The organism is Pseudoalteromonas spongiae UST010723-006 (assembly GCF_000238255.3).
Lineage (GTDB): Bacteria > Pseudomonadota > Gammaproteobacteria > Enterobacterales > Alteromonadaceae > Pseudoalteromonas > Pseudoalteromonas spongiae.
Genome location: NZ_CP011040.1, coordinates 1,268,332 through 1,326,002, shown reverse-complemented (window position 1 = coordinate 1,326,002; position 57,671 = coordinate 1,268,332). Strand labels below are relative to the sequence as shown.

Annotated in this window: 52 protein-coding genes (2 of these 52 only partly in view); 26 read left to right on the top strand and 26 right to left on the bottom strand. The window is 39.8% G+C overall.

Translation table 11 applies throughout. The features are described 5' to 3' along the window. Positions 1-1,039, top strand: partial view of a KTSC domain-containing protein gene (locus tag PSPO_RS20150; protein ID WP_010558722.1) — the 3' portion only. 119 nt of this gene lie to the left of the window's left edge; 1,039 of the gene's 1,158 nt are visible here — the last part of the coding sequence; its start codon lies off the left edge, out of view; it ends in the stop codon at positions 1,037-1,039. An 86-nt stretch (positions 1,040-1,125) separates the two neighbouring features. On the opposite strand, the gene PSPO_RS20145 is transcribed toward PSPO_RS20150, so the two are convergent. After that, entirely contained in the window at positions 1,126-4,236 is a 3,111-nt protein-coding gene (locus tag PSPO_RS20145; protein ID WP_010558723.1) for a PKD domain-containing protein, read from the bottom strand. 386 nt (positions 4,237-4,622) lie between these two features. On the opposite strand from PSPO_RS20145, the gene PSPO_RS20140 reads away from it, so the two are divergent. The 3 genes from PSPO_RS20140 to PSPO_RS20130 are packed head-to-tail and all read left to right on the top strand — an operon-like array spanning position 4,623 to position 7,622. Further along, on the top strand, positions 4,623-6,338 hold the full coding sequence (locus tag PSPO_RS20140; RefSeq protein ID WP_010558724.1) for a vWA domain-containing protein: 1,716 nt from the start codon (positions 4,623-4,625) through the stop codon (positions 6,336-6,338). A gap of 43 nt (positions 6,339-6,381) precedes the next feature. Further along, complete coding sequence (locus tag PSPO_RS20135) at positions 6,382-6,972, top strand: sigma-70 family RNA polymerase sigma factor (RefSeq protein ID WP_040641876.1); 591 nt, start codon at positions 6,382-6,384, stop codon at positions 6,970-6,972. Positions 6,973-6,980: 8 nt separating this feature from the next. After that, positions 6,981-7,622: a hypothetical protein gene (locus PSPO_RS20130; protein WP_010558726.1), complete on the top strand. Its 642-nt coding sequence runs from the start codon at positions 6,981-6,983 to the stop codon at positions 7,620-7,622. Positions 7,623-7,838: 216 nt separating this feature from the next. Here PSPO_RS20130 and PSPO_RS20125 read toward each other — a convergent pair whose 3' ends face one another. Beyond that, positions 7,839-8,483, bottom strand: a complete 645-nt coding sequence (locus PSPO_RS20125; protein ID WP_010558727.1) for a hypothetical protein — start codon at positions 8,481-8,483, stop codon at positions 7,839-7,841. Next, a complete protein-coding gene (locus PSPO_RS20120) occupies positions 8,467-8,976 on the bottom strand; it encodes an RNA polymerase sigma factor (protein WP_010558728.1) in 510 nt (169 codons plus the stop codon). Before PSPO_RS20120 ends, PSPO_RS20125 begins: the two co-directional genes overlap by 17 nt. 269 nt (positions 8,977-9,245) lie before the next feature. Between PSPO_RS20120 and PSPO_RS20115 the strand changes: the two genes are divergently transcribed. Then, positions 9,246-10,064 carry a DUF3667 domain-containing protein gene (locus PSPO_RS20115; RefSeq protein WP_010558729.1) on the top strand — a complete coding sequence of 273 codons (819 nt, stop codon included), beginning with the start codon at positions 9,246-9,248 and terminating at the stop codon, positions 10,062-10,064. Positions 10,065-10,119: 55 nt separating this feature from the next. Here the strand turns inward: PSPO_RS20115 and PSPO_RS20110 are convergent, their stop codons facing one another. The 4 genes from PSPO_RS20110 to PSPO_RS20095 all read right to left on the bottom strand — a co-directional run bounded on the left by PSPO_RS20110 (position 10,120) and on the right by PSPO_RS20095 (position 14,467). After that, a complete protein-coding gene (locus PSPO_RS20110) occupies positions 10,120-10,326 on the bottom strand; it encodes a hypothetical protein (protein ID WP_010558730.1) in 207 nt (68 codons plus the stop codon). Positions 10,327-10,625: 299 nt separating this feature from the next. Further along, the gene (locus PSPO_RS20105; protein ID WP_010558731.1) at positions 10,626-12,152 is read right to left on the bottom strand and encodes an arylsulfatase; all 1,527 of its coding nucleotides are present in this window, start codon (positions 12,150-12,152) and stop codon (positions 10,626-10,628) included. Positions 12,153-12,567: 415 nt separating this feature from the next. Then, the gene (locus PSPO_RS21750) at positions 12,568-12,969 is read right to left on the bottom strand and encodes a hypothetical protein (protein WP_158523475.1); all 402 of its coding nucleotides are present in this window, start codon (positions 12,967-12,969) and stop codon (positions 12,568-12,570) included. Positions 12,970-13,699: 730 nt separating this feature from the next. Next, complete coding sequence (locus PSPO_RS20095) at positions 13,700-14,467, bottom strand: substrate-binding periplasmic protein (RefSeq protein WP_010558733.1); 768 nt, start codon at positions 14,465-14,467, stop codon at positions 13,700-13,702. A gap of 216 nt (positions 14,468-14,683) precedes the next feature. On the opposite strand from PSPO_RS20095, the gene ppiC reads away from it, so the two are divergent. Beyond that, on the top strand, positions 14,684-14,962 hold the full coding sequence (ppiC, locus tag PSPO_RS20090) for a peptidylprolyl isomerase PpiC (RefSeq protein WP_010558734.1): 279 nt from the start codon (positions 14,684-14,686) through the stop codon (positions 14,960-14,962). Positions 14,963-15,062: 100 nt separating this feature from the next. On the opposite strand, the gene PSPO_RS20085 is transcribed toward ppiC, so the two are convergent. Continuing rightward, entirely contained in the window at positions 15,063-17,405 is a 2,343-nt protein-coding gene (locus PSPO_RS20085) for a hypothetical protein (protein ID WP_010558735.1), read from the bottom strand. Between the two features lie 344 nt (positions 17,406-17,749). On the opposite strand from PSPO_RS20085, the gene PSPO_RS20080 reads away from it, so the two are divergent. Then, a complete protein-coding gene (locus PSPO_RS20080; protein ID WP_010558736.1) occupies positions 17,750-18,181 on the top strand; it encodes an acyl-CoA thioesterase in 432 nt (143 codons plus the stop codon). A 98-nt stretch (positions 18,182-18,279) separates the two neighbouring features. Here the strand turns inward: PSPO_RS20080 and PSPO_RS20075 are convergent, their stop codons facing one another. After that, entirely contained in the window at positions 18,280-19,470 is a 1,191-nt protein-coding gene (locus PSPO_RS20075) for a DUF418 domain-containing protein (RefSeq protein ID WP_010558737.1), read from the bottom strand. A 215-nt stretch (positions 19,471-19,685) separates the two neighbouring features. Between PSPO_RS20075 and PSPO_RS20070 the strand changes: the two genes are divergently transcribed. Continuing rightward, the gene (locus PSPO_RS20070; RefSeq protein ID WP_010558738.1) at positions 19,686-21,059 is read left to right on the top strand and encodes a S41 family peptidase; all 1,374 of its coding nucleotides are present in this window, start codon (positions 19,686-19,688) and stop codon (positions 21,057-21,059) included. A gap of 100 nt (positions 21,060-21,159) precedes the next feature. Here the strand turns inward: PSPO_RS20070 and PSPO_RS21745 are convergent, their stop codons facing one another. After that, positions 21,160-21,300: a hypothetical protein gene (locus tag PSPO_RS21745; RefSeq protein WP_158523474.1), complete on the bottom strand. Its 141-nt coding sequence runs from the start codon at positions 21,298-21,300 to the stop codon at positions 21,160-21,162. A gap of 26 nt (positions 21,301-21,326) precedes the next feature. Beyond that, the gene (locus PSPO_RS21800; protein ID WP_169922588.1) at positions 21,327-21,467 is read right to left on the bottom strand and encodes a hypothetical protein; all 141 of its coding nucleotides are present in this window, start codon (positions 21,465-21,467) and stop codon (positions 21,327-21,329) included. Positions 21,468-21,721: 254 nt separating this feature from the next. Between PSPO_RS21800 and PSPO_RS20065 the strand changes: the two genes are divergently transcribed. Continuing rightward, complete coding sequence (locus PSPO_RS20065) at positions 21,722-22,267, top strand: DUF3750 domain-containing protein (protein ID WP_010558739.1); 546 nt, start codon at positions 21,722-21,724, stop codon at positions 22,265-22,267. A 185-nt stretch (positions 22,268-22,452) separates the two neighbouring features. Here PSPO_RS20065 and PSPO_RS20060 read toward each other — a convergent pair whose 3' ends face one another. Beyond that, the gene (locus PSPO_RS20060) at positions 22,453-23,628 is read right to left on the bottom strand and encodes an acyltransferase family protein (RefSeq protein ID WP_010558740.1); all 1,176 of its coding nucleotides are present in this window, start codon (positions 23,626-23,628) and stop codon (positions 22,453-22,455) included. 452 nt (positions 23,629-24,080) lie between these two features. Here PSPO_RS20060 and PSPO_RS20055 point away from each other — a divergent pair, with 452 nt between their 5' ends. Then, a complete protein-coding gene (locus tag PSPO_RS20055) occupies positions 24,081-25,316 on the top strand; it encodes an FG-GAP repeat protein (RefSeq protein WP_010558741.1) in 1,236 nt (411 codons plus the stop codon). A gap of 207 nt (positions 25,317-25,523) precedes the next feature. After that, positions 25,524-25,865, top strand: a complete 342-nt coding sequence (locus PSPO_RS20050; protein WP_010558742.1) for a DUF6172 family protein — start codon at positions 25,524-25,526, stop codon at positions 25,863-25,865. A gap of 181 nt (positions 25,866-26,046) precedes the next feature. Here the strand turns inward: PSPO_RS20050 and PSPO_RS20045 are convergent, their stop codons facing one another. The 3 genes from PSPO_RS20045 to PSPO_RS20030 all read right to left on the bottom strand — a co-directional run bounded on the left by PSPO_RS20045 (position 26,047) and on the right by PSPO_RS20030 (position 29,421). Beyond that, positions 26,047-26,439 carry a VanZ family protein gene (locus tag PSPO_RS20045; protein ID WP_010558743.1) on the bottom strand — a complete coding sequence of 131 codons (393 nt, stop codon included), beginning with the start codon at positions 26,437-26,439 and terminating at the stop codon, positions 26,047-26,049. A gap of 687 nt (positions 26,440-27,126) precedes the next feature. Next, complete coding sequence (locus tag PSPO_RS20035; RefSeq protein ID WP_010558745.1) at positions 27,127-28,425, bottom strand: DEAD/DEAH box helicase; 1,299 nt, start codon at positions 28,423-28,425, stop codon at positions 27,127-27,129. A gap of 186 nt (positions 28,426-28,611) precedes the next feature. Next, positions 28,612-29,421 carry a sulfite exporter TauE/SafE family protein gene (locus tag PSPO_RS20030; RefSeq protein WP_010558746.1) on the bottom strand — a complete coding sequence of 270 codons (810 nt, stop codon included), beginning with the start codon at positions 29,419-29,421 and terminating at the stop codon, positions 28,612-28,614. Positions 29,422-29,873: 452 nt separating this feature from the next. On the opposite strand from PSPO_RS20030, the gene PSPO_RS20025 reads away from it, so the two are divergent. The 4 genes from PSPO_RS20025 to acuI all read left to right on the top strand — a co-directional run bounded on the left by PSPO_RS20025 (position 29,874) and on the right by acuI (position 33,783). After that, on the top strand, positions 29,874-30,851 hold the full coding sequence (locus PSPO_RS20025) for a DUF1852 domain-containing protein (protein WP_010558747.1): 978 nt from the start codon (positions 29,874-29,876) through the stop codon (positions 30,849-30,851). A gap of 21 nt (positions 30,852-30,872) precedes the next feature. Beyond that, a complete protein-coding gene (locus tag PSPO_RS20020; protein WP_010558748.1) occupies positions 30,873-31,901 on the top strand; it encodes a methionine synthase in 1,029 nt (342 codons plus the stop codon). A gap of 218 nt (positions 31,902-32,119) precedes the next feature. Beyond that, positions 32,120-32,752, top strand: a complete 633-nt coding sequence (acuR, locus tag PSPO_RS20015; RefSeq protein WP_010558749.1) for an acrylate utilization transcriptional regulator AcuR — start codon at positions 32,120-32,122, stop codon at positions 32,750-32,752. 50 nt (positions 32,753-32,802) lie between these two features. Then, on the top strand, positions 32,803-33,783 hold the full coding sequence (gene acuI, locus PSPO_RS20010) for an acrylyl-CoA reductase (NADPH) (protein WP_010558750.1): 981 nt from the start codon (positions 32,803-32,805) through the stop codon (positions 33,781-33,783). A gap of 181 nt (positions 33,784-33,964) precedes the next feature. Here the strand turns inward: acuI and PSPO_RS20005 are convergent, their stop codons facing one another. Next, positions 33,965-34,468, bottom strand: a complete 504-nt coding sequence (locus tag PSPO_RS20005; RefSeq protein WP_010558751.1) for a DoxX family protein — start codon at positions 34,466-34,468, stop codon at positions 33,965-33,967. A gap of 291 nt (positions 34,469-34,759) precedes the next feature. Between PSPO_RS20005 and PSPO_RS20000 the strand changes: the two genes are divergently transcribed. Both PSPO_RS20000 and PSPO_RS19995 read left to right on the top strand, forming a co-directional pair. Then, the gene (locus tag PSPO_RS20000) at positions 34,760-35,248 is read left to right on the top strand and encodes a helix-turn-helix domain-containing protein (RefSeq protein WP_010558752.1); all 489 of its coding nucleotides are present in this window, start codon (positions 34,760-34,762) and stop codon (positions 35,246-35,248) included. A 36-nt stretch (positions 35,249-35,284) separates the two neighbouring features. Continuing rightward, the gene (locus PSPO_RS19995; RefSeq protein ID WP_010558753.1) at positions 35,285-35,725 is read left to right on the top strand and encodes a hypothetical protein; all 441 of its coding nucleotides are present in this window, start codon (positions 35,285-35,287) and stop codon (positions 35,723-35,725) included. A gap of 128 nt (positions 35,726-35,853) precedes the next feature. Here the strand turns inward: PSPO_RS19995 and PSPO_RS19990 are convergent, their stop codons facing one another. Continuing rightward, positions 35,854-36,288 (bottom strand): hypothetical protein, encoded by a 435-nt coding sequence (locus PSPO_RS19990; protein ID WP_010558754.1) that lies wholly within the window; start codon positions 36,286-36,288, stop codon positions 35,854-35,856. Between the two features lie 145 nt (positions 36,289-36,433). Here PSPO_RS19990 and PSPO_RS19985 point away from each other — a divergent pair, with 145 nt between their 5' ends. Continuing rightward, positions 36,434-37,297: an alpha/beta hydrolase family protein gene (locus PSPO_RS19985; protein WP_010558755.1), complete on the top strand. Its 864-nt coding sequence runs from the start codon at positions 36,434-36,436 to the stop codon at positions 37,295-37,297. 187 nt (positions 37,298-37,484) lie between these two features. Further along, positions 37,485-38,321: a DUF417 family protein gene (locus tag PSPO_RS19980; RefSeq protein ID WP_010558756.1), complete on the top strand. Its 837-nt coding sequence runs from the start codon at positions 37,485-37,487 to the stop codon at positions 38,319-38,321. A gap of 54 nt (positions 38,322-38,375) precedes the next feature. Here the strand turns inward: PSPO_RS19980 and PSPO_RS19975 are convergent, their stop codons facing one another. Beyond that, positions 38,376-39,260 carry a LysR family transcriptional regulator gene (locus tag PSPO_RS19975; RefSeq protein WP_010558757.1) on the bottom strand — a complete coding sequence of 295 codons (885 nt, stop codon included), beginning with the start codon at positions 39,258-39,260 and terminating at the stop codon, positions 38,376-38,378. Positions 39,261-39,435: 175 nt separating this feature from the next. Here PSPO_RS19975 and PSPO_RS19970 point away from each other — a divergent pair, with 175 nt between their 5' ends. The 4 genes from PSPO_RS19970 (at position 39,436) to PSPO_RS19955 (ending at position 42,180) form a co-directional block, all read left to right on the top strand. Continuing rightward, the gene (locus PSPO_RS19970) at positions 39,436-40,110 is read left to right on the top strand and encodes a type 1 glutamine amidotransferase domain-containing protein (protein ID WP_010558758.1); all 675 of its coding nucleotides are present in this window, start codon (positions 39,436-39,438) and stop codon (positions 40,108-40,110) included. 35 nt (positions 40,111-40,145) lie between these two features. Next, positions 40,146-41,195 carry an NADP-dependent oxidoreductase gene (locus PSPO_RS19965; RefSeq protein ID WP_010558759.1) on the top strand — a complete coding sequence of 350 codons (1,050 nt, stop codon included), beginning with the start codon at positions 40,146-40,148 and terminating at the stop codon, positions 41,193-41,195. A gap of 13 nt (positions 41,196-41,208) precedes the next feature. After that, positions 41,209-41,817, top strand: a complete 609-nt coding sequence (locus PSPO_RS19960; RefSeq protein ID WP_010558760.1) for a glutathione S-transferase family protein — start codon at positions 41,209-41,211, stop codon at positions 41,815-41,817. Positions 41,818-41,886: 69 nt separating this feature from the next. Further along, positions 41,887-42,180: a hypothetical protein gene (locus tag PSPO_RS19955; protein WP_040641868.1), complete on the top strand. Its 294-nt coding sequence runs from the start codon at positions 41,887-41,889 to the stop codon at positions 42,178-42,180. A 142-nt stretch (positions 42,181-42,322) separates the two neighbouring features. Here PSPO_RS19955 and PSPO_RS19950 read toward each other — a convergent pair whose 3' ends face one another. Further along, positions 42,323-42,958 (bottom strand): NAD(P)-dependent oxidoreductase, encoded by a 636-nt coding sequence (locus PSPO_RS19950; protein ID WP_010558762.1) that lies wholly within the window; start codon positions 42,956-42,958, stop codon positions 42,323-42,325. Between the two features lie 109 nt (positions 42,959-43,067). Between PSPO_RS19950 and PSPO_RS19945 the strand changes: the two genes are divergently transcribed. After that, positions 43,068-43,961 (top strand): LysR family transcriptional regulator, encoded by an 894-nt coding sequence (locus tag PSPO_RS19945; RefSeq protein WP_010558763.1) that lies wholly within the window; start codon positions 43,068-43,070, stop codon positions 43,959-43,961. Positions 43,962-44,070: 109 nt separating this feature from the next. Here PSPO_RS19945 and PSPO_RS19940 read toward each other — a convergent pair whose 3' ends face one another. Further along, positions 44,071-46,488, bottom strand: a complete 2,418-nt coding sequence (locus PSPO_RS19940; RefSeq protein WP_010558764.1) for a TonB-dependent receptor — start codon at positions 46,486-46,488, stop codon at positions 44,071-44,073. Positions 46,489-46,877: 389 nt separating this feature from the next. On the opposite strand from PSPO_RS19940, the gene PSPO_RS19935 reads away from it, so the two are divergent. Beyond that, positions 46,878-52,235, top strand: coding sequence for a thrombospondin type 3 repeat-containing protein (locus PSPO_RS19935; RefSeq protein ID WP_010558765.1), 5,358 nt, complete (start codon positions 46,878-46,880; stop codon positions 52,233-52,235). An 80-nt stretch (positions 52,236-52,315) separates the two neighbouring features. On the opposite strand, the gene PSPO_RS19930 is transcribed toward PSPO_RS19935, so the two are convergent. After that, positions 52,316-53,200: a LysR family transcriptional regulator gene (locus tag PSPO_RS19930; RefSeq protein WP_010558766.1), complete on the bottom strand. Its 885-nt coding sequence runs from the start codon at positions 53,198-53,200 to the stop codon at positions 52,316-52,318. Between the two features lie 106 nt (positions 53,201-53,306). Between PSPO_RS19930 and PSPO_RS19925 the strand changes: the two genes are divergently transcribed. Next, positions 53,307-53,915, top strand: a complete 609-nt coding sequence (locus tag PSPO_RS19925) for a glutathione S-transferase family protein (RefSeq protein ID WP_010558767.1) — start codon at positions 53,307-53,309, stop codon at positions 53,913-53,915. Positions 53,916-53,960: 45 nt separating this feature from the next. On the opposite strand, the gene PSPO_RS19920 is transcribed toward PSPO_RS19925, so the two are convergent. The 5 genes from PSPO_RS19920 to PSPO_RS19900 form a co-directional block, all read right to left on the bottom strand. After that, a complete protein-coding gene (locus tag PSPO_RS19920; protein ID WP_010558768.1) occupies positions 53,961-55,010 on the bottom strand; it encodes a hypothetical protein in 1,050 nt (349 codons plus the stop codon). A gap of 54 nt (positions 55,011-55,064) precedes the next feature. Beyond that, positions 55,065-55,367: a hypothetical protein gene (locus PSPO_RS19915; protein WP_010558769.1), complete on the bottom strand. Its 303-nt coding sequence runs from the start codon at positions 55,365-55,367 to the stop codon at positions 55,065-55,067. 63 nt (positions 55,368-55,430) lie between these two features. Further along, on the bottom strand, positions 55,431-55,919 hold the full coding sequence (locus PSPO_RS19910; RefSeq protein ID WP_010558770.1) for a hypothetical protein: 489 nt from the start codon (positions 55,917-55,919) through the stop codon (positions 55,431-55,433). A 144-nt stretch (positions 55,920-56,063) separates the two neighbouring features. Further along, positions 56,064-57,116: a ChaN family lipoprotein gene (locus PSPO_RS19905; RefSeq protein WP_010558771.1), complete on the bottom strand. Its 1,053-nt coding sequence runs from the start codon at positions 57,114-57,116 to the stop codon at positions 56,064-56,066. Positions 57,117-57,185: 69 nt separating this feature from the next. Then, on the bottom strand, positions 57,186-57,671 hold the 3' portion of the coding sequence (locus PSPO_RS19900; protein ID WP_010558772.1) for a superoxide dismutase. It continues 123 nt past the right edge of the window; the window shows 486 of its 609 coding nt (coding positions 124-609); the start codon falls outside the window, past its right edge; its stop codon occupies positions 57,186-57,188.

Below are 57,671 nucleotides of genomic sequence, written 5' to 3'. Positions count from 1 at the left end.
TGGTATGTTTACAACATCAGATGCATTTCGTAAAAATCTATATTGGTTAGATAACTTTCAAGATGTCTATTTGAATAATTTTCAAAAGGGTAGAGTGCCCACTGGCAGTCACAACGAAGATGAGGCATTACATCTTCAAATATTTGAAGTTGCACAGCATAAATATGCAGATTTATCTCCAACATCAGAAAAGTATCGAATTATAACTGCGATAATTGGTGGCACGATAGATGCGCTTTCAGCAGATGAAACTGCATTAGTAGAGTCCGTCATTAGAGATGTATTTAATGATGTAAATTATTCAAGATTAAACGATACGGATTACAGAAATGCATATCAAAAGCTACTATTTCAAATGCATTCTTGTAATCGCATTATCTTAGTAGGTCATTCTCAAGGGAACTTCTATACAAATGCGCTGTTTGATGAGGTTATCTCTAGCTACCAATACTCAGATGGTTACTTTGTATCAGACTACCCACTTGTAAGCTTAGCGTCGATTGCAACACCAACAAGTTCTTTGGGTGGGAGCTTGGGTGATCAATACTCTCAATTAATTTCTCATTTAACATTAGATCAAGATGCAATTATGCGAGCTGTAAGAATTTTGTTTGGAAGCCTGCCATCTAATTTTTCAATGGCATCAGTGTTTGATTCTACAGGACATGGCTTAATCGACTCTTATATTCGCTCATCAAATGTAGCAGCAAAGATTGGTGAAGGAATAAACGGCTCTGTTTTGAATCAAATACCATTCCCACTATTTGAGCAACATCCGGTGAGCTCCAGTGCTTTTTCACATATCGGCTACTCATCAATAAATAAAGTGCTTGATTTGAAATTTGAGTCTGGAGAAGTCTATCGATACTTTGATATACCTATTCTGCTGTGGGACGACTTTTATTATTCAACATCCATGGGAAGGTTTTTCAATGAACATATCAGGGGACGATACTCATTTGAAAAACTAGATATTGAGAGCAATACTTATTTGATAGTTTCAGGAGATGAACCCTTAGCTCTTGTGAAAGAATATTGACGTTAATAAAAAACACCCACCTAATTATTGGTGGGTGTTTTGTGTTTAACGGTTTGAAATCAAAGTGATAGTATTGCCCTTATGATTTACTCTACAATAACACTGTCTTCAGCTACATCATAAAAGTTTGAATTAGCAAGTAATACTGAAATAAGGTGATCACCTGCATCACTGGGTATTTGCCAAATTATCTTAGCTGTTTTACTGGTAGTATCTTGTTCAACCGAGCAACTACCACCTGTTACTATACAAACTAATTTTACTGGACCATCTAATTGCCATGTTGCGTCATAAGATAAATTTGAATCTGTATTAACTAGCGAATATGACTGTTTAAGCTTTATTGACTTTGTAAAGTCAACTAAAGAAAAAGTTTCTTTTAGAGGCCAAAATGTCCAATCATGATGAGTTGCTCGTTCTCGCTCTAAGTTGTAAACTTTTTCACTGTCAATTGCGACTTTATAGATAGAATTTCGAGTTAAGTAGCTTGATAATTGACGCGGTTCAGTAGGAGCGTCTAAGCCGTAAATAGATACTCCGCTAAAAGGGTCAATTACAAACAGTTTATTATCAATTAACTTTAATTGACTTCCCGATATGTCTGAAACTGATTTAACCGATTGAGGAGATTTTGGATTGGAAATATCAAGTATGCGAAGGCCATAGTATTTTGCTAAAAGATAGGCATAATTCTTATATATAACAACAGAGTTATATTCCCATCCATCTTCATCTGGAGCTGAGTCAAAAGAAATATTGGCAATTGATTCTAATTCGCCGCTGGAATTTAATTGAACTACTGAAGAGTTATCTTGAGTTGCTGTGATAATTGATAAGTCATTTGAATCAATACCTCCGATTGTTCGGCCTGAATTCAGAATTAATTCTGAGATTGGTTTGATAACTTCGGCTTTTGAAACATCGAGTAATTGGAGCTTACTATTACCTTCACTAATCAATACATTATTACCATGAGGGATTATTGCGGAAATAGCCTCATCAACTTGCAATTGAGATGTTAAAGTTAGTTTATTTTCATCAGACACATCGACTAGTTTCAATGAATTGTCGTTTGCTGCTAAGAAGAGCTGATCATCCATCAGTGTAATATTGTTTGCTTGAGAAACATCTAACGAGGCTTTTATAGCTAGGTTATTATTATCCGTAATACTCGCCGATACTAACCGGTTATCGTCACTTGAAAAAAATAACTTGTTATTACTGGCAGCAATACTACTAATTTTTGCTCCTGTGCTAGGCGTGATTTCAACACCAGCTAATCCAGATAAATTAGATACATCTTGGCTAATTAATGCTGCTAAGCTGCTATCTAAATAGAATAAAGTATCATTCTGTAAGAAAAGCCCTACACCTCTAAATGCTTCAGTTTTTTTACCAATTAAAATTGGTGAATTTAAATTATTAATATCAAAAAACATGATTTCATTAAAGCTAGTACTGGCAACACTCAGCACATTCGCATTTTGAGATAGGTTGTATGCTCCTTGAGGGGCTGTAATGTTTGCTGCGATAATCGGATTACGTGATTCAGTTATATCAACTAGCACAACACCTTTTGTTGTCGCAGCGACAGACAAGCTTGTTCCTGTTACAGCTATTTCACCAAGGGGAACCTTTAAATCTAATGTAGCTATAAGGCTAGTCGCTGTGATATTTGAGATATCAAAAGTCCTTAACATTCCATCACTTGCTGCGGTGAAAAGGGTCTTATCTTTGATTGCAAGACCAGATACCCAGGCATCGTTAGCATTAAAAACGTTATTAATTGTCGAAATATCTATAAAAGGGACATTGTTTAAATTTGAAATATCTAGAGCAACAATACGCTCTGTTTGGTTAGAACCAACATTTATTGGAGCTGATGCTAGTAGAAGGTTTCCTGACAATTCAAAATTGTTAAATGAGGTATTTGTTCTAACTGTGCTAACCAATTGAATGTTATTTAAATCAGAAATATCAAAAAAGCGAAGCTCGTCAACACAACTTGCAACCAAAAAGTTACCTTGGCTAAAACTGGATTGGCAGGTTCCTGAAGTACCTTGCCAAGGGTGAGGTTTTAAATCAAACGGCTCTGAAATATCAACTGCAGTTAAAATATTGCTATCAGAGACAAAAGCGATGTCCTTTTCAGGATTTAATGAAAGGTGATAAATACCATTTGAGTTTAATTTACTCTGTAAAATTACTTTATCGTGCCCAATTTCATTTAAATTACCTTGATATTCTCGCGCTGTAATTCTCACTGTATCTTGAGATGCTAATCCTAGTTCGTTCGTAACAGTTAACATCACATCTACTTGAGAGGGTTGGTTAGGTAAAGTAAAGCTTGGATTACAGCTAGTGGCCTGTTCTATTAAAATTTCATCCCCTTGTGTTTGTTGCCAATCATATGAAAGCTGGTAACTATTAGGATCTGAACTCAAAGAACAATCAAGGTGGATCAACTCACTTGATAAATAAGTTTTGTCAGTTCCAGCATTGGCAATTGGTGCACGACTTAAAGGATTAACGGTAATAACAATGTCATCTTCCGCTGTTAAGCCTAACTCATCTGTTACCATTACTTGGAAAACGAGTTTATCTTGCTGCTGAGATAATGGAATGCTAGGTACAACAAATGAAAGTTTTAAACTATTAATGTCATCAATTAACGCAGGTGTTCCTGATATTTGCTGCCATAGGATAGATTTTATTTTATTATCATCGTCACTTGCGGTAGCTGTAATTTCAACCAACTGTTTTTCATTGACTTCAATATCTTCACCAGCATTGACAATCGGTGCTTCATTTACAGCATTGATTGTAATAGTGATATTATCGGAGGACGAAGCTCCTTTATTATCAGCCGCTGTTATTTGGAGGGTTATTTGAGTTTGCTGTTCACCTACAGCAACTGTAGGTGCGACAAATGATGGTGTTAGGCTATTACTGTTTAATAGTTCTACTTGAAGGCCTGCGGTTTGTTGCCAATTAATTGTTGTAATAGAGCCGTCAGGATCAGAAGCTGTTGCAAATAATTTTACCTCATAGGTTTCATTAACATGAAAATCAGCACCTGCGTTAACAATTGGGGAGTTATTTACCTGTTGTATTGGTTTTTTACTACTACCGCCACAAGCGACTAAACCGTATAGAGTTATAAATAAGAAAAACTTAATCAAAGTCCTTTGATACATTATAAAACCTTGTAATTGTTTTTAAAACATGTGGTTATCCATTAATCCGTTAAATTTACAGTAATCAAACTATCAGTCAATATGAAGCTGTTTTTGACACTTAAATGATTTGTAACATTTAGTTTATCCTCTTAGCAAAACACGTAAAGGTTGCAAAGCATTGGCTGGTTTTGTAGTTATTCTTTGTAATTTGTGTATGAAAATCAATCAAATTCTAAGGTGTTCTTTGTTTCAAAGAGTGCCAATATGATTTGACACGCCATTAAAAAGTGAAAAGTGGTGGGTAGAGCTCTAAGAGAGTACGAACAAAAACCTAAAAAATAATTCACCCCCAAACTTATCGTCGTCCGTTTATAGCGTTAAACCATCTATAAAAGAGACAGATTATGAAAACAAATAAAACCTTAATCGCATTAACAATCGGCACGCTATTTATTTCTGGTTGTTCGAATCAAGAATCGGAAACAACAATTGCAAAGCAGCCTGAAAATGAAAAACAAGTCCAAACTGCTTTAGAAAATAAAGAGGCTGCCGAGGTTGAAAAGGTTACTGTGACGGGTAGTCGATTGGCTGATGTGCAAACTGATGGGGGAGTTGTGAAGTACATGAAGGCCAGTCAGCCACATGTCTTAATGGCAGCACCTGCAATGAGAAAGCGCATAGCACCACCGCCACCACCTGAATATTTTACGCAGCCTCAAAACCAAGATAACTACCTGCCGAGTGATAGTAATGGGGTATTTCAAGCTGTAACCACACCGCTTTCTACGTTTTCGGTTGATGTTGATACCGGAAGTTATGCCAATGTGCGTAGTTATTTAAGCATGGGGCAAAAGCCACCAAAAGATGCCGTACGCGAGGAAGCCTTTATTAATTATTTTGACTACAACTACCGCGTACCAGAAGATAAATCACAGCCGTTTGCTACCTTTACTGAATTAGCGCCAGCGCCTTGGAGTGATGAGCGCCATATTTTGCGAATTGGTTTGCAAGGTTATGATTTACCAGTGAGTGAACGCAAGCCGTCTAATTTGGTGTTTTTAGTGGATGTATCGGGTTCGATGCATGATAAAAACAAATTGCCTTTACTGGTGCAAAGCTTAACCATGATGGTGAAACAGTTATCGGCACGCGATACGGTGAGTTTGGTGACCTATGCAGGCAATACACAGTTAGTACTTAGCCCCACTAAAGGCAATGAAAAGCAAACTATTATTAATGCTTTGCAAAAACTACAAGCAGGTGGCGGTACACATGGTGAAAGTGGTATCAAAATGGCTTACCAAGCGGCGAAAAAAGCCTTTATTAAAGGCGGGGTGAATCGCATAATTTTAGCCACTGATGGTGACTTTAATGTTGGCACAACCAATATTGATGCACTCAAAGAGATGATTGCTGACAAGCGCAAACAAGGTATTTCGTTAACCACACTTGGCTTTGGTCGCGGTAACTATAACGATGCCATGATGGAACAATTAGCAAATATTGGTGATGGCAATCATGCCTATATTGATACCCTGCACGAGGCGCAAAAAGTACTTTTAAGGCAAATGAGCGGCACACTGCAAAGTATTGCGAATGATGTCAAAATTCAGCTCGAATTTAACCCAGCAGAAGTTAAAGAGTATCGTTTGATTGGCTATCAAAATCGCTTACTGAAAGATGAAGACTTTAATAACGATAGTGTCGATGCCGGCGAAATTGGTGCAGGTCATACTGTTACTGCCTTATATGAATTAACGCTTGCTGGCAATAAAGGGCAAGTTGATGCACTGCGCTACCAACAAAAACAAGTGGTAAGCGCTAGCGATGAACTGTTACAGGTAAAAATTCGCTATAAATTACCGGGTGAAACGGAGAGTAAATTAATTAGCCAAGTAGTTAATAAACAACAGGTGTTAAATAATTTCAATAGTGCCAGTTTGGATTTTAAATTTGCGTCCTCAGTCGCGGCATTTGCGCAAAAGTTAAAGCAGAGTCAGTACTTAGGCAGTATGAATTACCAAGATATTGCCACAATTGCACGAGCAAATAGGGGAGATGACCCATTTAACTATCGCGGTGAATTTGTTAACTTGGTTGAACTTGCCAGTGCTTTATAGCTGAATCACTATAGCCTATATGACTCAAAAAATTGAACCACACATGGATACGGACGAGGCACTTATGCTTGATTATGGAAAAGGTGATCAAGCTGCCTTTCGTGCCCTTTATGCCCGTCATAAAGGGCCCTTGTATCGTTATGTGTGTCGCCAATTAGGCACAAAACAGCAAAATAAAGCACAAGAATTGTTTCAAGAAGTGTGGCTGAGGGTAATCGATAATCGCACCCGTTACAAAGTAGAGGCTAAATTTAGCACTTGGCTTTATCGCATCGCTCATAACTTGTTGGTTGATGAACACCGAAAGTTAACAGCACGAGGTGAGCACTTGTCTTTAGTTGATGACGAACAACATGAAGGCAATCACCTTACTCTTGCCTCAAACCAAACGCATCACGAAAGCACCTTGCATAATGATTATTTACAAAAGGCCATTAAGCATTGTGTTGAGCTACTTGTACCACAGCAACGCGAAGCGTTTTTGTTACGCCACGAAGCAGGGTTTGAGCCCGCACAAGTTTGCGACATTGTTGAGGCAAAACCTGAAACCGTTAAAACCAGATTACGCTACGCTATGTCGCAACTTCGCGAATGTTTAGAGCGTAAAGCGGGTGCAACTGAATTAGGAGGCTAAAGGCAGGTATGATTAAGCAATTTAACGATAAAGAGATCATTCAGCTTTATCAACAAGGTAATGATGAGCTGCCGCCAAAAGCCCTCGATGACGCCATTTTAGCCCACGCGTCCGATGCAATTAGCAAAGAGCAGCCCGTTATCATAAAGCCAAACCGCTGGTGGCATTATTCAGGCATCGCAGCTGCAATGGTTGCTATCGCCGTGTTTGCACCTTGGCAGTATTATCAAGAGCCAGATTTTGAATCGGAATTAAAATCAGTAGAATCAATTGATAAGCCTGCGATACCGCAAGCCAAGAAAATAGCCAAACGTGAACAGCAAGTTGAAATGATGGAACTATTAGCAGATGACGTGCAGTTAGAAAAAATAGAAGTAACAGGCTCAAGAGTTGAACGCGTAGCCCCAGAGCAAAAAGCGCGATCCGTTCCAGCGCCACCGTCCGCGATGCCGAATTTAAAAGGCATTGAACCACGTTCAGAGTTCAACGTTGTTTTAGCTAAACTTGAAGAAAATGACAAAAATGGCGCAGAACAAGCGCTAATTCAATTATTGGTAGCAAAACCTGATCTTCACGATAAGATCCCAGAACCTCTGGAGGGTTTATATCAAGAACTACTTAAAAACGGTAAATTGGCCAAGCCAGAGTAGTTAGAGGATTTTAGAGCGGGCTTAAATCACACATTAGTGAAAAGTAGCATCGTGTTAAACGCAAGACTGGGGCAAGACGTAACTCCACTTTCTCATTCGCTTTTGAACGTTCATTGTGTGCCGCAGATCTATATATAGCTGAGGTTTTGAAAGTTATGCATAAAACGCAGTCAATAGGCTGCGTTTTACACTTTTGTTGATTATGTTTTTGATAGGTTATTCTGATTTTAATGCTCGCATATCTTTTATTAGCTCTTCTAATTTTTTAAATTGTCGTCCGTAGATCATATTTAAGTCTAGGCGATAGAGTGCAGCTGAATATTTTATCACCACTAGTAATAGCACAGTGATTAGACCCCACACATAACCAGGAATATCTAGAAAAACATAGTCAGTTGGGTAGGCTTTTAGGAGCCGTGCCATTACGCGAGTGCCTGCATCACTCGCAAGCCCTTGTGACACCATTCCGACATAAAATAATGGGTAGAAAAACTTGTAGTAAATAGCGTATCGCGTGATTGAATCCTGAAGCCACGCGTTAAAGCTTTCTAAATACTCTAAACTACTTTGCCCTTTCGATAAGTTGTACGATTTATCTAACTCTTTTCTCGCCATCAGCACCAACGGAGCCAGTAATACACAAATATATATGCCAAGCCAAGGAGCGCCGATTAAGCTCATCACTACGAGTAACAGCAAGGCCCCAATTACGATTGCTTTAATGTTCACAGCAAACATATGTTGCAGTTTATCAACTAAGTTTTGAGATTTTCTGTTATATAAGTCGTTAACTTTAGGCACTACTAGTTCGCCTTCGCTAATAAAGCCTTGTTTCCACATTGTTTCAATTGATTTGTTCATGTGTTCCCTCCTGCGCGTTTATAAACTTGTTCAATCTTTCTTTAATGCGCGTAATGCGCACGCCAATACCATTGGTGTTAGCACCGATTATTTCTGCAATCTCGCTGTAAGATTTTTCTTCTAAATAAAGTAAAATTACTGCTCGGTCTATCTCAGACAGATGTTTTATGGCGTTGTAAAGCACGTTAATGTCGTCTGAGTTAAATGCTTTTAAATCATCTTGTACCTCGTCGGGTAACGCATCAGAGACAAAGTGTTTTTCGCCCTGCTTACGCTGTTTTAAATTGGTTAAGCATACATTTAAGGCCACTTTGTAAACCCAAGTCGACCATTGTGAACCTGCGTTGAAGCTGTCTTTGCTTCGCAATATTTGCAGGCATACCTCTTGGTAATAGTCATCAAAATCTTCTTGGCTATGTGTATATGCCCGGCATATTTTGATGATGATTCCCGCATAGGGCAGTATCGATTGCTGATAAAAATCGCTTCCCATTCACCTTGTTCCGTTTTGTATTTTCTTTAGTTAGTGGATTAAAGACGCTGTTTATTACAGCTTATGGGAATTTTTTTTCTGAAGGAAAGTATTTGAAGAAAAAACATTAAGAGCAAAGGTCAGCTAAAGTTAACGTTTATCAATAGCCTAGTAAGCAAATCACCAAGTAAACTCGCTACGTTTATTCAATTTACCTTACTTTAAATACTTATTTGTAATTTATTAGCCGCTTAGGTAACGTTTTACCTAAAAAGAATAAGGCGACTACTGTGGGTTTAGAACATAACGCAAATCAAGTTTCAGCGCATTTAAGCGCGTGTGCAAATTGTGATACGCCATTACAAGATAAATTTTGCCCTTCATGCGGGCAACGTTATCGCGCAGAGCGATTATCGTTAAAAATGCTGTTGATAGATATTCCATCGCAATGGCTTAACCTCGATAAGGGATTTTTTTACACGTTCTTTCAACATTTTAAATCGCCGGGTTCCGTTGCAAAGCGTCATGTAGAAGGGCAAAGGGTTATTTTTACTAATCCGTTAACCTATTACTTGATTGGCGCGGCAGCGCAATTACTAATGTTGTTTGTGTTTAAAGACGTTTTATCTGAAAAAATGATTGCGCAAGTACAGCAATCTCCCGAAATGCTCGAAAGTTTAAAAGGTCTATTGGGAGAAAATGCTCCTAAAAAGTATGCTGATTTGTATTTGTCGGTTATCAATCAGGGTTATACCTACTTAGGGTTTATTTTCTTATGTATTCCGTTTGCACTTTTTCTACGCTTATTTTCCAAAAAGCATCGGCAGGTTTATAACACCGCTGAAACACTGGTGTTCTCTTTTTATACTATGGGGCATTTTGTGTTATGCACTGGATTATTGGGCTTTATCAGTATGATGATTAACCCAGACGTTCATGCACCGATCTCAGTTTTAATTTGCTTTGTATTTGGTTGGCTCTCTTGTCGCGGTTTTTATGGCAAAGCGCATCACAATGGCTTCGCATCTTTTTTTGCGCTTGTGCTGACGTTTGTAACCTTTCTGTCCACTCTTGTAATTATGATGGGAATTGCACTGCATACGCGATAAAACCATATTTTCTATAGAGAGTTTTAAGTGGTGATGCTTGGTAAGGCGAATTCGCCTACCAAGTATCATTATCGTCGCGCTTGCTAGCTCTATTTTTACCTGTAAAACTCACCTCGTTAAAAAAGCCCATAAACGTAAATAATGCTACCCACAGCACCCATAAATGATTTGGTGCAGTAAACAGGTTAATTAATGTTAACCCGATAAGCAGTGGCAAATGTCTTAAGCTGTATTCAATAAAGTGTTTAATTACGTTGTTCATGATGTCTCTCCTTGTTTAGTTGATGTAATAATTGTGGCAAATGAATGCGCGCAGCACAGCTGCCAAGTGTCATCAATGTAAGATGACAATTGTCATTAATTGCCTTTTATTCCGCTTTTGAGTGCTTTTTTTTGCTCTGTGCAGCTTTGGCTGCGTTGATGGTTTTTGCGATAAAGTGTTGTAATAAAGGCGTATTTATTAGCAAGGTAAAAGTGTGAAAATGCAGCTTCTTATTTGATTTAATGTGTTTAACAACCGGTACAGCGTAACAATACGCTGTACCGGTTGGCTTTAATTGATTATCGGCTGTGTGCTTGTTTCGAAATCATGTCAGCAATGTTGTCTACCTGTACCGACATACTTTCTTGGCTGGGCGGAAATGCTTTAAAGGTTTTTACAAAATCTGCAATTTGCTTACCCGCAGGGCCTAAAATCCAACTACGGTTTTCTGCCCACTCATCATAACCTCTGGCGTGAATAAAACGCTCAAATGGGTCCATTTTTAAGTTAATAATGTACGGCGAAGTTAGCGCTTGCTGTGTTGACCTAAACCAGTGCTCTTGCTCCGTGAAGATTAATTTCCAATCGCCGTAGCGCAGACCGTGGAATGTGGTTTCGGTAAAGTAGTAAAACTCTTTGCGCTTTGTTTTACCATTGTTTAGCAAGATATCACTCTGATCAAAGCCGTCTAAATGCACTTTATATTTTTGACCATTAATTTTGGTGCCTTTGAGTAGATTAGATTTTAAATTTTTGTCGCCAACCCACGACATAATTGTTGGCATCCAATCTTCCATGGTCATAAATTCACCAGTGCTTACACCTTTTGGAATATTCCCAGGCCATTTAACAAGCATAGGTACTCTAAAGCCACCTTCCCAACCACCAACACCTTTTTCGCCATGAAATGGCTGGTTACCGCCATCAGGCCAAGAGTTAGATGCTGCGCCGTTATCGGTAGAGAACATTACAATTGTGTTATCTGCTACATTAAGTTCGTCTAATAAACCAAGTAATTCACCAACATCATCATCCAACTCAGCCATACCATCGGCATATAATCCATAGCCGGTTTTACCGTCATAGGCTTTGTTTAAATTGGTTTGGTAGTGCATACGCGTTGTGTTATGCCAAACAAAGAAGGGTTTATTTTGTTTTACAGCATCACGAATAAAGCGTTTTGACTCAACCAATACTTCTTGGTCTAAATTACGTTGGCGCTCTTTACCGAAAGGGCCAAGATCTTTAATGTCTTGTTTACCATTAGCGAGCGCTTTTGAATGAATAACGCCACGCATGTTTAAGCCAAATTTCTTTTGTGTTTTAGCATCTTGCGGGTAGTCATGTTGCTCTGGATACTCACCAGCGTTAAGGTGATATAAAATACCAAAGAACTCATCAAAACCATGGTTTGTTGGTAAGTGCTCATTAAGGTCGCCTAAATGGTTTTTACCAAACTGGCCTGTGACATACCCTTTCGATTTAAGCATAGTGGCGAGCGTAGGATCTTTCTTTTGCAGACCTTGTGGTGCACCTGGCAAACCAACTGTACTAAGCCCAGTTCGCATCGGGTATTGACCTGTAATAAACGCAGCACGTCCTGCAGTGCATGAGGCTTGTGCGTAGTGATCCATAAATATCATGCCATTGTTGGCTATGCTATCTATGTTAGGTGTTTTACCTCCCATCATACCGCGGTGGTAGGCACTGATATTCCACATGCCAACATCATCGCCCCAAATAACAAGCACATTGGGTTTATCTGCCCCATAGCTGGGTAAACTAAAAACTAAAATGGTCACACAGACCAATAGATACTTGAACATTTCTTTCTCCTTGAAAACAAGCCAAAACATAGACCTCGGCTGAAAAATCCCTCGCTTGCAGGCACCTTATACTGCGCTATAACGATATGCCCGAAAAAGACGGGTTGTGTATTTTCTATACTATTTGAATGCTATCTATTTACAAGCTAATTCCACCCTAATTTTGATTTAAATAGGATAAAAAGATTATAAATATCAAAGTTGAATAGCAGCTTCACTCTGTTATATAAATGCTGTTAGTGAACAATATACTTGGTGTACTTTGATGGTATTGGAGTTGCTTATACCTAAATGAAAGACTTCGTAAGTCGTAAGTTTTTGGTGCTTGGCACTTGTTAGCAAACGCAATGAGTATGTTTAATTTGAGCCGTAGCGTGTTGCTTATGATAGTAATGACGTTTGGTGATAGGAGGTTTTATTTGATTGGGTACACCTTAACCTCGGTTTTGGTGTTTAAAAAGTTGGTAATGCGCAGCTGTAACCCACTATTTTTCAGGGTTAAATCAAGCGTTGAAAAAATATCTTTTAAATCATCGGGTAGTAACGCCGTATTTTGCATCAGCATCTGGTATTCGTTATCGTCGCCAATCACAAAATCATATGCGCCAATGTAGTGAAAAGGCGTGGTATGGGTATTTACATATAAATATGCAAGCTCACGAATTAACTCTAATCCAGATTCGAAATACCTTGCTCTAACGATGATAATTTCAATTTTTTCGCAATGATTTTTGTACTTTTCCACTGAAACCATTGCCTCAATATCATCTAACATACCTTGTTCGGTTTGGAATTTTTGTCCGTTAGAAACTAACACAACTTTTCGAGATGGACTGTTGGGTAAATAGAAAAGATCTGAATAGCCATAGAATCCCTCGAGTGAATTTGCTGTGAGGGAGTTTGGCTCGGCACTAAATCCAATATTTTTAGTGCTACAGTTTGTGTGCGAGTTATCACTTACACTCGTTTCTGCCTGACAAATCAATGAAAATAATATTAAAGCTGAGGCCAGTAAATATCTGTAAGCGCTTGGTATTTTTGTTCGCATTGTATTGTCATCCGTTACTAATACATAGGCTTATGTAACACGCATATCAATAGCAGAAGTACGCATTTTATACTGAGAGGATATTGCCTTTTTGAAAAGAAAAGTTCAACAGCGCCAACTTATTACGTGATGAGAGCAGAATAACGAGCGGTGTTTTAGTCGGCGCTATCATTTTGGCTAAACGTAATACAATTTTACTTTTTGCCCGCTTACTATGACTTTATTGGAATGCCAGTTTTATGTCTGTAACTACGTAACTTCAGTCAATAATTATTCTTACATCGACATTATCGTTTAAGTTACCGACGCCTATTTTCATGACGTGCCAGCAGCGAGATTTCGCACATAGCGGGTTAAAAAATCAGGTATTGGTAGTTGCAAAGGGTGAGATTACCCCGCTACTTACGGCGAAAAGTGCGTATCGTTAGCTCGCGTAATAAAAAGTACCGATATGAGTCTGATTGTTCCGTTTCAGTTGTATCGTGTTTGAGAACATGGCCTAATACAGAAACTCATATTTCGCGACAAGATTCTTGTACTCTTTTGTTTGTTTATAGGTACTCATTGCACTATTGAAAGCCAGCATTAGTTTTTCATCAGTAAAGGCGATGTGATAGGTCGTTTTTGGAAATAATCGATGAATGACCACGTTTGCCATATGTGAACTGCCAATTAGCTCATTGCTTAAATAGTTAAAAATATTGATGTCCATAACTACAAAATCGACTTTGCCTTTTAACAGCATCTCAACTTGTTTTCGCTGATTGGGTAATTCTAGGTACAGAGGGCTTTTTTCGGCGGCTTTTCGATATTCATCACCAAGAACCACCGACGCGTTTTGAAATGCAACAATAGAATGGTTTTTTAGATCGGATATTGAGTCTATTTCAATACTGCGTCCCTTCAAACTGATGGCAGCATTTTGATATGAAATATAGGGCTCGCTAAGCACTAAACCTTCTATATCCATGTGCTCGTTCATTGTTAATGCAGCGTCTACTTTTTGTACTTTAATCAGTGTGTTTGAGCGGCCAAATGGCACATATACGTAGCTGACAGAATAACCCATATTAGAAAATATTGCTGAAACCATATCGAGTTCAAAGCCAGAGTTTCTCTCTTCAATTACATAAGGTGGTTTGTTCCAACCAACTGAAATAGAAAGAGAATTAGCGATAGCGTTGCTTGAAAACCCACTTACTGTTAGCAGTATAAGGTAGATAAAAACAACATAGTTTCTCGTTAGTTTTGCGCGTTTTATATCCATAAATCTCGCCTTTTTATCCACATTATTAGAGCTTAGGACAAAGTATCTCGGTTTGATAATTAATTGTAACAGATCAGCGTAATTTAAGCGGGTAAAAGACCGATACGGGCAGGGATTCGATGCTTGCTTTGTACCATTGCTTCTTGTTTTGGCCTGTATTCGTGTATTATTACGCTATTAATAGCGCAGTAACATTAAAAGTGAGAATTAAGCACAATGGCAAGTACAGCACATGCTTTACACATTTTGGTTAAACATAAAGAGCAAGCGGAAGATATTCTCAAGCAGTTAAAAAAAGGGGCAAAGTTTCAAACTTTGGCAAAAAAGTATTCTAATTGCCCGTCGGGTAAGAAGGGTGGTGATTTAGGAGAGTTTAAACGCGGCACTATGGTGCCTCAATTTGATAAAGTGTGTTTCTCTTGCGAAGTGCTCACGCCACAATTAGTTAAAACCAAGTTTGGTTGGCATATCATTAAAGTGTTGTACCGCACGTAAAAGGCACCTGTTGGTTAATAAACCTTTATTGTTGCCTTAAATGAATATAACTATTGCGTAACACAAATAAGAAGCGGCATTTAAGCCGCTTTTTAAATGGTTATTTAAGCTCGCTTGGGCACTGCCAAGAAGAGGTTTTTTGGTGAGTATATTGGTAGCACAAACCGCTGCTTTTAATCTCAATGTCTTTAATAAAGCCTGTTAAATCATTAAAGCTTTGCTCGCCAACTTGATTAAAGCAATGCAAAAAGCCATCTCCTACCAAGCAGGTATTCTGTTTATGCTGTGTAATCGTATACACATGAGAAAAAGCGTTTGTTAATGAAGTAGTATTAGCTGCATTTTGACCCCAACATTGCCACTGAGCGTTTTCAAATTGCACACACGCCGCGTTATTTCCAACCATATTTAGGCGTTCAATTTCGCCCGATAGCGTAGGAGTGTTGCTAACAATTGGATTTGCCGAATTACCAATACATTCCACAGCACTATTTTGTGTGAGTAAACAGGCAACTTCGTCATTCAATTTTAGTTGTCGGAGTTGTGCGGTATCAAGGGTAAACCTGATAGTACGGCCATAATAAATACACACAGTACTGCGACCACTCACGGAGCAACTAATATCGTCCTTATCAATTCTAAGTGTGCGATACATATTAATGAGTTTGTCGCTTTGCGTTGTTGATTCATTTTGATTAAATGATGCGTTTAGGCTGATTGCACCGTGAAACGACGGTGAACTTGCGTAGCTAAATTCGCCACTATCTGATTGCACAATATCACCAATCGATGTGTGAGTTTGCCACTGGGCGGTTTCTTCGCGCAAGGTATCATCATGGTAAATTTGGTTGAATAATGTTATTTGAGAGCCCGCGTAAAACTGCTCGGTTAACCCAGGGTAAATGGTAAAGTGGGATGGTTTTAGTCTTAGCTTAAAGTAATGATTTACTTGGTAGTCGCCCACAAACGCAGTAACTTGCAACGTGGTTTCTGCTTCAGTGGTGATGTTATCTGATAGCAGTGCCAGCTGAATTGCGTTGTTAACTAACTCGGCATTTTTTGTTGCAAATGGCGTTACGGTGAACGGTAAGTCAATGGCTACTGAATCAATCAAATCATACGCATTTGATACACTCAATGTGAAATTACTCGTTTCGCCGTTATATACCGGCAAGGGGCGGTCGATATTATGCCCGATGCTTAACTCGGTATCTAACGTGTAGGGATTTAATACGCGGATAGATTGAGTTAAGGTTTGCTGGCTGCCATTGGTTAAAGTGAGCGTTGCCTGTGCTTCTAAATCAATAAAAAAACCACTGCTTATTTCAGGTACAGTAATGTTTAGGCGATGATCTTTGGCGCTATAATCTTGTTCAGTAAGGTTATTTACAGTCCAATCAATGCTAGAAATTTGCTCTGGATTTTCTGTTATTACATCAATAAAAACCGCATGCCCTTTTACCGCTAAAGTACGATTTGCAGCCAAGCTAATGTTTGAATAGACAGTAACATCTTTGATTGTTACAGGTATCTCTGCAATGTGTGTTTGGTTTGCACTTGTTACACTTACTTCAAGTATTAGCGTTTGGTCGCTATCAACTTGAGGCGCTTTAAACGATACCGTTTTTGAATCGTCACTGGTAAGCGCAATTTCACTATTGTGCCAGCGCCACTGAATTTCAGATTGGCTGTCACTTGAATTTATCGTCACGCTAATGCTGGCGTCTTTGCCTTCATCAACATCGTAGCGCTCGGGTAGTGATATCGACAAAAAGTCTGAGGTGTCTGGGTTGATTGTAATACGTGTGTGCCTTTGTGAGAGCTGACCATTGGCAGTAACCGATATAATGGCATTAAACGATTGTGTTTGAGTTACGTAGGGCGTTAATAGTGTTAATGAGGATGTGGCCAAAGTGCCATTTAATGAATTTTGTACATTTACATCTGCATTAAGTGGTTCATCTAGCTGCCATGAAATGTCTGAAATAACATGATTCGCTTCGATTTGTGTCGTTAGCTCAAAATAACTGTTTTCTTTAGCAGAATACGCATCAAGTAAGTCAAACGTTACTTGCGCAGATTTAGGCTTTATTGTGACCGTAACATCCTGACTAGTTGTTGCATTTTTATCGTCTCGCGCCGTTAAAGTTAACGTTAATGTGGTTTCTGTTGTTACAGTTGGTAATTGAACGCTGGTTATTGCAAGTGTTGATTGAGTGATAGTAACTTGGTTAATGTCGTTCGACCAAGTTAATGAAACCGTGTCATCTTCAGGATCAGCTACTTGATGTTCAATGGTAAGTATTGCACCGCTTTGTGCAGTGTATGCAGATTCAAGTGTCAGTTGAGGGGCGCTGTTAACAACCTGAGGTGGTTTTTTGCTTGATGATCCGCCACAGCCGACTAACAGCATTATGGTTAATAAAATAATTGCGTCACGCATCCTTGTTCCTATTTAAAGTATTAACTCTAGCCCGCAAATGTACTTACATAACCCACAAGTTAATAGGGGATTGGGACGATAGGCATTTAACTGATGACCAAAGTATTTATTCTTTAGATTAGAAGGTAAAGCTCAACATGCTCTAAAGGACAATAAATAGCGCGAGTATGTTTAGGGGGGCTTTGTTGGTGTCATTACTTATTGTTTAACATGGTAGCCGCTCTAAATTACGTGTGATGCGCACCTTGCCGCTATGTAAAACCCATACTAAGTAGTCTTAAAAACTTGTGGTCCGACAAGTGAGTTGTTAATCTCAAAACACTAATAACTATAAAGGCAAAGCCATGCAGGAATTTTTCGAAAAGTATCCAATTCACACTAAAATTAACGTTGTTTGGGGCGAAATGGATGCGTTAGGGCATGTAAATAATGTGTCTTATTTTCGTTATTTTGAAACAGCACGAATCGACTTTTTAACACAAACTGGTTTGCTTTCTGTGTTGTCGGACCCTACCAGCAGCCCTGTATTACGCGATACCTATGCGCAATACAAACGCCCAGTGACCTTTCCTGATACCTTGTATATTGGTTCATATATTACCGATATTAAAAGTGACCGTTTTACTATGCGCTATGAAGCGTTCAGTGAATCACAGCAGGCTATTTGCACCACAGGCTATGCCAATGTAGTGATGTTTAATATGAAAATAGGGCAAAAATCACCTATTTCAGAAGATATGTTGGCTGTACTAAAACAGTACGAAAAAGACGAGTAACTAAACAAATTTTGGTTTTTAATAAGCGTTACTTTTAAAACGTAAAAGGGGTCAAACTAGACCCCAACACTGTTATATATTTTAATAATGAGACGCTTTTAGCAGGCGACCCGCCTAAACGGCATTTTTTGTTTATAAGTAATGCAGCGCCAAGCCCATTCTAATGGCCCATATTGAAAATGTGTTAGCCACCATTTACTTAGCAGAGACTGTAAAACAAAGCTCATTAGTGCAATAACAAAACACATCAGCGGGCTAAGTTTTTGGTAAAGCGAAAGCCCTAAATTTGTGAATAAAAACAAGCCAATTACACTGTGAAGAATGTAATTACTTAGTGCAAGACGACCAACATAGCTAAAATGCATCAACAGTTTTTTTATAAAACCGTGGTGCCAAAGCCAAGCAATTGCCCACAGGTAACAAAGGCCAAAGGTAATATCACTTAAAAACATTAATTTAAACCATAGGGGTCTTAGTAACTCGTGGCGATAAAGCTCGCTTTCCGGTAACCAAAAAAGGAAAACTGCACGGTAAATACTTGTTAAAACTAATGCAAAAATTGTTGGTTTTTTAAAATAGGCTAGCCATTGTTTTGAACCTAATATAAGCGTACTTTTGCCAGCAGCAATACCTAATGTAAACATCGCAAATGCCATTGGCGCAAGGTAAAACAATAACATAGGCAGGTTTGCCATATATTCATGAAAACGAAGTTGTATTGTCTCAAAGTATGTGCCTTCACGCAGCGCGATAATAATCCCTTGTTCACCATACGCTAATAAACCTTTATCGAGAGGTGTAGCTAGGCTTTTGAGAAATAATTCAGCAAGGTTGTCATAAAATGGAAAGACTAACAAACCAACGCCAATCAAAAATAAAACGCGTAAATTTAGCCTGACCATAGCTAAACTAAGCAACCCTAAAACAGCGTATAAATGTAATACGTCTCCTGACCAAAACAAGGATATATGCAGCATGCCAATGACGAACAACGCAGCCATTCTTCGTGTGAAAAAGCCTAAATACGGCTTGTTATTTAACTGCTTTTTGATGATCTGCGAAGTGATACCAAAACCAAATAAAAACGAAAAAATAGGGAAGAACTTATTGTAAAAAAAGAGTTGTAATACCCGATTTACAACCTCACTCGTGGTATCTTGGAATTGACTTGAAAAGGCATCTTGGTTGATAAATAAGCAATTCATGATTGTGATATTAATAAAAAAGATGCCGAAAATGGCAAATCCGCGAAAAATATCAAGCAGTGGATCTCGCTGAGCTGGTGTCATTGTATTTGTTATTATTGTTTTTTTATTAATGATGACACGGTCGAATGCCTAATGCTAGAACGAATGCAATGATGGTTTGGGTCATACAGCGATAAGTTTTTTGACGTATTAGTTGGTAATAAAAAACGTAATTAAAAAAATTGATCTTGCTTAAACCTTTTCAATAAAAGCTTCGTCTAATACAAGGTCTCAAATAAAAACAATAATGGAAGAAGATGATTATTAAGCGCTTAATATTAGTATTGCTGTATATTTTTGCTTTTATGGCTCACAGTGCGTTGGCGAGTGAACACACGCAGAACTTGCAAAACATGTTAACGCCAGCGCAGATGAAAGAGGATATAAATGCTTGGCAAGAGTTTGTAAATAACACTCACCCCGATTTAAGTATTCGAATTAAAAACACAACGGCATTTGAACATTCCCTTACCGCCTTTAAACAGTCCATCACCAAACCAATGCGTGTAAACGACTTTTTATCACAATTTGCACAATTTAATAGTCAGTTTAACGATGCGCATATGTTGGTTTTTACGCGTAGCCAAAAAGGGCTCGCCAAAGAAGTGATTAAAAAAGAAGGGTTATTTCCTTTCGAAGTGACTGTTAACAAAGGAAAAGTGTATCTTGCAAGCTTACTTGGCGGCAGTGAAACATCGTTTGCTCAATCTGAGCTTATTAGCATTAATGATCAGCCAATTAATGCTATTTATAATACTTTAATTACGCGTATGTATGGCGATACCGTAAAACACCATGAGCGTTTATTATCAGACAAATTTGCACTTTTTTACTGGTTGTTCGTCAATAAAACTGAGCATTTTAAGCTTGAAATTAAAGAAGGAAAGTCTTTTCAAGTGATTGAGATGCAAGCTGCTAAAATCTTACCTAAATCATTCAACAGCAAAACATTCGAACAAACGTTTAAGTTTGAAATTTTAAATCAGCAACAAGCACTTTTAACAATTGATGAGTTTTGGTGGCAAGACAAAACACGCTTTTACAGTTTTACTGAGAATGTTTTTAAGCAACTAAAAGAAAAGCAAATACAGCACTTAATTATTGATGTTCGCAATAATGGTGGTGGCGATGACGATATGTGGAAACAAGGTATTGTTAAATACATCGCAAACAAGCCTTATCAACACACCAGTAAATATACTAAAAAAATCATTGCAAAATATATGGATGAAGGCGAAACCGAAGGCGAAGTTGTTACTAAAGTGTTTGACCGTTTTGAGCAACCAGTAAAAGATGAGCCGTTAAAATTTAACGGTAAAGTGTCGGTTGTTGTTGGTGGTTATACGTATTCTTCAGCTATTTTATTCGCTAACACCATGCAAGATTTTGGCTTTGCTGAAATTGTGGGAGAAGAGTCTGCGGGCTATTCGTGGCAAACTGGTGGCATTCAATTTTTTACGCTCCCGCATTCAAAACTAAAAGCTGTAACACCTCGTTTTTATTTAGTAAGACCAAGTGGCACACAAAAAGGGTTACCGGTCACTCCGGATAAAGAATTGAAAGACGATGTGCTAAAGCCGAAGCTGATAATTGACAAAATAGTGGATGAATTTAATACATTAGCCAATTAAACAAAAAAGCCTTTCCACAGTTATTTGGAAAGGCTTATTTTAATTGTTTTTTATAATGGTAAAACAGTTTTATTGTTTGCTTCATAGGCTGTCCTAAAGGTTATTTTGTTAGCATATAAATGCCGCCAATTGCTGCGCCGGTTACAATAGCACTTGCCATACCTGCGGTAATTAAGCCTGCAACTACAAAGGTGCTTAGTGACGCGACCATCAAAATATCTAGTGTGTTTGCATTATTCATTTGAATTATCTCTTAATTTTAATTGGTTATTTAGTTAATAAATAAGCGCTGCCAATTACTGCACCTGTTACGATTGCTGTTGTCATACCAGCGGTTACTAAACCTGCAACTACAAATGTTGTTAAACCAGCTGCCATTAAAAGTTCGATTGCGTTTGACGTGTTCATACTATGTTTCCTATTCAGTTTTGTTTGAGTAAAGTGTTTTGCTTGAGTTAAAGAATAGGTGAATCGGAACTGCGATCCTGCCCTTTGTGATGTTTGGTCATATAAAGTGATGTTTGGAAAATATCGGTGATGAAATAACACGGCAGAGCGTAATTTAAGTTTATTGAGGTTTAAGCGTGTTACTTCTCTGTATTTTGCAAGCTATTCAGTTTTGTTGATCGTATTATTAAATCCAACACAAAATGAGGTATTCAATGCGACGTTTAATCACATTATTTATTGTTATCGCTTTTTTGAGCGGCTGTAGCAATTCAAATTGGCGAACAGCTAGCCGAGAGCCAGCGGGTATCGCGCCTAATCCAATACTAGTTAATGATGCGGTTATTGAATTTTATGGTGCCGATGCGTTTAGTTGGCGCGGCTGGTTTGCGGTGCATACTTGGGTCGCGATAAAGCCTGAGAATGCAAAAGAATATACCGTTTATGAAGTGGTAGGTTGGCGTGTAAAACGTGGCTTACCAGCACTCAAAAAGTACACAACTCAAACTCCTGATCGTTATTGGTATGGTGCCAAACCCGAAAAAATTCTATCAATTACCGGCGATAAAGCGAAAAAATTGATCCCAGAAATTATCGCTGCAACAGAGCGTTACCCATGGGCAAACGAATACACTTTGTTACCGGGCCCTAACAGCAATACGTTTCCTGCATGGCTAGGTTTACAAGTGGAAGAACTTGAACTCGACATGCCATTTAGTGCAATTGGCAGCGGTTACGCTGATACCGAAGTGGAAAAATAACTCGGTTCCTATGTGCTCGGAATAAGCATGTGTAAGTTGCATGAGTTATCACGTCTATCCGAACGCAATTGCAATAAAAAGCCAATTGAATGATTCAATTGGCTTTTTTTAATTATATTCTCTAAATATATGCTGCAAACAAGCTACTTGGTACCACCTATAACTCGTTACTACTCCCAGATTATTTACGCCGCTGCTTGTACACTTTTGTTTGTTAAAGGAATACGTTTGCCATTAAGTAAAACACCAATGGCTGTGTTTCTAACAAGAAAATGATAGGTAATTAGCCCAATAATCATGGTGAGCGAAATAGACACTAAAAACTTTACTAAAGCCGGGATCGCTAGGTTAATAAGCGCAAACTGAATGTATAACAAAACTGGTACATGAATAAGGTAAAGCCAATACGACGCGTCAGACAAATAACGGCTTGTACTGTTTGCAACATTTAACCAATTGTAACCTGCAATAAAACCTACCGCAGTTAAGCTTAAAATGGCTATGGTTTGCGTAATAACAGGCACAAATGCAATCGTTTTGGGTGCTGAGCTACCCGTTTTGGCGGCGTCAATAACTTGCTCTATGGTGAATGCAGGGGGCAATACATAAAAATAGGCAACGGTAGATATGGTTGCTAACAATAACAGCCAGTGAAATTGCTTTGCGATTTGTGCAATTTTATCTTTATGTTCAAAAAGCCCGGCACCTACCAAAAATAGCAGACCATAAAAGCCGAATGACCAAAGCTCAGGGTACAGTTTATCTGGCGGTGGAAACGGCACAGCCACGTTAAGCATTGATATTGTAATTATTGTTGGCAGTAAAGCGCACAAAAACAGCGGCTTTACAACCCACGAGAGTACTAAGTTATACGCCTTTTGATTTTTAGCAAGTAGCCAAAACAGCAGGCAAAACTGCATTAAATTCCACAAAAACCATAAATGGCCTGTCGAAATTGGCAGGTCTTTTACTTGTTCAAATACCACATATACGGCGGGTGTGGTTTTTGCAAAGCCCAATCCCCACGTAATGGCGTGAAATGTTAAGCCAAATACAAGTGGAATAAAGATGAAAAAAGGTAGTAACACGCGTTTAAAGCGGTTTTTTATAAAATGACGACTACCACGTTTACTGATCAGTAACGCGGCGCAAAAGCCAGCGATAACAAAGAACAACGGCATGCGAAATAAGTGAGACCAATTAGCAAAGTAGTTAAATAACACATGATTAGTCGTGTCGGCGGTAAACCACACATTTCGAAAGTAAGGACCATACGCTAGCGCAGCATGAAATGCGATACCGAGCAATAGTGCGATACAACGCAGGTTATCTATATAATGAAAGCGGCTTTGAGTGTGCATTCGTTCTTCCTTTAAACGTTAGCCAGTAAGTAAATAATTAAAACCGAGAATCACTCTCAACAAAGGTGCCGTTGTTATCGCCACTCATTTTTGAGCTTTTGGCTTATATAGTTGAACGCTGCGAGTAGCGAAGGCTAAAAACAGTTTAGTTACTTCGCTTGTTATCAGTTCGCTCAATGGGCGAAATACACGGTCATCCTTGCATGATGTATACGCGTTTATATTACCAATAAAAGTAATAAAATCTAAGCGTTAGATTAAGGGGATCACCACATTACTGCCGCTTTTCAATACAACAAGCACGACAAGGGATGGCGCTTATTCAGGTGTTTGTTACGACGCTGGTTTTAGTTAAAAATAAATAATTTCTTACAATATCAACCACGTAATTAAAACTAAGAGCATTTAAAGTAAAGAGCAATATTGATGAACGCTAACCATTAGGAACATTTATGCGCGTTAGTCACAAGGTAAAATTCGGATTAAGCTTCTTAGTTACGGTAATGATAAACCAAGTACATGCTAATCAGCAGCAACTGCTCGCGTACGATGGCAAACACGGTGATAATTTTGCTTACGGCGTGGCGATTGATGGCAACACTATTTTAGTCGGCGCGCATAAGGCGGATAGTAAAAACGCGCAAGATAGTGGTGCAGGATATATTTATTCACTGGGCTCAAATGGTTGGCAGTTTCAACAAAAGCTTATTGCAAGCCCTGCGTTTTCCAACGATACCATGGGTGGTAAGGTTGCATTAAAAGGTAATATGGCGCTTTTAGGAGCAATTGGTCGAAGTGATAAAGGCGAAAATGCAGGCGCGGTAATAAGCTTCGAACGCGTATATAATAACTGGCAACAAACACAAGTGCTGGGCGCATTTGACGCAAAGCCTGGTGACTCGTTTGGGCAAAGTATCGCGATCACAGAAAAAATATTAGTAATCGGCGCACCAAAAAGTGATGCCATCGCCAAAGATGCGGGTGCGGTTTACGTTTACCAGCGAGTTAATAATGCATGGCAATTTCAGGTAAAACTTACCGCAAGTGATGGGGCTGCGGGAGATCTGTTTGGTATTAGCCTTGCTATCGATGGTAATACAGTGCTTGTGGGCGCAGATTTAAATGACCAACAAAACAACAATGCTGGCGCCGTTTATGTGTTTGAGTTTAATGGTGTGTCTTGGCAGCAACAGGCTAAATTAGTGGCATCTGATGGCGGCGATACTGACATTTTCGGTGTGCGTGTTGCGATATTTGGCGATACCGCGCTTATTTCTGCGCGTCGCGATGACATTGAGGGAGTTGGCAAAGACGCAGGCTCTGCATATATTTTCGTTCGGAAAAATGGCAAATGGCGCCAACATCAAAAATTACGCTCGCCCGATTTAAAAGCCGATGATAGATTTGGCCGAGGCGTTGCAATACAAGGTAATACCGCACTTGTTAGCGCAATGCACCATGATGCCAGTGGTGAAAACGCCGGTGCAGTTTACGTTTTCAACAAAACGGGCGATACATGGCAGTATTCATCGAAAATAGTGGCGGAAAACGCTGCTCCTCACGATAAATTCGGCTGGAACGTTGCAATGTCTGATCAGCATGCGGTTATTGCAACGCCTAATCGCGATGATAACGGTGAGCAATCGGGCGCTGCGTACGTTAACACATTGCAAACGACTAAACCGTAACGCTAATAAGTTAATTGAGTAGTGCTCAGGCCTTGGGAATAGGGCACTTTTTTAGTGTAAATTTAGCTTAGTTAATGCCACCGCATTTAAATTAACGTAAAATAAGCCATAATCTTTGTTTATAGGTGCAGGTTTGTCGCACTTTATAAATACACCCATATATTTTGTAGGTAAAGCACTGCAGAATATTTCTGTCTGAAGGCAATCATGAAAAAAACATTTGAATTAACGCACCCAAAAATTAAGTTAGCAAGACGTGTTGACGCGGTTAAACATGAAATCAAAAAATACATTAAGCGCGAGCGTAATAAAAAGCTACCAACTGGCGCGGACTATTGGGATTTTGATTGTCAATTTGGCAACACAGAAGCAGAAGCAAAGCCAATTCACTTATCGCAAATTAATAAGCTAATTGACCAAACGCAAGTTGAAAACTTAACGTCGTTTTACGTTGAGATTTTAGCAAAGCCAGCGGTAAGACAATCTCGCATTGAACAAGATGACGATTTTGATCATGACGATGAATTTGATATGGATAACGAAGACTAAGCACTTCAGCTAAGTCATTCGGCTTGGTGACTAAAACTACTGAGCTACTCACTCAAAAAACCGAAGCACAATGCTTCGGTTTTTTGTTGTGTTGCGATAGTCGATTAAGTATTGAATCAACTGAGGCTATTAATTAGAAGCTTTAATTCATTTAATAGTCACAAAGCGCTTGGCATAGTCATTAGTTGCATTTTGTTTGGTTTCTCTTCGCTAAAATGGAAGAAAGCCAAGTAAATAGTAAAATGCCCAGCATATCAGCGGTGTAATCAAATATATCTAACGTTCTTGTTGGTAAAAAATGCTGACTTAATTCTTCAAACGTCACAAATACAAAAACAATCGCCGTGCCCCAAAATATTTTGATTTTACCTAACTTGAACACCTTAAACTTAGTCGCAAGGTTAGCAAGTAATGTGAGCACGCCAAATAACCCGAGATGCCCGACCTTATCACCATATGGAATTAAGCGAACAAGCTCAAAGAAAATGCTATGTTGCCCTGTATTGGCTAGGTAAATAATCCAGATAATAAATGCAAAGAACAAACTGGATAGGGTTATTGTTAATTTATACATAGGTTTTTTCTTTTTGTACCTCTTCCATATTTGTTCTGTTATATGTTTCTTTCGCGATTTTTGATGCTGAACGTATAAATTAAATAAACAACAATGTGAATGAATAAAACCGGTACTACTAATAAAAGATCTACTCTAATATTTGTTTCCGGAGTTAAGGACAACTCGGCTAAAAAAGCTAAAGCAACAATTAAAATTAATGAAATATTAAGTTTATTAGTGCGCATTTTGATTTAAGGACGTTATCCATAATCTTAAACTCGCAGGCTAATAAAACGTTTTATTTAATATTTTTAGAAGGTTATCAGTAGTTTTTGACGCGAGCAACGTGAAAATGGTTTGGTAAATATGTGCCATTTTGGCGCGCTGGTGACTAATTCTCCTTAAACCTGCATTTTTGCAAAGGTGAAAAGCCAACACTAATTTTTGATAGAGCAAAATTGAACGTCTGTTATTTGCTGTAAGAAGCAGACTTTAATATTGACTCAATGACGCAGCTAATCATGATAACAGCATCTTTATTTATCCATGCTGAGTCATATTATAAGAAAACGAGAGCCTTATTAGCACTCGTTTATGCAGTGATGTATCTGATCACATATTTAGCAAATAGTTAGATGTCACGCTTCTTTTAAAAAGCCTACTTCAGAGTTGTAAACATCTTAAAGGCGGTTTAGTTTATGTTGCTTATCGGCGCTTACGTTTATTTGATTTCTTTTTGCTTGATGTATCAGGCATAGGTTCAAAATTGCCATATTCATCGTCATAAAACTGATTCGTTTTGGACTTTTTACCTGCCGTTTTGCCTTTTTTAGGCTTGCTAATGCCTTGCCCGCCCCACAATTGTTCGGCACGTTGAATACTCGGTATAAACCCAGCGACCACCTGTTGTTCAAACTTACGATTGATAAGGCGTTCAATAGCATTCAATTGCTTGCTTTCATCGCTGCTAAATAACGAGATAGACACGCCTTTTTTGCCAGCACGTCCGGTGCGGCCAATGCGATGCACATAATCTTCCGCCACATAAGGTAAATCGTAGTTAATAACGCAAGGTAGGTGGTTAATATCAATACCACGTGCGGCAATGTCGGTAGCAACAAGTACCTTTATATCGTTGTTTTTAAATGCCGCAAGCGCCTCAGTACGGGCGTGCTGTGTACGATTAGCGTGAATCGATTCTGCGCTTATACCGGCTTCTTTTAATGTGGTTACGAGTGTATCGGCACCTTGTTTGGTGCGGCTAAACACCAATACTTGCTGCCAGTTATGTTTTGACAATAAGTGAATTAATACATTACTTTTTTGATTTTTATCAACGTGATAAAGCGTTTGCTTAATGTTATCAACCGTTGTATTCGCGGCTTCAACTTCAATCAATTGTGGCTCGTGTAACATGGTATTTGCGAGCGTTTTAATCTGATCAGTAAAGGTTGCTGAAAACATTAACGTTTGGCGTTTATTCGGTAATAACTCGCTGATTTTTTTTATGTCATCGATAAAGCCCAAATCTAACATGCGGTCGGCTTCATCGAGTACTAGAGTGTGTAACTGGTCAAAACAAACAGCGTTTTGTTGATGTAAATCGCGCAAGCGCCCGGGCGTTGCAATTAACACATCAACGCCTTGCTCAAGTGCGGCTATTTGCGGCTCAATTCGCACACCACCGAACACCGCCAATGAACTTACATTTAAGTGTGCACTGTAATTGCTCACACTGGTGGCTACTTGTGCTGCGAGCTCGCGGGTTGGCGTAATTATTAACGCTTGTACATTTTTTGTTGTTATTTTTTCGGTAATTAACTGCAATACCGGAAGAACAAATCCGGCTGTTTTGCCGGTACCCGTTTGGGCAATGGCTATTACATCTTGGCGTTTTAAAATAGTTGGAATTGCTTCACGTTGAATAGCTGAAGGCGTATCGTAACCTTGCTCTGCAATTGCAGTTAGAAGTGCGTTGTTAAGACCAAGGGTTTTAAAACTCATGTAATATGTTCTCAAAAGAATAAATAAGAAAAGGGTGCATATTAAGAAGCTAAGCAATAGCACACTTCATTGCGAGCTGTATTCTATCACCTTTTGGCATTTTAGTAATTTTGAGAATGGAGTGTATAAATGAAATGCTCGCGCAATGTTTAACTGCGCGAGAATAAATAGCCTGAGTGTTTAAGCTTAACGTAGCAACATGTTTGCCGCCATGATCACCAGTAGCACGGCAAAAATCTTTTTAATGGTGCTAACGGGTAAGTGGTGAGTTGCTTTAGCGCCAAGTGGGGCGGTAAACCACGAAGTACACACAATGCCAAATAGTGCAGGCAAATAAACAAAGCCAGCGAAACCTTGTGATAAACTCAGCTGTTCACTTCCCGACACAATATAGCCAACCGAGCCAAACAGTGCGATTACAATGCCACACGCTGACGCGCAACCAATCGCTTTTTTCATATTCACTGAAAAAAATGTCAGTAGCGGCACAAGTACGGCGCCACCACCTATACCAATCATTGCCGATAAGCCGCCAGTAAGTGTGGTAAGCACAGTCAGTAGCCCTTTATTAGGCAGCTTACGCGCTGTGTCATCAGTTTGAGTGTTACCAAACATCATTTTTATGGCAATAAATACAACGCTGATAACGAATACTAAACGTACGGCCTTTTCTGGTAGCAGTGCAGCCATAAAGCCACTTAGTAACGCACCTAAGGCAACGCCTGTCATAATCCAAGGCGCGAGCTGCCAAGGCACATTGCCATTTTTATGGTGGGCAATGGCAGATGAGGTTGATGTAAACAAAATCGATGCAAGGGATGTGGCAACAGCGGTGATCACAATTTGCTCTTGGGGCAGCACGGCAAAGTGCAACAAAATCATACTTAAAATTGGCACTATCACTAAGCCGCCGCCAATTCCCAGTAAGCCTGCAAGAAAGCCAACGCCACTGCCTAACACTGCACAATAAACAAATAGTTCGATTAGTTCACTCATTCCATCGCCTCGTTTTTATAGTTGATTTATCGTCGCTGGCGTTGGAGCAGAAACTTTTAGATTCGCTTATGCCTACAACAAAGGCGCAAAAGTATAGCAATATTATGTGTAATTACAGGTAGATAAACTGCAGCTACGCCGTGAGCAATATTCACATTCAACATGAAGTAAATTTGATTTAGCTATTTGGATGTCTAGATACCTTAACTTCTTTTGTCTGGTGTATGCTTTTTTGTTGTAAAAAGTGCGAAGCGAAGTTCTAAGAAATGAATATGCTTCACGTTTTAAGTGAAAGAAAACCGTTTTTCTTCATGGTACTGAGCGCGTATAAATTACTCATCTTTTAACGTGAACTTATTTTCAGTCACCGCAAGTGAGCCGTAATACAGATTTAAAACGGCAGTAAGTGAAATGGAAATACACTGAATTTACACATTGGACACACGTACACCATGAATAACGAATTTACTTTTACTGTTAAGCGTTTTCCGTTAGACGAAAACTATCACCCATCAAACAGCACACGTATTACAACCAACTTTGCGAACTTGGCGCGAGGTGAAAACCGCCAACAGAACTTACGCAACGCATTAACCATGATTAACACAAGCTTTAATGCGCGCGCTAAATGGGATAACAAAAATGGCCAGCGTTACTCAGTTGAGCTAGATATTATTTCGGTAGATATGGAAATAGCGGGTAGTAGCGAGGCGTTTCCGTCAATTGAAGTATTAAAAACCAATATTATTGATCATGAAACAAATCAGCGCTTTGAAGGCATTGTTGGTAATAACTTTTCTTCGTATGTGCGCGATTATGATTTTAGCGTGTTACTGCTTGAGCATAACAAAGACAAGCCATCGTTTAGTATTCCTGAAAATTTTGGCGAATTACACGGAAAACTGTTTAAAAGTTTCATTAATTCAGAGGTATACAAAAACAACTTTAACAAGCCACCTGTTATTTGTTTAAGCGTTTCGGATAACAAAACTTACTTCCAAACTGATAATCAGCACCCAGTGTTAGGCACCGAATATGTGCCAAATGAATCGTCATTAACGGAGCAGTATTTCAAAAAAATGGGCCTACAGGTGCGTTACTTTATGCCGCCAAATAGCCAAGCGCCGTTAGCATTTTATTTTGTTGGCGACCTGCTAAATGATTACACCAATTTAGAGCTAATCAGTACGATAAGCACAATGGAAACATTCCAAAAAATCTATCGTCCAGAAATTTATAACGCTAACGCAGCGGCAGGCAGTTGTTATCAACCGAGCTTAAAGAATCAAGATCACTCGTTAACGCAAATTGTTTACGACCGTGAAGAGCGCAGCCAACTGGCAATTAAACAAGGTAAATTTGCACAAACGCACTTTATTGAACCTTATCAATCGCTACTTGAAAAGTGGTCGGCAAACTTTGCTGCTTAAAAAACGGAATTAGCATTAACTATGAAAACATTATTACCGACATCGACCGCGGGCAGCTTGCCAAAACCAAGCTGGCTTGCAGAGCCAGAAGTGCTTTGGTCACCATGGAAATTAAGCGGCGACGCACTTATTGATGGCAAACACGATGCACTAAAAGTATCACTTCATGAACAGCAACAAGCTGGCGTAGATATCGTCAGCGATGGTGAGCAAACCCGTCAGCACTTTGTAACTACCTTTATTGAACACCTTGATGGTGTTGATTTTGAAAATCGCAAAACCGTGCGCATTCGTAATCGTTATGATGCAAGCGTACCAACGGTGGTCGGCCCTGTGGCACGAAAAGCTCCAGTGTTTGTTGAAGATGCAAAATTTTTACGCGCGCAAACCGACAAACCAATTAAGTGGGCGTTGCCTGGCCCAATGACAATGATTGATACCTTGTATGACGATCATTATAAAAGCCGTGAAAAACTTGCGTGGGAATTTGCCAAAATTCTTAACCAAGAAGCAAAAGAGCTCGAAGCTGCGGGTGTTAATATTATTCAGTTTGACGAGCCAGCGTTTAACGTGTTTTTTGATGAAGTAAATGACTGGGGTATTGCGTGTTTAGAGCGCGCGATTGAGGGTTTAAAGTGCGAAACGGCAGTGCATATTTGCTACGGTTACGGCATTAAAGCAAATACAGATTGGAAGAAAACCTTAGGCTCAGAATGGCGTCAATACGAAGAAGTATTTCCTAAATTACAGCAATCGAATATTGATATCATTTCTCTTGAATGCCATAACTCGCGTGTGCCAATTGAGTTACTTGCACTTATTCGTGGCAAAAAGGTAATGGTAGGGGCTATTGATGTAGCAACCGATGATATTGAAACGCCAGAAGAAGTCGCTGATACCTTGCGCGAAGCGCTGAAATACGTGGATGCAGATAAGCTGTATCCATCAACTAACTGCGGCTTAGCGCCGTTATCGCGTGAGGTTGCACGAGCAAAACTGAACGCCCTTGCCCAAGGTGCAGCCATTGTGCGTGCAGAAGTACAAGCTTAAGTAACATTCCCTAAATAATCCAAAGAATATAGGCGTACAAATAAGTTGCACGCCTTTTTTTGTGTATAAAAAATTTAATTGAATGCCATTAATGTCAATTCTGCGGTTATTTTATAAATGAATTTTCAGAAGGTTTTGTTAAAGAGTATATTTTTAATATTTATAACTTCACGAATACATGCTTGTTATTTTTTAGACGGTCGGTCTATAATCGATTTATGACAGAGAAAACATCACAACCTCGCAAGCGAGGACGGCCGAAGAAAAGTGAGCGAGCTCACCTCGACACACGAGCTGAATTAATTCAAAGTGGTTTGGCGCACTTTACAGAGTTTGGCTTTGTGGCGTCAGGCATTGATATGATCCTGAAAAAAACAGGCACACCGAAAGGTTCTTTTTATTATTATTTTGACAGTAAAGAGGCGTTTGGTAAGGCAGTAATTGACAATTACGCTCGGTTTTTTGCTAAGCGATTAGATGGCTGTTTACTTGAACATTCGGTTGACCCAGTAACGCGAATTACTCAGTTTGTCGCGTTATCTAAACAAGGTATGGTTAAGCATCAATTTACGCGTGGCTGCCTCGTAGGTAACTTAGGCCAAGAAGTCGATCTGTTACCTGAAACGTTTCGAGCTTTACTGCTGGCTATTTTTACCGAATGGCAAGATAAGCTGGCGGTGTGTTTAAAAGAGGCGCAACGGCAAGGGCTTTGCGATAAAAGCAAAGATCCACATGCCTTAGCTGAATTTTTCTGGGTTGGTTGGGAAGGCGCTGTGAGTCGGGCTAAATTAGCGCAGTCGACCAAACCACTTGATAGTTATTTAAATCACTTTTTAATGTTGCTGAAATAAAATTTTTTATAATTTAATAGACGATCAGTCTATATTTGGAGGTAATACCGATGAAAGCAGTGCTAATTGAAAAAGATGAACAAGGTTATCGTGCAGCCTTACAAGAACTTGAACCGAGCTTTTTACAAGGTGGTGACGTCGTCGTTGATGTTGCCTACAGCACGTTAAATTACAAAGATGCGCTTGCTATTACAGGTAAAGGCCCGGTTGTAAGGCAGTTTCCTTTGATCCCAGGCATTGATTTAGTGGGAACTGTGGTCGAAAGTGACAGTGAAAAGTTTAAAACGGGCGATAAGGTATTGCTAAATGGCTTTGGTGTTGGCGAGCAATATCATGGTGGTCTTGCTCAAAGAGCCTGCGTTAAAAGTGATTGGTTAATTCATTTGCCGCCACAAATCACACCCTTTCAAGCGATGGCAATTGGCACAGCTGGATATACGGCGATGTTATGTATTATTGCGCTTGAAAAACAAGGGATTACTCCAGATTCTGGTAAAATCTTAGTAACTGGCGCGAATGGCGGGGTGGGCAGCTTTGCCATTTCATTGTTAGCAAAATTGGGCTATCACGTGGTTGCTTCAACTGGGCGCGTGTCAGAGGCTGAATACCTAATTAAGTTGGGTGCAAAGGATGTTATCGACCGTAATACTTTGTCTGAGCCTGGTCGCCCATTAGGGAAATCGTTGTGGGCGGGTGCCATTGATTCGGTAGGTAGTCATACGTTAGCAAATGTATGTGCTCAAATGGAGTATGGTGGGTCAGTCGCGGCATGTGGACTGGCACAGGGTATGGATTTTCCGGCAACTGTTGCGCCATTTATTTTACGTGGTGTGAACTTGCTTGGTATTGATAGTGTGATGCGGCCAATTCCAGATCGTGAAGCTGCTTGGCAAAAACTGGCGCAGTTGATTGATGACACCATGTTAAAAGATATCGTAACGACCATTTCACTGTCACAAGTAGTCGAAGTATCAAATGATTTATTAGCGGGTAAGGTGCAAGGTCGAGTAGTTGTTGATCTAACGATGTAAATATTATCAACTTTTTAATCAACTAGTTTTAATATTTCAGCGTGCTGTGTTTTCGATAATCGGTGTGTTTGTTTATAAAATCGACCCGCTTTAATCTCAGCTCTTGTTATTTAGATAAACATTGCTCAGACACAAAAGGCGTACAAATAGGTTGTACGCCTTTTGCATAATAGTGAAATTGTTATTTTTCTAAATAGCTATTTGCACTTGCATGCATAGTTACTGAACTGTGTGTTTTAACACATAAAAAGTAAGCCCACGCAATGAGGATAATTTGTAATGGCGCACGAATAAGTAAATAAATTGGTCCCCATTGGTGGCCACCTAAACCAATGCTGTTGAAGGCTGCATAAATATTTGCCGGAAAAAACACAATAAAAATAACAATTGCGAGTTTTGCTGCCAGCTCACGGTACTTTGTAGTAAAAAGTGCAATGCCAACCGCAAATTCTAATAGTCCAGTGGCATAAACTAATTGTAAACGCAGGGGAACCCAAGGCGGCAACATTTCAACCATACCGTGTGTTTTTACAATATGACCAACTGCAAAGAAAACGAAAGTGATGCCCAACCCAATAGACGCATATTCTTTAATGTTTATTACTTGTCGAGTTACTTGCCCTTTAATAAACCCAAACAGTAGTGGGCTTGTTAGCAAGATAAGAATTATTATTGGTGTGATCACGTTCCCTCGCAAATTGCTTTATTTGTTATGTGTTTAAGAGTGGTGTCAATAGGCGTATAAACCTCATCCTTGTAACAACTATAACTCACTGACATTACAAAACTTATACAAACTAATGTGGTTTGGTAAAAAAGCTTAACGGAATATTACTTATTGCTAACCACAGTTATTGCTTGAATTTATTGTTTGGTTACGTAAAGGTAACGTAAGGCTTACGGAACAATAACGTCACGGAGATTGCGCTTGCTTGCTAGGTTAGTACTGAGCCAGTAAGGAAGCCAAAATATACAATTGAAAATAAACGCTGCGCATTTGAAGTCGCTCAGAGAATCTCGATGTTGGTCGCAACAAGCGCTGTCGGAATTCTCAGGCTTAAGTTTACGTACAATACAGAGAATTGAAGCAAAATCGGTTGCATCGAAAGAAAGCATTAAATGCTTGGCGGCGGTGTACGAGGTACCGGTGCAATCACTGTGTGTTAGTGACTTATCAATAAGCGAGTCTTCAGCGGAAATAGATGACGAACAAGTACAAAAACGAAGTACACAGCGCACTTCACAGTTAAAGCGAATGTATATTCAATTTGCGTTTGTATTTGCCTGTCACATGTTTGGTTTTGTAGGCATTTTCTTCGCGTATGACGAGCAACGAATTGATAGTGAAACGTTTCAAGTGTTGAAGAATAGCTTGTCAATTGTATTGGTCTTTTCTGCCCTTTATTTTATGTTTCATGCGTACAAGTTGAAGCGAAAATTAGGCATTGGTTCATCTGAAATTTAACCAAAGGGGCAAGTAAGTGCTTGCTAAGGATGAAAGATGAAAAGACTATCAGTAGAATTTAATGTGTTAGCGATGGCGTGCGGGTTGTATTTACTTGTGAGCATCGCATGTTCGATTTTATTAACCTTGGTTTGGCAACTCAATTTGGATGTTGCTAATCAAAACTATCAAGCGTTGGCACAACAGGCAGAACAATCGCCGTTTATAATTATTGGAAGTGCGATAATAGGCGTCTTTACAACTATGTTAACCGCCGCATTTATTACTTTTCGCGCTAAAAGACATGTTTTACAGCTCGTATACTTTACCGGATTGTTAATCTTGTATGGCGTTTTAAGTATTGTATTGCACCCTGAAGCGTCTATCCTGATTAACGTATTGAAAGTATTGTCACCTGCACCGTTATGTTATTTCGGTTATTTAATCGCAACGCAATACCAACAGAAGAAGCAAATGCCGAGTCTTGCTGCTGAGTAATCTGTTAACGCTCAAAACCGTTAGCTACCCCCTTGCTTCGCAAAGTTAGAAAAACGCACTATTAACAAGTTCACCGAGCATCATGTGTTTGATGCTCAAATCAAATTGCCAGTGATTACTAGATAGCTTTACGCTTTACTATTTAAAAATAAGCCAGCATTGCTCTGTGCCGTGTGAGTCGGTTTTGCAAATAGTCCGCTTACATACGTTGCTGCTTGTTGTTGTATTAGTGATTGTACGTTCACAAGCGCTTCATCTAACTGTTTTTGCAGTTCAATGAGTTTCGTATTTTTTTCTGGGTCGTCATCATCTGAGGTGTTACGTAAGTCTTTTATTTGCTGCTGCAGCGACACAATGTGGTTAATTTTATCTTGTGTTTCATTTGGTTTAGCAGCATCGTGTTGCTCTTCTGTTTTCGCCGGTTTTTCGTTCTGTGATTCACTCGCTTTGTCTTTTGCGTCAGCGTTGGCGGTATCGTTTTTTGATTGTGTTATGTCGTCCTCGTTAGTGTGAAGTAATGTGTTATATCCTGAATAGCCCGAGGAAAGATTATTAATGTTCATAAACGTCCATAATTTGACATGTAAACAGGCAGTTAAGCAACTATTGTGCCTTTTATAAAAGCGGTTTTGGCTGATTATGCTTATTGCTATCTGGTAAGACCACTTGTAATCTATGAAGTATGAACATTTATTAATTGCATAATCCATGGCGAGCTTTGTTAAACAAGAAATTAAAATTAGTTGTGAAGATAATTATGTATTAGCCGCGACAGCTTATTTACCTGATAATGTAAAAGCAGCGGTTGTTATTGGGCCGGCTACCGGTATAAAACGTCAGTTCTATAATGCGTTTGCAGAATATTTAGCAGGCAATGACTTTGGCGTTTTAACGTATGATAATCGTGGTATTGGGCAATCAATTGATGGTGATATTGCGTCGCATACCGCGAGCTTACAATGTTGGGGGCAATTAGATAAACCTGCCGCCATTTCATGCTTACAGCAGTTATTTCCAAATACTTCGTACCATTTAGTTGGCCACAGCGCCGGTGGTCAGCTTATTGGCCTTGCCAAAAATGCGACCGAATTAAGTTCAATATTCAATTTTGCAAGCTCGTCAGGGCAACTGCGCAATATGAAACTGAAAGATCAGTTTAAATCACATTTTTTCATGAATATGTTTATTCCGTTTTCAAACATGGTATTTGGTTATACGAAATCCCAATGGTTTGGCATGGGAGAGCCATTGCCAAAACAGGTTGCGAAGCAATGGCAAACTTGGTGTAACGGTAGTGGATATGTAAAAACTGCATTTAATAAAACAGTTTTTACGCATTACTACAACGAACTTGCTATGCCAGCGTTATGGGTCAATGCCGTAGATGACTTTATTGCGACCTATGAGAATGTGCGCGATATGATGTCGGTTTGCCCCAACTTAGCGGCAAACACACTGACGTTGTCGCCAGCCGATCATAATTTAAACGAAATTGGCCATATGAAGTTTTTTAGTCGTCGCGCCAACACATTGTGGCCAATTGCGCTCGATTGGTTGAATTCACATGCTTAACAGTAATGATGCTGATTTATCATATTAAAAACAGGCCGTTACAAGGCCTGTTTTTATTTTAACAGCAACATATTGCAAGTCAGAGCGAAGCAGAACTGGCGGATTATTTTACTTTTTTGAATAGTTTTGTGCTCAATACAGGTCTATCACCATACGATTTATGATTAGATGGTTGAGTACACAACTTATGAAAGAAAGCAGCAATAAAGTAATTGTTGGCGCATTGCTTGGCGTTTCCGGTTTATTAATGGGGATCAGCACCTTGCTGATTGGACAAGATTTAAGTTTACAGCGCGTGCTGGATTTTTATTTGCTCGATGGCGTGATGAGTTCGCGCTATGCAAGTTTGCTAGCGGGTTTTGCATTTTTGGCTATGGCTATTCTTGCTTTGTTGAGTATAAAAAAGCGTAAATACCAAAGTGTTTTATCTGCTTTTTTACTCGTTATTAGCATAGCGCCGTTACTCACATTACTGGACAGTAGTCGTTGGATTGCTGATTTAGGCGGTTTTCCGGCGATTGGTTCTGGGCAAGGGATCATTAAGTATGCTGCGTTGTTGGCACTTGCAATTCACTTTATTTACGCCGATAAAATGACACTTCGTCAACAGCACGTTTTACAGCTATTTCCTGTTGTATTGGTGCTGTTATGGATTGGAGGCATGAAGTTTACTTTGCTTGAGGCGCAAGGCATTGAAGATCTGGTTCGTTCGTCGCCATTAATGAGTTGGATGTATTCAATTTGGTCTGTGCAAACCGCTTCAAATATTATTGGGGTTTACGACCTTGTTGCACTTAGTCTATTAATTTTATCTCTGCAATTTAAGCGTTTATTATTACCAGGTATTGCCATGGCAGGGGCTGTAATGCTAACAACACAAACATTTTTGTTTACATGGCCGGCAGCGTTATCGGGCGAGACCTTACTCACATCGGGTGGGCAGTTTTTAATTAAAGACTTATGGTTTATCGCAAATCTCGTATTGTATTATTATTTGAATAATAGTGATGAAAATACACGTTAGCGATAACGTGATTCAGACCTCTTAATGCCATTTTACAGCTCGAAATAGTCGTTTTTATTCATTTGGCCATTTAGCGAAGTGTTCTAATAAATAATCGATCGCAAGGCGTGCACGCAGTGGCATAAATTGTTTGTTTTGATACACAATCCAACTTGTTGCGCCAGTAATGCAATAGGGGGCTAATATTGGCACTAATTTTTTTTGTTTAATTGACTTCGTGAAGGTGCTGTCTGGCATGTAGGCTATGCCTAAACCTTGTTCACACGCATCAAGCACCACATTTGAATTGTTACTTTGCCAATTACCACTGACTTTAATGCTTTGCTTAATCCCATCAATATTAAAGGTCCAGTGGTCACTGTTTGCCAAAATGCAGCGATGACTTTTTAATTGATTCGGGTGATTTGGTGTACCGTACTTGGCCAAATAGTCAGGACTCGCAACAAGCATCATAGAGCGACTAATTAGTTTTCGCGCGATAAGGTTTGAATCATTTAATTCGCCATAACGAATCGCAAAGTCTATGCCGTCTTCTATAAAGTTAACCATGCGACTATTAAAGTCGATATCAATGGAAAGCTCAGGGTGGTCTTTGGCAAACGTCATAAGCGCGGGAGCGACAAAATTCTCAGCAAAGCCCCCTGCAGCACTGACTCTCAGAGTTCCGTTTAGTTGATACTGCTGCTGAGTAACTTGTTCATTAGCCTGTTGTAAGCCATTTACTAGATATTTGCATTGCTGGTAATAAAACTCACCGTTTTCAGTCAAGCTGATTTGTCGCGTGGTGCGGGCAAGCAATCGCGAGCCTAAGCGTTCTTCTAATCGCGATACTTGTCGGCTAATGTGGCTGGTGGAACAACCTAACTTCTTAGCCGCGGCTGAAAAACCACCGCTTTCGGCAACGGCAACAAATTCAAATATACCTTCAAAACTATCCATATAACGACTCCATTATAACAACCCGCTTTGTGTTAACGTTTTTTATGATAAAGCACACATTTGCGTTGATTGTTGCTAAATAGCAAAAGAGTTTAACTGATTTAGGTAATTATCATTGAAATAGAAACAATATAAAGTGGTTTTAACTGATTAAAACGCAATAAAGGTATTTATTATGAAAAAAGTACTTATTCCAGTAACAAATCACGCAACCCTGGGTGAAACCGACCAAGCAAATGGCACCTATGCGCCAGAGCTGACGCATGTTGTCCACGTATTAAACGATAACGGAATTGCGTTTGATATTGTATCGATTAATGGTGGTAAGGCGCCGCTTTATGGCACAGATATCGAGGGTGATGATGTGAATAACCAAGTACTTGGTGATGCGTCATTCCAAACGCAGATCAACAATACGGTGCCTGTATCGCAAGTTAAAATTGATAATTACGATGCAATTTTCTACCCAGGTGGCTTTGGGTTGCTGTCTGATTTAGCGAGCAATAAAGAAGTTGCGAGTATGGCGGCTAAACATTATGAAGCAGGTGGCATTATTGCTGCAGTATGTCACGGTCCTGCGGCATTGTTACCTATCACATTGAGTAACGGCGAACCATTAATTGCGAGCAAACAAGTAACAGCGTTTACCCGTGAAGAAGAGGTCGATTTTGGCACCATCAATGATATTCCTTTCTTACTTGAAGAAGCCTTAACACGTATAGCCGCGCAATATAGCAAAGTTCAACCTTGGGGTGAGTTTGTAATTGAAGATGGGCGTGTAATTACTGGGCAAAACCCAGCAAGCGCACATGCTGTTGGTGAGTTTTTGGCAAAGCTATTGGCAGAGTAATCGGCTAATACCCTGTTCAACAAGAAGGATTTAATATGAAGCAAAATCGCGCAGTAAACCGCCAAATTACTTTAGCGTCGCGCCCCCATGGCGCACCAATACCCGCGAATTTTAATTTAGTAGAAAGCAGCCTACCGATTGTTGGTGACAATGAAATGTTGCTTCGTACCATCTATTTATCGCTTGACCCCTATATGCGCGGGCGAATGAATGACGCAAAGTCTTACGCAGATCCCGTGGCGATTAACGAGGTTATGGTAGGTGGCAGTATTTGTCGTGTCGAAGCATCTAATCTCGAGGGATTTGAAAAAGGTGATTTGGTTGTCGCATTTGGTGGTTGGCAAGATTACAGCATTTCAAATGGTGAGGGCGTAATCAAGTTAGATAGCGCAATGACCAATCCATCTTATGGGTTAGGTGTACTGGGTATGCCTGGGTTAACCGCGTATATGGGGTTAATGGACATAGGCGCCCCAAAGGCTGGAGAAACCCTAGTTGTTGCGGCGGCAACAGGGGCAGTAGGTAGTCTTGTTGGTCAAATTGGTAAGCTGCAAGGCTGCAAAGTGGTTGGTATCGCAGGTAGCAAAGAAAAATGTGATTACGCTGTAAACGAGTTAGGCTTTGATGCCTGTTTAAACCACAATGATGCGGATTTAGCTGAACAACTGGCAACAGTGTGTGATTCGGGTATTGATATTTATTATGAAAATGTAGGCGGAAAAGTGTTTGATGCCGTACTACCTCTTTTAAATAGCAAAGCACGTATTCCATTGTGTGGCTTAATTGCGCAATACAACGCAACGGATTTACCACCTGGCCCAGACCGCCTTGGTTTATTAATGGGCAATTTGCTTGTTAAGCGCATAAAAATGCAAGGCTTTATTGTATTTGATGACTACGGTCATCGCTATGGTGAATTTCAACAAGCCATGGTGCCATGGCTTGTATCAGGGCAAATCAAATATAAAGAAGACAAAGTAGTCGGCCTTGAAAATGCGGTGTCGGCATTTATCGGCTTATTGCAGGGCGAGAACTTTGGCAAATTGGTTGTGCAAGTTGGCCCAGAACACTTGGATACAGAATAAACAGGAGTTGCTTATGATTACAGTCCATCATCTCAATCAATCACGCTCAACACGCGTATTGTGGTTACTTGAAGAACTGGGTATGCCATATCAAATTGAACATCATAAACGTGATGAGACAACGCGATTAGCCCCCGCTAGTTTGGGGGAAATTCATCCGCTAAATAAAGCGCCAATCATTGAACACAACGATGTTGTAATTTGCGAATCAAGCGCCATTATGGAGTACATTCTCGATCAAGACGAAACGCAGCGTTTACGCCCAGAAAAAGGCACAAAAAGTTATTACCAGTATCTTGAATGGTCGCATTTTGCTGAAGGATCGTTAGGTTTGCCGATTATTGCGACCTTGTTAATGCAAATGGAAAAACGTGATGGCACTAACCCTATGGATGGCTATATTGCAAAAGAGATTAACCTAGATTTAGGTTACATTGATGCAGTACTTGCTAAGCAAACCTATTTTGCTGGCAACCAGTTTACCGCTGCGGATATTATGATGACAATCACGTTAGAGTTTGCGGCTAATTTAAACTTGCTTGAAAACCGCGATAACATTACTCGCTATTTAGCAAATGTGCACAGCCGAGAGGCATATCAAAAAGCACGTTCACTTGGCTAACGATTATTGATACAAAAACACGCGGCTATGATTTACACTGGTCGCGTTTTTTTATTGATAATAACGTTTATGATTAGCAGTCACTATGTAGCAAAAAGCCCTAAAGGGGATTTTTTAGACTTAACCATTGAAATAGGGTTACCAGAACCGGATCCAGAACCCGGTGGCGATTTTCGCTGTAAAGTAACAATCAAAGCCTTCAAAATTGAAAAGTTTTCCTTTGGGGTTGATCAATTACAAGCTCACAGCTTAAGCATTAAATTACTCAATATGTTGCTGGTAGAAAAGCAAACGCAAGGTTGGCTATTCTATTTTCCTGATGATTTAGACCATGCGATGGATTTTGAAAATGGCTTTTTTTAGCCAGAACTAAAGCTTAAATCTTTCGATAAAAAAAGCCTTGTAGCACTAATACGTGACAAGGCTTTTACTTAACCAGAACTTGGGCTATTTATTTAGACGCGGCGTTACATCAAATGTGTGTAACGCAATGAGTAAACTTTGTTTAGTAAGCCACACCAATTCGCTGATTCAGGTATTTTGCTTTTTCTAGCTCATCAACAAACGCAACGGCATAGTCAGCGACAGAAATACGGCTCTGGTCTTGTTCGTCAACTAATAGTTGGTCGTCTGTCACGCGATAATTTTGCTGCTTATCGCCAGGGAATATTTCAGCGGCAGGGCAAATAAATGTCCAGTTTAATGGGGTTTGTGTTTGCTGGAACACCGTTAATGCCTCGCCTTGAGCAATCGCTTCATCTTTGTATTCTACGGGAAACTCAGGCGTATCAACCAGTTTTACATTTGGTGCAACGGTTAATGAACCTGCACCGCCCACCCAAACCAGTCGCTCAATAGCGGTATGTGGCAATTCGCTCAGTAATCGCCTTGCGGTGTCTGCCACTATGTTGTGATTTCCCAACGCGCGGCCACCTATGGCTGTAACAAATACGCTTTCGTCCGTAATTACATCTGAAAGGGAGCTGTTATCGGTTAAGTCGAATGGTTTAACGTTAACATCGGTCACGTCATAATTTTTGGGGTTTCGTACCAGTGCAGTCACTTGGTGACCTCTTGACTTTGCTTCTGCAACAATATGGCTACCAATCCAACCTGATGCACCTAAAACAACGAGTTTCATATTTTTTCCTCACAATGTGTTTGATTTCGTTGTGTCTAGATTAGAAGAAAACTATCATGAAATAATCAGGTTAAATTGAAATAGATTGTATCAATTGAAGTTACTAATTATGGATCGTATCAATGCAATTAAAAGCTTTGTTGAAGTTGCACACTTGGCAAGCTTTACCAAAGCAGCTGAGCGCCTGGAACTCAGTCGCTTGCAAGTGTCGCGGCATGTTCAAGAGCTGGAACAATGGTTAGAACAGCGTTTACTGCACAGAACAACCCGTAAAGTAAGTTTGACTCAACAAGGCGAGCGCGCATTAATCCGTTTTGAGAGAATATTGAATGAAACCAGTGCGCTGGTGGCTGAAAGCATTGCAAATAAAACAGAGTTGTCAGGAACCATTCGAATTTCGAGTCCAATTGGTTTTGCACAAACTATGTTAGTAGACGCAGTTAGCCAGTTTATTGCGCAACACCCGCGAGTTAAGATCGATATTCACGCCAGCGATAGCTTTTCAAATCTAGTCGAACAGCGTATTGATATTGCGCTTAGGTATACAAATACACCAGATGAAAACTTGATTGCACGACCACTTCTGAAAATTGGCGCATGTGTTTGTGTTTCGCCAAGTTATTTGGCAAAACATGGTGCGCCTTTAACACCGGATGAATTAACAGATCACCCTTGTTTGGTGCATTTAAATCACAACCAATGGCGCTTTTTTAATGACAATACACGTGTTGAAGTGAAGGTGTCTGGGCCACTCGTGTGTAATGATGTAACCACGATTGTGCACGCGGCGATAAATAGTGCCGGAATAGCATGGTTGCCGTTTGATATTGCTCGCAGTTACATACAGCAACAACAGCTTGTGCCTATTTTAACTGAGTATTCACTTGAAGCGAGTCAGTTGTGGGCCGTGTATCTATCACGAAGTTATCAATCTCCGCTTGTACGCGCATTTATCGATTTTGTATCGGATTCTTGGCAGCAGGATATTTTGCCAAACAAGTAGGGATCTGAATGTTCAGATCCCTTGGGTATGAAAATGGTTATGATCTCAGGTTTGGCTAAATTAATTTACGTTAGCCGTATATGTGTTAACTTCATCCGAGACCACAGTTTTAGAAGCGGTAGTTAAAGCGCAATTGGGCATTACGCTCTTTGCCAGGCATACCACCTAAGAACATGGCTTTTTCGTAATATACTTTGTCGAATAAGTTATTTAACTTAAGTTGTACACCCCAATTCTCAGCTTGGTAAGCAATTCCCGCGTCAAACACGGTATAACTTGGTACATAACCGTCAGGAATACCAAAGGAGTTTGAGTTTGTGCTGCGCTCATCAACATAGATGCCGCCAACGCTGAATTCAATCGGGCTTTCACTGGTAAAGACATAACTCGAATGAGTTAACCAAGCACCCGCTGTAACATATGGTACACCTTTTTGTCGCTCATCATCGTTATCACGGGCATCTTGATACACCGCATTGATATTTAGTTTCCACTGCTCATTTAAATAAGCATTTAAATCAAGTTCAATACCGTTTGTTTCTTCTTTACCATCATAGAAGTAGCGCGGTACATTCGGTGCTGAAACACCTTCATCAAAATCTGGGTTGTTATAGCGTAAATTAGTGCGACTAGATTCAAATATCACTAATGATGCAACCAGTTGATCATCGAGTGCTTTATAACGCATACCAATATCATTACTGATAGATTCTGAATCTTTACGGTCACTTTCGTTGCCGTAGATAGTGCCAAGCACACTGTAGGCGGTTCGGCCTTTTGCGTGGTTTACAAATATCGACAAGTCGTCATTTATAAGGTAGGTTGCACCTAAATTATAAGTCATACCACTATCAGAGGTATCTTGCTTTGGTGTTGGCTCAGCGGCACTTGCGCGGTAACGCGGGTCTACACCAAAGTGCGCATAGCGCTGAGTGATTTCATTAAACGCTACGCCAATACGCGTAGTTAAACCAAAGTCAAAATACCCTACATGTTGAATACCTAACCCCCAAGCACTGACTTCTTTGTTGTAGTTCGCGGTTTTAAGCGGATCATAATCCTCGAAGCTGCCCGCACCCCAATTAGGTGTGCGAATATCAAAAATATATGGCAATTGACCACGATAAATTGTGTTGCCATCTTTGTCTTTAATTACTTTATCAGCGTCATAGATAGAATACTGCTGAAAGCGAATGTCACGGTCTTCATAATTTGCATTGACTAGTAATTCGTTGTCGATATCACCAATTGAAAAATCGTAACGTAAATCAGCAAAATATTGTAACGATTGCTCATTTGCAGTTACTTTTCGGTATTCTTGACGTCTTGCAGCAAATGGGAAAAGCTCACCGTCAACGACTAATGGTGCGCGCGGATCGGCATTTATAGTGCCGCGGCGGTTCCAATACACATAGTTATAGGCACCAGTTTGACGGGCAAACCCTGAATCGTAGTCGCGGTATTGTAATTGCTGGTTAAAGTAGAGGTTATCAGTGAAGTTAATATTGTGCGTTAGCTTTATACGAAACTCTTCACCTTCATTGTCTTTTGCCATCGGTGAAATGATGCCGTTATGACCAAAGGTGTAAGGCGTTAAGCCATCGTTAGCTGCAAGTGACTCTGCCAATTGTTGTCTTTGTGCATCGCTTAGCTGAATACCAACCCCGTTAGGGTCGTTTACTAAGTCAGTCCAGCTTACGTCGCCCGCGCCTTTACCGCCGACCGATTCGGCATTATAAATACGAATAGGGTGACCGATTGAGTCAACTCCAATGCCATCTTTAATATAGGCGGTCGAAAGCATTATATCGTGGCTGTCGCTAAATACGTATTTGAAGCTGAGGTAGGCTTCGTCGCGGTCGTTGTTTAAATCGCGATAACCGTCGCTGCGCGCTGATTTAACCAAAATACGGTAAGCGAGATCATCGGTGATTGCAGCCGTTGAATCAAGTTCCAGCGCATAGGTATTCCACTGGCCTAAATCGGCGGTCATGGTGTGAGAGGCTTCAAACTCTGGTTTTTTCTCAATCAGGTTAATAACACCGCCAGCACTGCCCATGCCGTATAAACCGGTTGCTGGGCCTTTTAATACTTCGATTGACTCAACATTGGTCATTGAACGGGTAGGGTTAAAGGTGTTGCCAAGGCCCGCGCCACCATACATGCCGTCGTATGTGTAGTTAGCACCAAGGCCACGGATCACTAAATTATCGCCAATGCCGTAATTGTTACCAGCTTGGGTTACACCACTGATGTTTCTGATAGCATCTTGTAAATTGTCGACAAGTTGCGAGTTAAGTAATTCACTGTCAACCACCACTACAGCCGCTGGGGTTTCCATTAACGACATATTCGATTTAGTAGCAAGACCCGAGTTCAATACCACTTTATTTTGGCGACCATAAACACTGACAACTTCAATGTCGTCGTTGTTTTTTACCTTAGCTTGGTTATTAGCAAAGGCTACTGAAGTTGGTAAAAGCGCTGCGCATGACAGTGCAATAAGCGAGAGATTAAATGATTTCATTGTTTAGATAATTGTATTTGTAACTAAGATGCAAATGATAACTGTAATCATTTGCTATATTCAATCGTTCAATATGACATTTAACATTAATAAAAGTAACGGTTAACGTTATTAACAAATGTGCTTATGGCGTAGTCAGATTGACTTACGGTTACAGGCAAGCTTTGGTTGTAAAAACCACTATTTGTAAAAGTACAATAAGTCGGTATGTGTAAAAACGATAAAAAGAAGCGCGGTGACAAAAATGATTTAGACCTAGATACACAAATTTATAGTTACCCCAACCATAAGAAAAGTAGAACAAAACTTTGTTTTATCTGTATTTTGGATTTTTAACCCCTTATACTCCCGTCCCCATATAAATTACATAAACTCAAGGATGATTTTAAGTGCGCTCGCTTCGTTTACTTTCATATCTTTTTTTTCTATCCGTACTGACCGCTTGTGGAGGCGGTGATTCTTCTGCTCCTCCGCCAAAGCCACCTATTGCAGATTTTGATGGTGATGGTATTGCGGATTCTCAAGATAACGATGATGACAATGATGGTTATTTAGACACCGAAGATGCTTTTCCAATGGATAGTGCTGAGTGGTTAGATTCCGACTCAGATGGTATTGGTAATAACGAAGATACCGACGATGATAACGATGGTGTGCTGGATGAAGATGATGCATTTCCACTTGATGCTAATGAATCCGTTGACTCTGACTTTGATGGCGTAGGGGATAATTCAGATGATTACCCAAATGATCAGTCGTGTTATTTGCAAACCGATGGTAACGGCAGCACATGTTATTTAACCTTATTAAAACAACAAACGAGTGCGCCGATTATTCGAGGCTCGAATGAATATATTTATTTCACCTTGAGCGATACATCGCAATTACTTGCTTTAAATACTGAAAATCAACATTTTGACACGCCGCTCAATTATGATAATGAGTTTGAATTAGAAGACTTTTTGATTCATCCAACACACGAACGCATTTATTTAAGATATGGTGATGGCTCAGTTAAATACTTCGATCAATCTAAAACATTAAAGCCAAGTCAATTTACGCTTACGTCTGAGCAAAAGCTTGTTGTTGCGGGACCTTATTTGTTCGTGTCTGACATGAATTCGGTATTGGTTTACGATGTAAACGGAATAGAGACTGGCTCTGCTCGAGTTCCTTATAATATCCAGTATGGTGTTTGGAATGAACAGAACTCGACGTTCTTTGCATCATTAGGCTACTCAAACCAAGTACATGCCCTTGGTTATTTTGAATTAAACAGCGATGGCGAAGTCACTATCGGACGTTATGAGTACCCAAGTAGTAATGTTCTTCCAAACACCCCGCTGTTTATTGAGTTGAACGATTCTCGGCTGATGTTTTTATCTGGAGAAATTTTCTCTAAGGAAGGCCTGAGTTATGCTGATAGGTTAGATATTAATTTATTCGAAATGATTCCGGTGAATGACGAACAATACCTTTCTACTCGTTATGTGGCTGGAAATACAACCTTTAGTAGGCTGGATAATGAATTTAACCTAATTGATATGCGCGAGCTAGAAGGTGCGCCAAAGGTGATATCTGGTCACAATGGTCAATTTACACTTATCACCGAAACGATAGACCACTTTAAGGCTCATAATTACGATTTAACAAATGACGTTGACGGCGACGGTATTTCGAACGAGTTGGATGCATTTCCGATGGATATTGCTGCGTCGTTAGATACGGACAATGATGGTTTTCCGGATAGTTGGAATGATGGTTATTCGCAAGTCGATTCCACATCAAGCCTGACTTTAGATCTATTCCCAGATGATAATGCTTGCTGGGCAACTGAGCATGATAATGGGCAGGGAGAGTGTAACTTTGGTGCTACTATGCCGAGTTTTACTCCTGAAAAAGTGGAAGCTGATGCAGATGGTATTCTTTACTTGTTCAGTGAGGAGCACAGTACGGTGTACAGGTGGTCGTCTGAAACGCAACACTACTTGAGTCCAATCAAAATTGAGACTGGTTTTATCGGCTCAGCGCCAATTGACATGGCTTTTTCTCAGTCACATCAACGTCTGTACTTCGGATATCAAGATGGGCAAGTTACTTTCATTGATATTGAAAATCCAAGTATCGAACTTGATTTAGTACAAATCCCTAAACAATTAGGTGGTCTTGCGATGGCCGGCAATTTTTTACTTGTTCAGGGAGGTACAGGTTCTTGGTCTTCACATTATATATTTGATAAAAATGGAAAAGAGACCGCAGCTAATCATTTTAGTCACTATTCTGACGATTATACGTGGAATGCTGAAAATGAACGAATGTACTTTTTCAGTCAACGCATGTTTCCTAATGACTTGGAATACGAGCAAATAGATCAAACGACAGGTGAGATTGTTGACAATGGAGACTCTCCGTATCACGGTGATTTTCAGATTTTACCGCCAGTAAGAGCGTCTAATGATGGAAGGTTTGTTTTACTTGGTAGTGGTGATATCTACGATGCCGATACTTTGAATTGGCAAATATCGATAGATGCCTTAAACGATGCAATTTGGCTAAGTAGCGGGGAACTTGTTACTGTAAATGCTTTGAATGAAAGTACATTTACTCTTACACGTCGAACGAGTGATTTAACAACTATTGAACTAAGTGATTACGAGGGCCACTTTATTCGCATAATAGCGGCTGCAAATAAAGTTATCATTATTAGTGAATTAAATGGCGAACTTACCTTTATTGAGTATGTTGCAAATAATGACACCGATGGTGACGGCGTTGATAATTTAACCGATGCCTTCCCGATGGATGTTGCAGCATCTTTAGACTCGGACAACGATGGTTATCCTGATGAATGGAATGACGGATATTCTGAGGCAGACTCTACCACAGACTTAACGTTGGATAGTTTTCCAAATGATAGTGCATGTTGGCTAGTAGAACACGACAATGGCCAAGGGCAATGCGATTATGCTGCGACAATGCCGAGTTTTGTTCCTGATCTTGTATTGTCCGATAGTGTTGGCGGTATCTATTTATACAGCGAAGAACACAGTAAAGTGTTTCGCTGGTCTGCACAGTCTAATGCATACACAAACCCATTAATTGTGGGTCGCAAAATGGGGCTATCAACAGCTGCACCAAAAAAAGTTGAGCTTTCACAAACGCATAACCGCTTATATTTTGGTTATGAAAGTGGTGAGATTACCTATGTTGATTTAGCAAATATTGGCCCAGAAAAACGATTCGCAAATACAGCTCACTCAGTGGGAGGCATCGCATCAGTTGGTAATCATGTGTTAGCGCAAGGTGTAAGTGGTTCTGCGGAGACAATTTACATTTTTGATGTTGATGGAAATCAAACGGATTATAAAGACTGGCACTATTATTCACGAGTTTATGCGTGGAATAAATATAATAACCGTGTTTATTACTTCCGAGATAATAGTTCGCCCAATGATTTAATGTACTTAGAAATGGACCAACAAACAGGAAAAGTAACTGAGTCGGGTGAAACGCCATATCACGGAGCTTATAGTATAAGACCACCAATCAGGGTATCGAATACTGGTCAATTAGTATTGCTTGGTAGTGGAGACTTGTATGATGCAAATACCCTAGAGTGGCAAAGCGCAATTGATGCATTCAGCGATGCGCTTTGGTTAGCTAATGGTGAATTAGTTACTGTAACGAATACTCAAGACAATACATTTGTGTTGAATCGTTACAATTCACGCTTTGATACAATAGAAAGTCTGAGCTTTACTGGTCAATTTATTCGTGTAATTGCTACTGATAATCGCATATTTATCGTGAGTCGGTCTAACGATGACATTTTATTTACCGAATACGTTGTAAATAATGATACCGATGGAGATGGTGTAAGTAATATCTTAGATGCTTTCCCAACTGACCCAGCTGCATCAGTAGACTCTGATAATGATGGATTTCCAGATCAGTGGAATTCGGGTTATACAGAAGCTGATTCAACAACGGGCTTAACACTTGATATTTTCCCCCAGGACAGTGCCTGTTGGTTAGCGGAGCATGATGATGGACAAGGTTCATGTGATTACAGCGCTACTATGCCTATTTTTGTTCCTGATGAAATCGCGTCAAATGGTACTGACCACCTTTACTTGTTTAGTAAAGAGTATGGAAAAGTTTACCGTTGGTCTTCACAAACTCAGTCATATACAAATCCAATTCAAGTAGGCAAAAAGTCAGCTATTTCATCTGTTTCACCTAATAAGATGACTTACTCGCCTTCTCATCAACGTTTGTATTTCGGTTATGAAAGTGGCGAAATTACCTATGTTGACGTAACGAACATTGGCCCTGAAATGCGGTTGGCGAATACTGCATCGGCAGTAAATGGACTTGCATCAGTTGGTAATTATTTACTAGCGCAAGATGCTAGCGGTGCTTGGGAGTCACACTATATTTTTGATAGAGATGGAAATAAAACAGATTACAAAGATTGGAATCATTATTCGCGTGTCTATGCTTGGAACGAGCAAAACAATCGCGTTTATTTCTTCAGTGACGGTACATCACCTAATGACCTTCATTTTGAAGTGATTGACCAGCAAACCGGAAAAATAACTGGGGAGGGTGAAACCCCTTATCATGGAGATTACAGCATTAGACCGCCAATACATGTGATTAACCAAGGTGATCATGTTTTATTAGGTAGTGGTGATGTGTATGACGCAGACAGCATGCAATTTGTAACATCGCTGACTAACACGAATGAAGATGCTGTGGCGTTTTCTGACGTGTTTGTAGTGGCAAACTCCAATTCAGAACTAAAAACCTATGATAGTGCATTTTCTATTCTCTTAAGCCAGCCTGTAAATGGTGAGCTGCTTGCCATTGAAAAGCATCACGAACAGCTTGTCGTCGTGTCACGCATTTCAAACGAGCTGCACTTCGAAGTTATCAACTATGGTGATTCAGACGGCGATAATATGCCAGCATGGTGGGAAATAAAATATGGGCTATCAGACGATAATCCAGACGATGCGATTGGCGATTTAGACAATGATGGACTATCAAATCAGTCCGAGTATTTGTTTAATACATCACCTATCGAGCGAGACACCGACAATGATGAGCTAAGTGATTTTGACGAAATTAACAGTCATTCAACCAAGCCATTGGTATTTGATACTGACGGCGATGGGCTAGGTGATGGTCAAGAAGTCTTAACAGTTGGATCAGATCCGTTAGTAATTGATACTGATGGTGATACATTTAGCGATGGTGATGAGGTATTAAAATACAACACGGATCCGCTTGATGCTGACGCTAAGCCAATCGCAATTAGTGCTTTTACTGAATCATTTGAGCAAGGTATCGACAGTGCATTTTGGCAAAATAGTAGCGACAGTGCTCAACCATGGCAATTATCAGATGCGCAGGCAAGTGATGGTACTAGGAGCATTCGCTCAGGGGAAATTAACCACAACCAACAATCAGGTATCACCTATTCAGCGTTGTTAATGGCAGGAAAGTTAACATTTGATGCTAAGGTATCTTCAGAGAGCTGCTGTGATATGTTGAAGGTATATCTGAATGACGTGTTTCAGCTTTCAATTAGCAGCCAAGCAGACTGGCAGAAAGACCTATCTATTGATATACCGCAAGGAGAAAATAAAATCGAATGGCGTTATACCAAAGATTCATCGGTTTCGGAGTCAGATGATGCGGTTTGGATTGATAACATTAAATTTGTGGGTCAAACAAATTAGGGTGTGATTGAATCCGCTACATAATACTAAAAGCCGCAATCAGTTGCGGCTTTTTTGTAACACATTTAAAGTGAATTGCTTTATTTCCAATAGCGTGAATGCTCGCCTGAAAAGTAGTGCGCAAATTGGGATAGATGCTGATATAAAAAGTCTTTGGTTGCGGTGACTTTTGCTGCCGTTTTTAAATCAGAATGATACAGCAACCATAAACTCCAAATTGAGGGTTTTACCGGTATATCTAAGCGGTAAAGATTTGAATTTTGTTGTGAATCGACTAAACCACAGGGTAATTTTGCAATACCTAATCCATTTTTAGTCGCGGTAACAAGCGGGCCGAGTTGATCAAATCGCGCGATCACATTGCTACTTGGAAAGTATTTGTTATGCCAATCGGCTTCAAATTCTAGCTCCCACAATAACACGCGGTGCTGTGCGCGTGAGGTACTTAAATAATCATCACTTGCATAGACGCCCCAATTTGAGGCAAACAGCTTTCTGCCGATTAAATCGTCTTGGCTCGGTGATGGGGTAAATCTAAGTGCAATATCGGCCTCTCTTGCACGCAAGTCTTTGTGCATTGAACCAATTAGTAAGTTGGTTTGAATATTGGGATAACGCGCATTGAACTCGTTAAGTGCGGGTACAACAAAGTCGTTTGCAAGTTCAGGTGTTAAAGCAATGTTTACTTCACCACTTAACAGCTGGTCTTGGCCAAAAAGCTTGCGTTCAATATTGCGCTGTTGTTCTTTTAACAGCGCGATATCAGGTAACACCGCTTTGCCGGTTTCCGTCAGCTGATAGCCTTTTGGCACACGTTCAAACAGCCTAACCTTAAAGCGTTTTTCAAATGCTTGAATACGCCGTGCAACGGTTGTGTGGTTAACCTTAAGTTGCTTGGCAGCGCCCGATAAGGTACCCGACTGATAAAGTGCAACTATGTATTGGTAATCATCATCTAAGTTCATCTGTGCATTATTGCACAATAAAAATGCGTAAATCACTAATTTTTTTAGCGCTAAAGTGGCGTAAAGTGCGTGTGTAATTAATTCAACTTTAGACAGGATGCTAATTATGTATACCCTTTATCATTTTCAAATTTCATGTTCTTCTGCAGTAAAAATGGCGCTAGAAGTTATTGGTGCAGAACATAAAACTGTGGTAGTAGATCTCTTTGAAGGCGGGCAGCACAACGCCGATTTTTTGGCTGTTAATCCACTTGGTAAATTACCAGTGTTGGTAGATGGCAGCCACACCTTTACGCAGGGCGAAGCAATTTTAATTTATTTGTCGCAAAAGCATAAAAATGCACACCTAATGCCTGATTTAGCAAGTGTTGATGGCATGGAAGCGTTAAAGTGGTTAAATTTTGTTGCCAGTAGTTTGCATGGCCATTTCACTAAGATATTTCATCCGGAAAAAGTGTCAACGGATCATGATTCGGTTAAGCAAAATGCTGAAGAAGAGATTGTTAAGTTACTTAATTTTGTGTCAGACCAATTAGCTCAATCGCCTTATTTAGCAGGCGAAAAACCAACCCTTGCGGATTTATATTTTGCGGTGATCTTAGGCTGGGGGCAGGTGTTAAGTTTTGAGCTGTTTACACGTTTCCCTGAATTTGAGGTATATAAAAAGCGATTACAAACGACTTTCCCGCAATCAGAAACCTTACAAAATATTTAAGCTAACCACCGTACTAACAACAGATGTTTAGTACGGTGTAACTCGTTACTTAAGGTTATTATCGTTAAGTAACGAATTAAAGCGGGTTTCGAGTTTGCCACCGATAATCGCAACACGCTTTTTCATTTCTGTTATCCATTTTTCATCACTCATCACATCTTTTGAAAACGTCATATCGCGTTTAGTGTGACCCACATACAACAAAGCATCGGCAAGTGATTGAAGTGTCGCATCTTTACTGTTTATTTTACTAAGCATAGGTCGCGCTTTTGGCATTATGTCGCGAAATGGGATATCGGCGAGAACGGAATTATCGTCTAGCTTAATAATTTTTGCCGTGTCTGTATTAGGCAGCACGTCATACAACACGTTTTGAATAACAGGCCACACAGTAAATACTGAGTTAGGTTTAGCCATCTCAATACGAGAAACCAGAGACAAGTCCTGCTGATTAACCGTTTCTGGATGCGTTGCTTTTAATAAGTGAAAACCGCCAAACACTAAAATCGCTTTTTGGTTAGACTGAATAATTGGTGTGAGTGTGTCGTAAAAGCCATCTACTTTGCTCGATGCAGCACGCTGCCAAGACTCGGCGGTGGCATTTTCCCAGTTAAAGTGTTTTTCTGCCAACAGTACCGTTAGCTTTTTGTCATCGGGCAATGTTTGATTTATGGCCCTGATTGATTGCAATAATTCTATATATCCGTCGCCAAGCCATGCGGTGAAATAGAGGGTTTCGCGCAGTACGTGTTTTAGCTGTGATTCATCAACAGCATCACCTTTAATATACTGATTTATATATTTTTGGTAATTTTGATTGCCAAATTCCAGCACAATAATTGGCTGCTGTGATACAACTCTTGGTGAGGTAATAATGTCACTTATTGCTGGCATAAAACCAGGGTAGTAATGGGCATCGCCAAGTGCAACAAATTGATGGGTTGAGAGTGCATCGACGACAACCTGTTCGCTTGGCTGTAGCTGTGTTTGTAATTGACTAATTTGCTCTGACGATAGATTTAGCGTCGCATTTTTCGGTAAGTAGTCGCATGCAGCTAAGCAGACAGCAATTAATACAATAGCAAAGTACTTCATGATAATCCTTGAGAAAATAGGGGAACGTAAGATTGTGAATAGGCGTTTGTTAATTTAGTCTGATTCATCTGGTTCGAGTGTAAAGAGCAGATCGAGCGCTGGCAGAAACACGCTGACGGTAAACAGCGCCGCCGCGAGAGCGTATAAATAATTTAAGCTGGTGGTATTTTTAATTAGCCATGAAATGCTCATACTTAGCCAAAATACGTTAAACAAAGTGATGTTTACATTTGGTTTAAGCGGTTTAGCGCAATACTTACAGTTGAGTGGCTCGCGATTTAATAATGCAAGGCGGTCACTCAGTTTAAGCGGCTTGTTGCAGCAAGGGCATGAGCGAGTAACGAATTCGTTTAACATGGCTTAATACTAAATTGCAATTGATAATCATTATTATTTAATGCTAAGCCATATGAAAATAAATTAAAAGGACTTTATAAGGGCTTTTAAAGCCTTGCTAGTGTCCACTATATTAATTTGCGTTATGTTGCCGTTATTGAGTGTTATCACAGTAACGTGCTCATCTTTTTTGGGAATAGTGTTTAGTACGTTGCCTTCTTTATCCATAATTACCGAATAAGCGAGCTTCTTCATTTTAGGAATAGCAATAAAGCGGCTTATAAGTGATGGCATGGCGCTAATATCGGCGTAGTATTGAACATTTGCAGCCAATAAATCATCACTTTTTTTATTTTCAAATGCCGCTTTAACAAGTTTGCTACTATCCATATCGTGACTGAATACCAGCCATTTTGTACTAGGTAAAAGTGTCTGCTTTTTATCAAATTGGTCATTAAGCTCGGGCAACGAGAGTGTTTGGCCTACGGTTAATGTCGGTTTTGCTGTTTCGGCAACACTAACCCATGAGGTTAAAAGTAGCGAAAAAACAGCGAAAATGTTTAGAAATCTCATAATATGCTTTAAATCCTGCTTTATTTAAACGTGGCGTAAAAATTTAAACTAAGTTCTGGGCAATCAGTTTGCCTGCAACTTATTTACGCTCCACAACTATTTACCCTTTAATTTGTACGTTTTATCTAACAGCTTAGATTAGGCTTATTTAGTGCCAAAAGTACAGTCTTGCTCGGAGCGTTTAAATACAGTTTGCATCCAAATACGCCGGTTTTCTTTAGTTTTAACTTGTTCTGGCAGCGGGTGAATTAACAATAGGTAATCGCCTTTATTCAAATCATCAACCGAAAATGAGGGAGCGCTGGGGTTATCTACTAAAATAGGTTGGATCACCGCGATTTTTCGTTTTTTTCGCAGGATTACCCGTTCAACGGTACCAAGGTGCGATGCAGAGTGAAAATGGCCATTTAAGTGCACTAGCTTGTGATTTGGGTGATTTTCTAATGCATTATGGATTGATTCAGCCATGGTATCGTCACGAACTACTTGGGCAAAATAGCGATTTAACGTACTTGGTTTAGTTGTTTCCTGGCGGTGCCCCATATTGGCAGTAAACTTATTAAAGTAAGCGCCCTCGGTTGGCGTATAAAACGACTGTGCCACTTGGTGTTTTCGTTCTTCTGGTAAGTTTTCTAATATTTCTAAGCCATGTCTTCCTGTACATACCACAGTATCTTTCGGTGCGTTTGCGGCAATAACAGGTAAACCATGTGTTTTTGCTATTTCAACAAGAGGGCGATAACTGCTTTGGTAATTATCCCATGCACGGCCAAAGTGGCGTAATGACCATTCACCAATTTCATCATTTAAATACGCATTTAGGTATGTTTGCGTATCTCGCTCAAATTGTTCTAACGAAAGGATGATTTTAGGGTTAGCTTTCAGTAGCGCTTGATAAATGTTTGCCTGTGCTAAATGATTACCTGGATGACGATGATTCTCACCAATAAATATCACGTCATAATCGCTCAACCCGCCAATGCTTTTTGCTAAATCAACAGTCTTAGGTCGCCCTGAACGCACATCGATCAGTTGATAGTCATACAAGCTTGTTAGCGGTGTAGCTAAGTGCCATTGGTTGTTGTCTTGCACAAGCGCGCTTACGGTTTTCTCATGGCTTGGCATATGAGTGCTTTGGCAAGCAGTTAGTAACATACTAAGCGATAACACAGCGAATAAAAGTTTGGTGCGTAGCACAGTAACCCTCTTAGTTTTCTTATTGATGATGGTAAATGGCTTACCATTTGGTAAGCCTTTTTGTTGAGATTAGATTAAAGCTAAATAGCGGCGCTCTACTTCTTGCCAGTTTATAACATTGAAAAATGCGCTAATGTATTCTGGACGGCGGTTTTGGTATTTTAAGTAATAGGCGTGCTCCCACACGTCTAAACCTAAAATTGGCGTTTCGTTATTCATTAGCGGGCTATCTTGGTTGGCAGAGCTCGTCACTGCTAGTTCGCCATTTGCATTTACAACAAGCCATGCCCAACCACTACCAAAGCGAGTTAATGCTGCTTTAACAAACAGATCATGGAACGCGTCAAATGAGCCAAATGTAGCGGTAATCGCATTTGCGAGCTCACCTTTATGAAGCTCACCACCAGTGGGAGACATCACTTGCCAAAATAAGCTGTGGTTATGATGACCACCCACATGGTCTCTTACAGCCCCCTGTAATGAGTGCGGTAAAGCAGCAATATTGGCTAGCAGCCATTCATCACTTTTTTGCTCAAACTCAGAACCAGCTAGCGC

Bases quoted from the DNA above. Each gene is read 5' to 3' on its own strand.
- PSPO_RS20060 (WP_010558740.1), bottom strand. From the start codon at position 23,628: ATGCACACTCAAAGCCGCTTTCATTATATAGATAACCTGCGTTGTATC.
- PSPO_RS19915 (WP_010558769.1), bottom strand. From the start codon at position 55,367: ATGTTAAACGAATTCGTTACTCGCTCATGCCCTTGCTGCAACAAGCCG.
- PSPO_RS19950 (WP_010558762.1), bottom strand. From the start codon at position 42,958: ATGAAACTCGTTGTTTTAGGTGCATCAGGTTGGATTGGTAGCCATATT.
- PSPO_RS20130 (WP_010558726.1), top strand. From the start codon at position 6,981: ATGATTAAGCAATTTAACGATAAAGAGATCATTCAGCTTTATCAACAA.
- PSPO_RS19970 (WP_010558758.1), top strand. From the start codon at position 39,436: ATGAAAAAAGTACTTATTCCAGTAACAAATCACGCAACCCTGGGTGAA.
- ppiC (WP_010558734.1), top strand. From the start codon at position 14,684: ATGGCAAGTACAGCACATGCTTTACACATTTTGGTTAAACATAAAGAG.
- PSPO_RS19980 (WP_010558756.1), top strand. From the start codon at position 37,485: ATGAAAGAAAGCAGCAATAAAGTAATTGTTGGCGCATTGCTTGGCGTT.
- PSPO_RS19990 (WP_010558754.1), bottom strand. From the start codon at position 36,288: ATGAACATTAATAATCTTTCCTCGGGCTATTCAGGATATAACACATTA.
- PSPO_RS20105 (WP_010558731.1), bottom strand. From the start codon at position 12,152: ATGTTCAAGTATCTATTGGTCTGTGTGACCATTTTAGTTTTTAGTTTA.
- PSPO_RS21745 (WP_158523474.1), bottom strand. From the start codon at position 21,300: ATGAATAATGCAAACACACTAGATATTTTGATGGTCGCGTCACTAAGC.
- PSPO_RS19910 (WP_010558770.1), bottom strand. From the start codon at position 55,919: ATGAGATTTCTAAACATTTTCGCTGTTTTTTCGCTACTTTTAACCTCA.
- PSPO_RS19940 (WP_010558764.1), bottom strand. From the start codon at position 46,488: ATGAAATCATTTAATCTCTCGCTTATTGCACTGTCATGCGCAGCGCTT.
- acuR (WP_010558749.1), top strand. From the start codon at position 32,120: ATGACAGAGAAAACATCACAACCTCGCAAGCGAGGACGGCCGAAGAAA.
- PSPO_RS19920 (WP_010558768.1), bottom strand. From the start codon at position 55,010: ATGAAGTACTTTGCTATTGTATTAATTGCTGTCTGCTTAGCTGCATGC.
- PSPO_RS20065 (WP_010558739.1), top strand. From the start codon at position 21,722: ATGCGACGTTTAATCACATTATTTATTGTTATCGCTTTTTTGAGCGGC.
- acuI (WP_010558750.1), top strand. From the start codon at position 32,803: ATGAAAGCAGTGCTAATTGAAAAAGATGAACAAGGTTATCGTGCAGCC.
- PSPO_RS19930 (WP_010558766.1), bottom strand. From the start codon at position 53,200: ATGAACTTAGATGATGATTACCAATACATAGTTGCACTTTATCAGTCG.
- PSPO_RS19945 (WP_010558763.1), top strand. From the start codon at position 43,068: ATGGATCGTATCAATGCAATTAAAAGCTTTGTTGAAGTTGCACACTTG.
- PSPO_RS20125 (WP_010558727.1), bottom strand. From the start codon at position 8,483: ATGAACAAATCAATTGAAACAATGTGGAAACAAGGCTTTATTAGCGAA.
- PSPO_RS20055 (WP_010558741.1), top strand. From the start codon at position 24,081: ATGCGCGTTAGTCACAAGGTAAAATTCGGATTAAGCTTCTTAGTTACG.
- PSPO_RS20020 (WP_010558748.1), top strand. From the start codon at position 30,873: ATGAAAACATTATTACCGACATCGACCGCGGGCAGCTTGCCAAAACCA.
- PSPO_RS20030 (WP_010558746.1), bottom strand. From the start codon at position 29,421: ATGAGTGAACTAATCGAACTATTTGTTTATTGTGCAGTGTTAGGCAGT.
- PSPO_RS20045 (WP_010558743.1), bottom strand. From the start codon at position 26,439: ATGTATAAATTAACAATAACCCTATCCAGTTTGTTCTTTGCATTTATT.
- PSPO_RS20095 (WP_010558733.1), bottom strand. From the start codon at position 14,467: ATGGATATAAAACGCGCAAAACTAACGAGAAACTATGTTGTTTTTATC.
- PSPO_RS20120 (WP_010558728.1), bottom strand. From the start codon at position 8,976: ATGGGAAGCGATTTTTATCAGCAATCGATACTGCCCTATGCGGGAATC.
- PSPO_RS19925 (WP_010558767.1), top strand. From the start codon at position 53,307: ATGTATACCCTTTATCATTTTCAAATTTCATGTTCTTCTGCAGTAAAA.
- PSPO_RS19995 (WP_010558753.1), top strand. From the start codon at position 35,285: ATGAAAAGACTATCAGTAGAATTTAATGTGTTAGCGATGGCGTGCGGG.
- PSPO_RS20140 (WP_010558724.1), top strand. From the start codon at position 4,623: ATGAAAACAAATAAAACCTTAATCGCATTAACAATCGGCACGCTATTT.
- PSPO_RS20110 (WP_010558730.1), bottom strand. From the start codon at position 10,326: ATGAACAACGTAATTAAACACTTTATTGAATACAGCTTAAGACATTTG.
- PSPO_RS20135 (WP_040641876.1), top strand. From the start codon at position 6,382: ATGGATACGGACGAGGCACTTATGCTTGATTATGGAAAAGGTGATCAA.
- PSPO_RS20035 (WP_010558745.1), bottom strand. From the start codon at position 28,425: ATGAGTTTTAAAACCCTTGGTCTTAACAACGCACTTCTAACTGCAATT.
- PSPO_RS19985 (WP_010558755.1), top strand. From the start codon at position 36,434: ATGGCGAGCTTTGTTAAACAAGAAATTAAAATTAGTTGTGAAGATAAT.
- PSPO_RS20085 (WP_010558735.1), bottom strand. From the start codon at position 17,405: ATGCGTGACGCAATTATTTTATTAACCATAATGCTGTTAGTCGGCTGT.
- PSPO_RS20080 (WP_010558736.1), top strand. From the start codon at position 17,750: ATGCAGGAATTTTTCGAAAAGTATCCAATTCACACTAAAATTAACGTT.
- PSPO_RS20025 (WP_010558747.1), top strand. From the start codon at position 29,874: ATGAATAACGAATTTACTTTTACTGTTAAGCGTTTTCCGTTAGACGAA.
- PSPO_RS20050 (WP_010558742.1), top strand. From the start codon at position 25,524: ATGAAAAAAACATTTGAATTAACGCACCCAAAAATTAAGTTAGCAAGA.
- PSPO_RS19975 (WP_010558757.1), bottom strand. From the start codon at position 39,260: ATGGATAGTTTTGAAGGTATATTTGAATTTGTTGCCGTTGCCGAAAGC.
- PSPO_RS19965 (WP_010558759.1), top strand. From the start codon at position 40,146: ATGAAGCAAAATCGCGCAGTAAACCGCCAAATTACTTTAGCGTCGCGC.
- PSPO_RS21800 (WP_169922588.1), bottom strand. From the start codon at position 21,467: ATGAACACGTCAAACGCAATCGAACTTTTAATGGCAGCTGGTTTAACA.
- PSPO_RS20075 (WP_010558737.1), bottom strand. From the start codon at position 19,470: ATGACACCAGCTCAGCGAGATCCACTGCTTGATATTTTTCGCGGATTT.
- PSPO_RS19960 (WP_010558760.1), top strand. From the start codon at position 41,209: ATGATTACAGTCCATCATCTCAATCAATCACGCTCAACACGCGTATTG.
- PSPO_RS19955 (WP_040641868.1), top strand. From the start codon at position 41,887: ATGATTAGCAGTCACTATGTAGCAAAAAGCCCTAAAGGGGATTTTTTA.
- PSPO_RS20145 (WP_010558723.1), bottom strand. From the start codon at position 4,236: ATGTATCAAAGGACTTTGATTAAGTTTTTCTTATTTATAACTCTATAC.
- PSPO_RS20070 (WP_010558738.1), top strand. From the start codon at position 19,686: ATGATTATTAAGCGCTTAATATTAGTATTGCTGTATATTTTTGCTTTT.